This window comes from Ammonicoccus luteus (assembly GCF_050880385.1).
Lineage (GTDB): Bacteria > Actinomycetota > Actinomycetes > Propionibacteriales > Propionibacteriaceae > Enemella.
Map to the genome: position 1 here is coordinate 171,125 of NZ_JBNZCI010000004.1, position 57,290 is coordinate 228,414.

50 protein-coding genes (2 of these 50 running past the window's edge) are annotated in these 57,290 nt (G+C 68.1%); 29 read left to right on the forward strand and 21 right to left on the reverse strand.

What is annotated here, in order from left to right; all coding sequences use genetic code 11:
- The 3 genes in view from ACQ260_RS10840 to ACQ260_RS10850 are tightly spaced (at most 45 nt apart) and all read left to right on the forward strand, a layout consistent with a single transcriptional unit that may run on beyond the window.
- Nucleotides 1–735, forward strand: partial view of a glycosyltransferase family 87 protein gene (locus ACQ260_RS10840; protein ID WP_432559446.1) — the 3' portion only. 702 nt of this gene lie to the left of the window's left edge; 735 of the gene's 1,437 nt are visible here — the last part of the coding sequence; its start codon lies beyond the left edge, outside the window; its stop codon occupies nt 733–735.
- The gene (locus ACQ260_RS10845) at nt 732–1,853 is read left to right on the forward strand and encodes a hypothetical protein (protein ID WP_432559447.1); all 1,122 of its coding nucleotides are present in this window, start codon (nt 732–734) and stop codon (nt 1,851–1,853) included. Before ACQ260_RS10840 ends, ACQ260_RS10845 begins: the two co-directional genes overlap by 4 nt.
- A 45-nt stretch (nt 1,854–1,898) precedes the next feature.
- Entirely contained in the window at nt 1,899–2,618 is a 720-nt protein-coding gene (locus ACQ260_RS10850; protein ID WP_432559448.1) for a DNA alkylation repair protein, read from the forward strand.
- 34 nt (nt 2,619–2,652) lie between these two features.
- On the opposite strand, the gene ACQ260_RS10855 is transcribed toward ACQ260_RS10850, so the two are convergent.
- Nucleotides 2,653–3,255: a TetR/AcrR family transcriptional regulator gene (locus ACQ260_RS10855; RefSeq protein ID WP_432559449.1), complete on the reverse strand. Its 603-nt coding sequence runs from the start codon at nt 3,253–3,255 to the stop codon at nt 2,653–2,655.
- A gap of 127 nt (nt 3,256–3,382) precedes the next feature.
- Here ACQ260_RS10855 and ACQ260_RS10860 point away from each other — a divergent pair, with 127 nt between their 5' ends.
- On the forward strand, nt 3,383–6,232 hold the full coding sequence (locus ACQ260_RS10860) for an MMPL family transporter (protein WP_432559450.1): 2,850 nt from the start codon (nt 3,383–3,385) through the stop codon (nt 6,230–6,232).
- Entirely contained in the window at nt 6,232–8,784 is a 2,553-nt protein-coding gene (locus ACQ260_RS10865; RefSeq protein WP_432559451.1) for a YhgE/Pip family protein, read from the forward strand. The genes ACQ260_RS10860 and ACQ260_RS10865 overlap by 1 nt, the downstream gene beginning before the upstream one ends.
- 89 nt (nt 8,785–8,873) lie before the next feature.
- On the opposite strand, the gene ACQ260_RS10870 is transcribed toward ACQ260_RS10865, so the two are convergent.
- Nucleotides 8,874–10,322, reverse strand: coding sequence for a DUF2079 domain-containing protein (locus ACQ260_RS10870; RefSeq protein WP_432559452.1), 1,449 nt, complete (start codon nt 10,320–10,322; stop codon nt 8,874–8,876).
- A gap of 83 nt (nt 10,323–10,405) precedes the next feature.
- Here ACQ260_RS10870 and ACQ260_RS10875 point away from each other — a divergent pair, with 83 nt between their 5' ends.
- On the forward strand, nt 10,406–11,248 hold the full coding sequence (locus ACQ260_RS10875; protein WP_432559453.1) for a tyrosine-protein phosphatase: 843 nt from the start codon (nt 10,406–10,408) through the stop codon (nt 11,246–11,248).
- Between the two features lie 170 nt (nt 11,249–11,418).
- Nucleotides 11,419–12,585, forward strand: a complete 1,167-nt coding sequence (locus tag ACQ260_RS10880; protein ID WP_432559454.1) for a trypsin-like peptidase domain-containing protein — start codon at nt 11,419–11,421, stop codon at nt 12,583–12,585.
- Between the two features lie 9 nt (nt 12,586–12,594).
- On the opposite strand, the gene ACQ260_RS10885 is transcribed toward ACQ260_RS10880, so the two are convergent.
- The 3 genes from ACQ260_RS10885 to ACQ260_RS10895 all read right to left on the reverse strand — a co-directional run bounded on the left by ACQ260_RS10885 (nt 12,595) and on the right by ACQ260_RS10895 (nt 15,178).
- Nucleotides 12,595–13,644 carry an alanine racemase gene (locus ACQ260_RS10885; protein ID WP_432559455.1) on the reverse strand — a complete coding sequence of 350 codons (1,050 nt, stop codon included), beginning with the start codon at nt 13,642–13,644 and terminating at the stop codon, nt 12,595–12,597.
- A 77-nt stretch (nt 13,645–13,721) separates the two neighbouring features.
- Nucleotides 13,722–14,747 carry a 5'-3' exonuclease gene (locus ACQ260_RS10890; RefSeq protein WP_432559456.1) on the reverse strand — a complete coding sequence of 342 codons (1,026 nt, stop codon included), beginning with the start codon at nt 14,745–14,747 and terminating at the stop codon, nt 13,722–13,724.
- Between the two features lie 119 nt (nt 14,748–14,866).
- Entirely contained in the window at nt 14,867–15,178 is a 312-nt protein-coding gene (locus tag ACQ260_RS10895) for a zf-HC2 domain-containing protein (RefSeq protein WP_432559457.1), read from the reverse strand.
- A 30-nt stretch (nt 15,179–15,208) separates the two neighbouring features.
- Between ACQ260_RS10895 and ACQ260_RS10900 the strand changes: the two genes are divergently transcribed.
- The 3 genes from ACQ260_RS10900 (at nt 15,209) to ACQ260_RS10910 (ending at nt 17,568) form a co-directional block, all read left to right on the forward strand.
- Nucleotides 15,209–15,820, forward strand: coding sequence for a sigma-70 family RNA polymerase sigma factor (locus ACQ260_RS10900; protein WP_432559458.1), 612 nt, complete (start codon nt 15,209–15,211; stop codon nt 15,818–15,820).
- A gap of 99 nt (nt 15,821–15,919) precedes the next feature.
- Entirely contained in the window at nt 15,920–16,744 is an 825-nt protein-coding gene (gene modA, locus ACQ260_RS10905; RefSeq protein WP_432559459.1) for a molybdate ABC transporter substrate-binding protein, read from the forward strand.
- Nucleotides 16,741–17,568, forward strand: coding sequence for an ABC transporter permease (locus ACQ260_RS10910; protein ID WP_432559460.1), 828 nt, complete (start codon nt 16,741–16,743; stop codon nt 17,566–17,568). Before modA ends, ACQ260_RS10910 begins: the two co-directional genes overlap by 4 nt.
- A 339-nt stretch (nt 17,569–17,907) precedes the next feature.
- On the opposite strand, the gene ACQ260_RS10915 is transcribed toward ACQ260_RS10910, so the two are convergent.
- The 3 genes from ACQ260_RS10915 to ACQ260_RS10925 form a co-directional block, all read right to left on the reverse strand.
- Nucleotides 17,908–18,456 carry a dienelactone hydrolase family protein gene (locus ACQ260_RS10915; protein ID WP_432559461.1) on the reverse strand — a complete coding sequence of 183 codons (549 nt, stop codon included), beginning with the start codon at nt 18,454–18,456 and terminating at the stop codon, nt 17,908–17,910.
- 6 nt (nt 18,457–18,462) lie between these two features.
- Nucleotides 18,463–19,722, reverse strand: coding sequence for a lipid II:glycine glycyltransferase FemX (locus ACQ260_RS10920; RefSeq protein ID WP_432559462.1), 1,260 nt, complete (start codon nt 19,720–19,722; stop codon nt 18,463–18,465).
- A gap of 74 nt (nt 19,723–19,796) precedes the next feature.
- On the reverse strand, nt 19,797–21,089 hold the full coding sequence (locus ACQ260_RS10925) for a PrsW family intramembrane metalloprotease (protein WP_432559463.1): 1,293 nt from the start codon (nt 21,087–21,089) through the stop codon (nt 19,797–19,799).
- Nucleotides 21,090–21,181: 92 nt separating this feature from the next.
- Between ACQ260_RS10925 and ACQ260_RS10930 the strand changes: the two genes are divergently transcribed.
- From ACQ260_RS10930 to ACQ260_RS10945, 4 genes are all read left to right on the forward strand, one after another.
- Entirely contained in the window at nt 21,182–21,664 is a 483-nt protein-coding gene (locus tag ACQ260_RS10930; protein ID WP_432559464.1) for a hypothetical protein, read from the forward strand.
- A gap of 137 nt (nt 21,665–21,801) precedes the next feature.
- Nucleotides 21,802–22,911 carry a pyruvate dehydrogenase (acetyl-transferring) E1 component subunit alpha gene (pdhA, locus tag ACQ260_RS10935; RefSeq protein ID WP_432559465.1) on the forward strand — a complete coding sequence of 370 codons (1,110 nt, stop codon included), beginning with the start codon at nt 21,802–21,804 and terminating at the stop codon, nt 22,909–22,911.
- Entirely contained in the window at nt 22,911–23,888 is a 978-nt protein-coding gene (locus tag ACQ260_RS10940) for an alpha-ketoacid dehydrogenase subunit beta (RefSeq protein WP_432559466.1), read from the forward strand. Before pdhA ends, ACQ260_RS10940 begins: the two co-directional genes overlap by 1 nt.
- Before the next feature lie 50 nt (nt 23,889–23,938).
- The gene (locus ACQ260_RS10945) at nt 23,939–25,354 is read left to right on the forward strand and encodes a dihydrolipoamide acetyltransferase family protein (RefSeq protein WP_432559707.1); all 1,416 of its coding nucleotides are present in this window, start codon (nt 23,939–23,941) and stop codon (nt 25,352–25,354) included.
- A 102-nt stretch (nt 25,355–25,456) separates the two neighbouring features.
- Here ACQ260_RS10945 and ACQ260_RS10950 read toward each other — a convergent pair whose 3' ends face one another.
- From ACQ260_RS10950 to ACQ260_RS10965, 4 genes are all read right to left on the reverse strand, one after another.
- Nucleotides 25,457–26,266 carry a DUF4282 domain-containing protein gene (locus ACQ260_RS10950; RefSeq protein WP_432559467.1) on the reverse strand — a complete coding sequence of 270 codons (810 nt, stop codon included), beginning with the start codon at nt 26,264–26,266 and terminating at the stop codon, nt 25,457–25,459.
- Nucleotides 26,267–26,491: 225 nt separating this feature from the next.
- Nucleotides 26,492–27,823, reverse strand: a complete 1,332-nt coding sequence (locus tag ACQ260_RS10955; protein ID WP_432559708.1) for a bifunctional metallophosphatase/5'-nucleotidase — start codon at nt 27,821–27,823, stop codon at nt 26,492–26,494.
- The gene (locus ACQ260_RS10960; protein ID WP_432559468.1) at nt 27,823–27,954 is read right to left on the reverse strand and encodes a hypothetical protein; all 132 of its coding nucleotides are present in this window, start codon (nt 27,952–27,954) and stop codon (nt 27,823–27,825) included. The genes ACQ260_RS10955 and ACQ260_RS10960 overlap by 1 nt, the downstream gene beginning before the upstream one ends.
- Before the next feature lie 198 nt (nt 27,955–28,152).
- Complete coding sequence (locus ACQ260_RS10965; protein WP_432559469.1) at nt 28,153–29,994, reverse strand: acyl-CoA dehydrogenase; 1,842 nt, start codon at nt 29,992–29,994, stop codon at nt 28,153–28,155.
- Nucleotides 29,995–30,160: 166 nt separating this feature from the next.
- Here ACQ260_RS10965 and ACQ260_RS10970 point away from each other — a divergent pair, with 166 nt between their 5' ends.
- Nucleotides 30,161–30,706 (forward strand): TetR/AcrR family transcriptional regulator, encoded by a 546-nt coding sequence (locus ACQ260_RS10970; protein WP_432559470.1) that lies wholly within the window; start codon nt 30,161–30,163, stop codon nt 30,704–30,706.
- A 51-nt stretch (nt 30,707–30,757) separates the two neighbouring features.
- Here the strand turns inward: ACQ260_RS10970 and ACQ260_RS10975 are convergent, their stop codons facing one another.
- Both ACQ260_RS10975 and ACQ260_RS10980 read right to left on the reverse strand, forming a co-directional pair.
- On the reverse strand, nt 30,758–31,918 hold the full coding sequence (locus tag ACQ260_RS10975) for a TFIIB-type zinc ribbon-containing protein (protein WP_432559471.1): 1,161 nt from the start codon (nt 31,916–31,918) through the stop codon (nt 30,758–30,760).
- 284 nt (nt 31,919–32,202) lie between these two features.
- On the reverse strand, nt 32,203–33,408 hold the full coding sequence (locus tag ACQ260_RS10980) for an SPFH domain-containing protein (RefSeq protein ID WP_432559472.1): 1,206 nt from the start codon (nt 33,406–33,408) through the stop codon (nt 32,203–32,205).
- Between the two features lie 144 nt (nt 33,409–33,552).
- Here ACQ260_RS10980 and ACQ260_RS10985 point away from each other — a divergent pair, with 144 nt between their 5' ends.
- The gene (locus ACQ260_RS10985; RefSeq protein WP_432559473.1) at nt 33,553–33,822 is read left to right on the forward strand and encodes a metal-sensitive transcriptional regulator; all 270 of its coding nucleotides are present in this window, start codon (nt 33,553–33,555) and stop codon (nt 33,820–33,822) included.
- A gap of 40 nt (nt 33,823–33,862) precedes the next feature.
- On the opposite strand, the gene ACQ260_RS10990 is transcribed toward ACQ260_RS10985, so the two are convergent.
- On the reverse strand, nt 33,863–34,636 hold the full coding sequence (locus ACQ260_RS10990) for a DsbA family protein (RefSeq protein ID WP_432559474.1): 774 nt from the start codon (nt 34,634–34,636) through the stop codon (nt 33,863–33,865).
- Nucleotides 34,637–34,773: 137 nt separating this feature from the next.
- Between ACQ260_RS10990 and ACQ260_RS10995 the strand changes: the two genes are divergently transcribed.
- From ACQ260_RS10995 to ACQ260_RS11005, 3 genes are all read left to right on the forward strand, one after another.
- On the forward strand, nt 34,774–35,376 hold the full coding sequence (locus ACQ260_RS10995; RefSeq protein ID WP_432559709.1) for a TetR/AcrR family transcriptional regulator: 603 nt from the start codon (nt 34,774–34,776) through the stop codon (nt 35,374–35,376).
- A 108-nt stretch (nt 35,377–35,484) separates the two neighbouring features.
- The gene (locus ACQ260_RS11000; protein ID WP_432559475.1) at nt 35,485–36,537 is read left to right on the forward strand and encodes an SH3 domain-containing protein; all 1,053 of its coding nucleotides are present in this window, start codon (nt 35,485–35,487) and stop codon (nt 36,535–36,537) included.
- Between the two features lie 265 nt (nt 36,538–36,802).
- On the forward strand, nt 36,803–36,943 hold the full coding sequence (locus ACQ260_RS11005) for a hypothetical protein (protein ID WP_432559476.1): 141 nt from the start codon (nt 36,803–36,805) through the stop codon (nt 36,941–36,943).
- A 54-nt stretch (nt 36,944–36,997) separates the two neighbouring features.
- Here ACQ260_RS11005 and ACQ260_RS11010 read toward each other — a convergent pair whose 3' ends face one another.
- Nucleotides 36,998–38,593, reverse strand: coding sequence for a deoxyguanosinetriphosphate triphosphohydrolase family protein (locus ACQ260_RS11010; protein WP_432559477.1), 1,596 nt, complete (start codon nt 38,591–38,593; stop codon nt 36,998–37,000).
- Between the two features lie 115 nt (nt 38,594–38,708).
- Here ACQ260_RS11010 and pgi point away from each other — a divergent pair, with 115 nt between their 5' ends.
- Nucleotides 38,709–40,385, forward strand: a complete 1,677-nt coding sequence (gene pgi / locus ACQ260_RS11015) for a glucose-6-phosphate isomerase (RefSeq protein WP_432559478.1) — start codon at nt 38,709–38,711, stop codon at nt 40,383–40,385.
- 18 nt (nt 40,386–40,403) lie between these two features.
- Here the strand turns inward: pgi and ACQ260_RS11020 are convergent, their stop codons facing one another.
- A complete protein-coding gene (locus tag ACQ260_RS11020) occupies nt 40,404–41,063 on the reverse strand; it encodes a SanA/YdcF family protein (protein ID WP_432559479.1) in 660 nt (219 codons plus the stop codon).
- Between the two features lie 103 nt (nt 41,064–41,166).
- Between ACQ260_RS11020 and ACQ260_RS11025 the strand changes: the two genes are divergently transcribed.
- Complete coding sequence (locus ACQ260_RS11025; protein ID WP_432559480.1) at nt 41,167–42,381, forward strand: pyridoxal phosphate-dependent aminotransferase; 1,215 nt, start codon at nt 41,167–41,169, stop codon at nt 42,379–42,381.
- 87 nt (nt 42,382–42,468) lie between these two features.
- Here the strand turns inward: ACQ260_RS11025 and ggt are convergent, their stop codons facing one another.
- The 4 genes from ggt to ACQ260_RS11045 all read right to left on the reverse strand — a co-directional run bounded on the left by ggt (nt 42,469) and on the right by ACQ260_RS11045 (nt 48,502).
- Complete coding sequence (gene ggt, locus ACQ260_RS11030; RefSeq protein WP_432559481.1) at nt 42,469–44,400, reverse strand: gamma-glutamyltransferase; 1,932 nt, start codon at nt 44,398–44,400, stop codon at nt 42,469–42,471.
- Nucleotides 44,401–44,492: 92 nt separating this feature from the next.
- On the reverse strand, nt 44,493–45,521 hold the full coding sequence (locus ACQ260_RS11035) for a hemolysin family protein (protein WP_432559482.1): 1,029 nt from the start codon (nt 45,519–45,521) through the stop codon (nt 44,493–44,495).
- Nucleotides 45,514–46,878, reverse strand: a complete 1,365-nt coding sequence (locus ACQ260_RS11040; RefSeq protein WP_432559483.1) for a hemolysin family protein — start codon at nt 46,876–46,878, stop codon at nt 45,514–45,516. Before ACQ260_RS11040 ends, ACQ260_RS11035 begins: the two co-directional genes overlap by 8 nt.
- Nucleotides 46,879–46,930: 52 nt before the next feature.
- Nucleotides 46,931–48,502, reverse strand: a complete 1,572-nt coding sequence (locus tag ACQ260_RS11045; protein ID WP_432559484.1) for an FGGY family carbohydrate kinase — start codon at nt 48,500–48,502, stop codon at nt 46,931–46,933.
- A gap of 100 nt (nt 48,503–48,602) precedes the next feature.
- Here ACQ260_RS11045 and argS point away from each other — a divergent pair, with 100 nt between their 5' ends.
- The 8 genes from argS to ACQ260_RS11085 form a co-directional block, all read left to right on the forward strand.
- Entirely contained in the window at nt 48,603–50,237 is a 1,635-nt protein-coding gene (argS, locus tag ACQ260_RS11050) for an arginine--tRNA ligase (protein ID WP_432559485.1), read from the forward strand.
- 77 nt (nt 50,238–50,314) lie between these two features.
- Nucleotides 50,315–51,460 carry an amidase family protein gene (locus ACQ260_RS11055; RefSeq protein ID WP_432559486.1) on the forward strand — a complete coding sequence of 382 codons (1,146 nt, stop codon included), beginning with the start codon at nt 50,315–50,317 and terminating at the stop codon, nt 51,458–51,460.
- Nucleotides 51,461–51,573: 113 nt separating this feature from the next.
- Nucleotides 51,574–52,884 carry an acetyl-CoA hydrolase/transferase family protein gene (locus ACQ260_RS11060; protein WP_432559487.1) on the forward strand — a complete coding sequence of 437 codons (1,311 nt, stop codon included), beginning with the start codon at nt 51,574–51,576 and terminating at the stop codon, nt 52,882–52,884.
- Nucleotides 52,885–53,071: 187 nt separating this feature from the next.
- A complete protein-coding gene (locus ACQ260_RS11065) occupies nt 53,072–53,512 on the forward strand; it encodes a hypothetical protein (protein WP_432559488.1) in 441 nt (146 codons plus the stop codon).
- Nucleotides 53,513–53,599: 87 nt separating this feature from the next.
- The gene (locus tag ACQ260_RS11070; protein WP_432559489.1) at nt 53,600–54,862 is read left to right on the forward strand and encodes a serine/threonine-protein kinase; all 1,263 of its coding nucleotides are present in this window, start codon (nt 53,600–53,602) and stop codon (nt 54,860–54,862) included.
- The gene (locus ACQ260_RS11075; protein WP_432559490.1) at nt 54,859–56,382 is read left to right on the forward strand and encodes a hypothetical protein; all 1,524 of its coding nucleotides are present in this window, start codon (nt 54,859–54,861) and stop codon (nt 56,380–56,382) included. The genes ACQ260_RS11070 and ACQ260_RS11075 overlap by 4 nt, the downstream gene beginning before the upstream one ends.
- Entirely contained in the window at nt 56,379–56,804 is a 426-nt protein-coding gene (locus tag ACQ260_RS11080; RefSeq protein WP_432559491.1) for a hypothetical protein, read from the forward strand. Before ACQ260_RS11075 ends, ACQ260_RS11080 begins: the two co-directional genes overlap by 4 nt.
- Nucleotides 56,804–57,290, forward strand: the beginning of a protein-coding gene (locus tag ACQ260_RS11085) for a hypothetical protein (RefSeq protein WP_432559492.1). It continues 737 nt past the right edge of the window; the window shows 487 of its 1,224 coding nt (coding positions 1–487); it begins with the start codon at nt 56,804–56,806; its stop codon lies beyond the right edge, outside the window. The genes ACQ260_RS11080 and ACQ260_RS11085 overlap by 1 nt, the downstream gene beginning before the upstream one ends.

Below are 57,290 nucleotides of genomic sequence, written 5' to 3' on the forward strand. Positions count from 1 at the left end.
CTGTGCCTGCGCAGCGGCCGGTTGAAGGAGTTCGGTCGGACGCTGGCGCTCTTCGTGGTGGGCTGGCTGTTGCCCAACCTGCCGGTGATGATTTTCGCCTGGCAGGAATGGCTCGCCTTCTGGAGTTTCAACACCGACCGGGAGGGTGACTTCGGTTCGTTGTGGTATTTGTTCGTGCTCAACGACACTCCCATCGACAACCTGAACCTCATCTCGACCGGACTGTTCGCCCTCTTCTGTCTGGGTGTCGCCGCGCTGATCATCGTTGCGCCCCAGCGGCCGCGACTCGGCCAGGTGTTCTTCCTGGTGCTGATGGCGTTCATGCTGACCAACAAGGTCTATTCGCCTCAATATGTGCTGTGGGTGCTGCCGTTCCTGGCGCTCTCCCGCCCACGTTGGCGCGAGTGGATCGTGTTCGCGATCGGTGAGTGGCTCTACGTCATGGCGATCTGGGGCCATCTGGGTGGCTATCTCGCGCCGGGGGATGGCGGTCCGGACAAGATCTTCTGGGCGGCGACGCTTTTGCGCTTGGGTACGCAGCTGTGGGTGGTCGGTGCCGTTGTCCGTGACGTCCTGGCTCCTGAGCAGGACTTGGTGCGCATGCACGACGATCCGGAAGGCCGTCGGTGCTATGTCGACGACCCGTCCGGGGGTGTGCTCGACGGAGCCCCCGACGTCCGCTGGGGCCGCGCGCCGGCTCCCGCTCTGCCCGAACGTGCGGGAACGCCCTCGTGAGTCCTGGCCGCTGGGTCGGCTGGGTCTGGTTGATGAGCCGGCTCGCGCTGATCGCGATGGCCGTGATCATCGTGATCCGCGCGGATCACCCCACGTCGTTCACCCAGGTGGTGAGTTTCTGGGACGTGGAGCACTTCCTCGGCATCGCGACGGACGGCTATCCCACGGTCGGCGACGACAGCAAACGGATGGCCTTCTTCCCCGGGTTGCCAATGCTGTTGGCACCGTTCATCGCCTTGGGTCTGCCCGGCGAGATCGTCGGGCTCGTGATCTCGGCGATCGCATCAGCCGTCGCCGCGGCGGCACTCTTCCGTCTCGGCGGGCCCTGGGCGGCGGCCCTGTGGCTCATCGCGCCAACCGCGGTGTTCGGCTTCGTGCCCTATACCGAGGCCCTCTTCTGCGCCTTCGCCTTCTGGGCCTGGGTGCTCGCGAGAGAGGATCGCTGGTGGCCTGCGGCACTGCTGACGGCGGGCGCCTGCACCGTCCGCGTCTCCGGGATTTTCCTCATCGGCGCGCTCGGCCTGATGATCCTCACCCGACCCATGGCGGACGGCACCGCGCTCGGCCAGCGGCTCCTCTCCTGGCTGCGACGAGCGGTCTGGCTACTCATCCCGGCGGGCGCGGTGTTCGCGTACTTCCTGTATCTCTTCTGGCTCACCGGATCCTGGACCGCCTGGACGGACGCGCAGCAGGCCGGCTGGTCCCGCGCGTGGGCGCTGCCCACCGACTCGATCATGCGGACGATCGACGTCATCGTCGGCCCCTCCTATGACGACCGGCCCGGTTGGGACACGGTCTTCACGTTCGAGTTGGTCTCTTTTGCGGTGGGGCTGTTCGCCGTCGGCTGGCTGTGGCGGCGCCGACAGTGGGCCGAGATGGCCTGGATCGCGGTGCAGCTGATCGCGTTCTCGCTGTCGGAATGGCTGATGTCGGTCAACCGGGCGGTCCTGCTGTGGTTTCCGGTGTGGGTCATCGTCGGCGAGCTCATGAGCCGCCGGTTCGACTCCCGCGCGGGGCGGGCCGTCCAGTGGATCGGCCGTCTCGCCTGGGTCGTCGTGTCCGTCGCGGTCATGCTGTGGTGGGCGCAGATGTTCTATCGCAGCCAGTGGGCGAGTTAGGGCCACTGCGCCCCGAGAGATGCCGGTTCGCGAGATGCTGGGCCCGTGGACACGACGGCCGGGGCAGCGCCCGATGCCGTGGTCGCCCTTGTCGGCACCGTGCGCGGCGGTCTGGCCGCGCGGGCGGATGCGGTGCGCGCGGTGGGGCAGCAGAGATACATGAAATCCGTCCTGCCCTTTCACGGCGTCCCGGTGCCGGAAGTCAGGAAACTGACGCGGGAGGTCCTGCGGGCGCACGGTCCGCTGCCGGATCGTGCCACGTGGGAGCGAGCGGTGCGGACGCTGTGGGACGAGGCGGGGTTTCGCGAGGAGAGGTACGCGGCGTTGGCGGTCGCGCGCCATCCACGACACCGCGCGTTCGCGGAGGTCCCGGCCTCGCTGCAGCTCTATCGGCACCTCGTCCTGACCGGCCAGTGGTGGGACCTGTGCGACGAGACGGCCCACCTGGTGGGCGTGGTGCTGTCCGCACGGCCGGCGGAGATCGCCCCGATCCTCCGGAGGTGGTCTCGGGCGGACGACCTGTGGCTCCGGCGCGTCGCGATCCTCAGCCAGCTCGATCGGAAAGAGTCGACCGACGCGGAACTGCTGGCGTACGCGATCGAAGGAAGCATCGACGATCCCGACTTCTTCGCCCGGAAAGGAATCGGCTGGGCGCTGCGGCAGCATTCGAAGACGGATCCGGCGTGGGTGCGGCGGTTCGTCGCCGACCACCCGGAACTCTCGCGATTGTCGGTCCGGGAAGCGCTGCGGCTGCTGGGCCGTTGAGCGCGGCGAGGAGGCTGGCTGACCCTCACCGGTGTCACCGGAGGAGCGCGCCCAACACCGTCTTCAGTTGGGACGCCAGCCGATCCGGGGCCGCCGGGCTCACGAGTGAGGACGCCTGGGTGGCGTTGTGCACCGCGTGGAGGATCTCCACGACCTGATCGGTCGGCAGGGACAAGGCCAGCCCTTGATTGGCGAGTGCGGTGTCGAGCACGCCCGCGAAGATCCGGTGGGTTTCGTCGTTGAGCGCCGAGTGGATCTCCGCGAACTCGGGGTGGCGCAACGCATAGAGCTGCATCTCCATCAGCAGCACCACGATATGACGCTCCTGCGGCTGGGTCGCCAGGAAGATGTCCACCGCAGTGTCAACGAGGTTTGCGCGCTCCACCTGGGCGCCGCCGGGCGGGGTGATCTGTTCAAGGGTCACCCGGACCGAGGTGAGAAAAGTCTCACTGAGCGACCTGAGCAGCGCGAAGCACAGGTCGTCCTTGCTCTCGAAGTTCGAATAGAAGGCGCCCCGGGTGAACCCGGCGGCCTCCGAGATCTCCTCGACGCTGGCGCCCTCGATGCCCCGCTCCTCGAAGACGCGGGCCGCTGCCTCCATCAGGCGCTGGCGGGTCTGCAGACGCCGTGCGCTCACGGGAGCGCCATCCTGCCCCATTGAGGCTCCCTTCGTTGCGTCCGCTCAGACTATAAAGGTTTGAATACAGATTTGTATCGGATACATTACTGTATGCGAACCAGCTGAACCGGCGAAGGAGAACCCGGTGTCGACCTACCTCTATGACCTGGGCCGCTGGTGTTTTCGCATGCGCAGGCGTGTGCTCCTCGGCTGGCTGGCCGCGCTCGTCGTCCTGGGTGCGCTCGCAGGCATTTTCAGCAGCTCGTTCGACGATGCGTTCGAGATCCCGGGTGCCCAGTCGCAGCAGGCACTGAACCAGCTGAACCAGACCTTCCCGGAAGTGTCCGGCACCCGCGCGAGCATTCTCGTGCTCGCGCCCGACGGGAAGCAGGTCAGCAGCCCGGACGTCAAGGAGGCGCTCGAGCGCAACCTGACGGTGTTCAACGATCTGCCCTATGTGTCCTCCGCCACTTCACCTTTCGACCCCATGGTCCAGGGGCTGGTCAACCCCGACGAGACCGCCGCGATCATCAACGTCCTGCTCGATCTCGAACAGCCGGAGATCACGGATGCCGTTCGCGGCGAGATCACCGATGCCGCTGCCACGATGCAGCGCAACATGCCCTCCGGCACCCGGGTGCAGGCCGGCGGCGACGTGTTTTCGGTCGAGATTCCCGGCATGTCGATCATCGAGTTGATCGGCGTCGGCGTGGCGATGATCGTCCTGTTGTTCACCCTGGGATCCGTGGTGGCGGCCGGCATGCCGCTGATCACCGCGATTCTGGGCGTCGCCGCGTCGATGGCGCTCATGCTGATCGCCACCGCCTTGATGCCGATCAGTTCCACCACGCCCATGCTCGCCGTGATGCTGGGCCTCGCGGTCGGCATCGATTATGCGCTGTTCATCCTGTCGCGGCACCGGGACCAACTCGGTCAGGGCATGGCGGTGGAGGAATCGACGGCCCGGTCCGTCGCAACGGCCGGATCGGCCGTGGTGTTCGCCGGCCTCACGGTCGTCATCGCCCTTGTCGGGTTGTCCCTCGCGGGCATCCCGTTCTTGGGCGTGATGGGCGTGTTCGCCGCTGTCGGCGTCGCGCTCGCGGTGATCATCGCCCTGACGCTGCTGCCGGCGCTGATCGGGTTCGCCGGTGAACGGATGCGACCGAAGCCGCGGCGTGGAAACAAGGCTGCGCAGGCTGTCGCCCCCGAGGGGGCAGAGGTTGCCTCCAGCGGTGAACGGCCGCTGCGCGGACCGTCCGCCTGGTGGGTCGGCGTGGTGACCAAGGTGCCGATCCTCACGGTGATCATCGTGGTCGCGACCCTGGGCGCCCTGTCCATCCCGGCCAAGGACCTCCAGCTCTCGCTGCCCAACTCGGGCCAGCACTCGGCCACCGCGCCCGACCGCATTACCTATGACCTCATCGAGGACAAGTTCGGCCCCGGCTTCAACGCCCCGCTGATCGTGACCGCGGAGATCATCGGCTCGACAGATCCGCTCGGCCTGGTCGATGAGCTCAAGCGCGACATCGAGGCCATGCCCGGCGTCAACTCGGTCCCGCTGGCGACGCCCAACCGCAACGCGGACACGGGGTTCATCCAGATCATCCCTGCGTACGGCCCAACCGACGACGGCACCAAGGAACTCGTCCAAACCCTGCGCGACAAGGCGCCGGACTGGGAGGAACGGCTCGGGGTGCGGACTGCGGTCACCGGCATGACCGCCGTGCAGATCGATGTCTCCGACCGGCTGGCCGGAGCGCTGTTGCCCTTCGGCATCTTCGTGGTCGGCCTGTCCTTGGTCCTGCTGACGATGGTCTTCCGGTCGATCTGGGTGCCGTTGAAGGCGACCGTCGGCTATCTGCTCAGCGTCGGCACCGCGTTCGGGCTCACGACGATGATCTTCAACTATGGCTGGGGCAAGGAGTTCATCAACCTCGAGAAGCCCACGCCGGTGATCTCGTTCTTCCCGATCCTGCTGATGGGCATCCTGTTCGGTCTCGCGATGGACTACGAGGTGTTCCTGGTGTCGCGGATGCGGGAGGAATACGTGCACGGACGGTCCGCCGCCGAAGCGATCCGCCACGGCTTCGTCGGTTCCGCCAAAGTCGTCGTCGCCGCCGCGCTCATCATGGTGGCCGTCTTCGCCTTCTTCGTCCCCGAGGGCGAAGGCCCGATCAAGCCGATCGCGTTCGGGCTGGCGGTCGGCGTAGCCGTGGACGCGTTCGTGGTGCGGATGACGCTCGTCCCCGCAGTGCTGGCTCTGCTCGGCGACCGAGCCTGGCACCTGCCCAAGTGGCTCGACCGGCGGCTGCCCTCCTTCGACGTGGAAGGCGAGGCGCTGACGCACGTGCTCGCTCTCGCGGACTGGCCGGGCACCGACGACGTTCTGCACACCGACGCGTTCGCGGTCACCAGCCAGCGCGGCACGCTCGCCGCGCCGGTGGACCTCCATCTGAAGGCGGGTGAACTGCTGGTGATCGAGGGGGCGAGCGCTCGGCGTACCCCCCTCCTCCTCGCCCTCGCCGGCCGACTCACCCACGTGACCGGTCGCGCGAAGGTCGCGGGTGGCGTGCTGCCGGAGGAAGCGGCGAAGGTCCGCCGACAGGTCGCCTTCATCGATGTCCTCCATCCCGATGGCACCCGCGCGCACGAGGTCATCAGTGGCGACCTCGACGCGGCACTCCGAAATCCCCGCGTCGCCGTCCTCGTCGTCGACGGTGCGGACGCCCTGCGCACCCACGCCGAACGGGAGGCCCTTGCGACGCTGATCGCCAACGCTCCGGATGTCGCCATCCTGCTGGGCGTCGAGAACACCGAACTCGTGGCACCCCTTGCCCCGCGCGGCTATTTCAGCATCGAACTCACCCCACCCGAAGCGGGACAGGACGTCTCGCCCGGCGACGCGCCAGAAGTCGTGGAGTCCGCCGACCCCGACAGCGACGTTTCCCCGCGCCGCGCCGCCGATGACCACGACCTCGTCACCCAGGAGACCTGATGTTCCCCCTCGAGCGAGCCAGCCACGACAAGCCCGTCGGGTGGCGGTCCCTGCTCGGCATTCTCATCGTGCCGATCATCGTCGCGCTGGGCTTTCTCGGCGCCACCTGGCACGCGGACTCCCGGCTGCACCGGGCCGAGGCCGCGGTGGTGAACCTCGACGAGATGGTCGAGCTCAACGGCCAGCCGGTGCCGCTCGGGCGCCAACTCGCCGCCGGCCTCGTCGAGCGCCGGGACGACAACCTCACGTGGACGCTCGCGGACGCGCCACATGCGGCGGCAGGGCTGAAGTCGGGCCGGTATGTCGCCGTCATCACCATCCCCAAGGATTTCTCCGCCGACGCGACCTCGTTCTCCGGCCCGGCAAGCGCGGCGCGCCAGGCCACGATCCGGGTCGAGACGTCCGAGATCACCGGAATTGCCGACGGCGCGATCGCACAGGTCATCGCCGAAACGGCGCGGAATGTGTTCAACACGGAGTTGACGGAGACGTACCTCGACAACATCTATCTCGGCTTCAACGAGACCCAGAAGCAGTTCCGGACCGTCGCGGACGGTGCCGGCCAGCTCGCGGACGGCGGCGGGCAGCTCGCCGACGGCTTGCGAGCGTCCGCCGACGGTGCGGAGGAGTTGGGGACCGGGTCGCGGGAGTACGCCACAGGGGTCGCGCAGGCGGCCACCGGCGCCGACCAGCTTGCCACCGGTGCTGAGCAACTGGCCGCCGGCGGCGGTCAGCTCCGAGAGGGTGCGGACGGCCTCGCCGGCGGCGCCGGACAGCTCGGCGACGGGCTGCAGACCATGGCGGACCAGACGCGTGATCTGCCCGCACAGACCCGGATGCTCGCCGACGGCGCCGGACAGGCGGCCGACGGGGTGGACCAGCTCGCCACCGGCATGTCCGCGATGGCCGATGGCGTGGGGCAATTGGCGGACGGCAGCCAGGCACTCGCCGATGGGGCAGGACAGCTGGCCCCCGGTGTCCGGGCCTATGTCGACGGTGTGGACCAGCTCGTCGCCGGCATGGAGCCGGTGATCGGGCTCCTCGACAGCGTCGATGCGTCCGCCTTGGACCAGGCCCGGTTGCAGCAGGCAGCCGATCAGCTCGGAGTGTTGCAGGGCCAGGCGCAGGCGTACGCCAACCAACTGGAGGCCTTCGCGAACACACCCTGTCCGACGCCGGCGGGCGTGGAGTTCACGCCGGAACAGCAGACGGCCTTCTGCGCGGCGTGGGCGCAGGCCATGGCCGGGCTCACAGCACCGGACCCGCGCACGGGCAAGTCACCGGTTCAGTGGACCCAGGAGATCGCCTCGAGCGGCGAGTTCGCGCAGGCGATCACGACGGTGCAGACGACTCTGCCGCAGCTGCCGGAGATCATCGAGGGCGCGGGCCAGATCCGCGAACTCCGCCCCGCCGGACAGCAGATCGTCTCGGGCGTGGATCAGCTCGCGACGGGTGCCGGGCAGTTGAACGACGGCGTGCAGGCGCTCAACAGCGGCATCGCCGAGGGGGCGGATCAGCTTCCGTTGCTCAGCGACGGGATGCGCCAGCTCGCGGACGGTGCCGGGCAACTCGCGGACGGCATGGTGCCGCTGTCGGCGGGCATTCAGTCCGCCGCCACGGGCGCCGGTGAGTTGTCCGACGGTGCCGGGCAGTTCGCGGCGGGCGTGGGCACCTATGTCGACGGGGTCGGCGGGGTTGCCGGGGGTACGCGGTCGTTGGCGACCGGCCTCTCCGGGATGGCCTCGGGTGCCGACGAGCTCGCCACCGGCACCGAAGGCCTCGCCGACGGTCTTGATCAGGCCGCCGTCGGGGCGCGGGAGGTCGCGGACGGGCAGCGGACATTGGCCGACGGGCTGGCGGACGGTGCCAGTCAGATCCCCACCTATTCCGCGGCCGATCGGGATGCCCTCAAGACCGTCGTGGCCAACCCGGTCGCCGCGGGCACCGCCCCGAATCTGATTCCCGCTGCGGCCTCGACGTCATTGCTGATGGTGCTTGCCCTCTGGCTGGGTGGCTTGGCGACCTATCTCGTGATCCGGGCCGTGTCGTCCCGGGTGCTGACCTCGACTCGGTCGAGCATGGAGCTCGTGCGGCGTGCGGTGGTGCCCGGGCTTGCGATCGCGGCCGTCCAGGCCGTGGCGCTCACCGTGTTGGGCCAGATCGTGCTGGGTCTGTCGGGCGCCAAGACGCTCGGGGTGCTGGCGATGCTGCTGCTCGGCGGTGCCATGTTCGTCCTTGTCAACCACGCGCTCGTTGCCTGGTTCGGTGGCGTGGGGCGCATCATCTCGGTCGCTCTGGTGACCCTTGCGGCAGCGGGCGGGATCCTGTCGGCGCTGCCGGCGCTCTTCGACGTGGTCATCCCCGCTCTGCCGCTGACACCGGTGCTCAACGGGGTGCGGGCGATCATCACCGACGGCACCGGAGTGACCGGGGCGGTGGGGATGACGCTGCTGTGGTTGCTGATCGGCTTGGCCGCCTCCGTCGGAGCCGTGGTCCGGAAACGGACCGCGTCGCCGGAGCGGTTCGCCAGAGAGCTTCCGGTCGTTGCGTAGGGGCGGTCACCGGTTCCCGGGCGGGTAGGAACGTCCGGGCGCTCACCTTTTGACCCGTCGTGCGGGTCAAAGGGTGACGCCGCGATCACTCACTCCAAGCGGCGTGCGACCTGATAGCCGTTTTCGTCGAGGACGGTCTCCCACCGTGTGCCCGGATGCAGTGTCCTCCCGTATTCCGCGGCGTCCACCGGGCCCGACCAGCCGCCTGCGGTCTTGTCGACCACGAGATAGTCCTCGACGGGATTTCCCGGCATGCCCGCGAAATAGACCTGCCGATCATCCGACAACAGGTAGTGCATGAGTGAGATGTCCGTGCTGACCACCGTGTTCCCGGGCACGGCCTCGAGCACCTTCCGGGCGGACTCCTGCCGTGGACCTGTCTGCCACTGGACCGGATCACGCAACTGGAACAGCGGCAGCTGGTTGCTGATGGCGACCGCGAAGGTGGCGATGATGACCGCACCGTGGCGTGCGTACGCCCTCAGGAACGCCGAATCGGAGCGACGCAGCCGGATGATGCCGTCGACCGCTGCGACATGGACGATCGGCATCAGCATGAGGCTGTAGTGCCAGGTCGTCCCCCAGTGCCCGTGGTTCGTCGAGACGAACCGCCAGCCGAGCGTCGGCAGCACGAGCAGCCCGAGGTTGGAGCGCACCAGGAATAGCCCCGTGCACATCACCAGCAGCAGCACTGTGCTCATGCGCTGGTCACTGGTGACGATCTCGCCGATCACCCGCACGGGGTTGCCCAGCTGGTCCGCGGAGATGTTGCGGCTGTGGTCGTACTGTCCGTGCGCATTCAACGTCGGCAGGATCACCATCACGGTGAGCCCGAACATCACCACACCCCACAGCGACAGCAGGGCACCCAGAACCAACCGTCTGGACCGCCAGGCGAGCACGAGGCCGATCATGAACACCGTGAGTCCGAGGTCCTCTTTGATGAAGACCAGCAAGCCCGCCCAGATCGCCGCCGGCACCCAGCGCTCCCGCATCATCAACCAGAGGCTGATCGCCAGGATCGGTGCGCCCATCGCGACCTCGTGGAATTGCACGGCGACGGCCTGCTGGACGCCCCACGAGAAGGCGTAGGTACCACCGATCAGCCATCCGCCCGCGGCGCCGAGGTGCTCGTGGGCGGTCTTGGCGATGAAGAACACGGAGACCGCGACCAGCAGGGCTTGGAGGATGAGGAGGGTGAACGCGCTGGGGAACGCCGCATAGAACGGGGTCAGCAGCGCGAGCAGAGGGTGGAAATGGTCGCCAAGCGCGTTGTAGTCCGCGCCCTTCACAGTGGCGATCGGTGCCTCGAAGCGGGCGTACCGCTGCAGGATCTGGGTGAAAATCGCGAGGTCATAGGAAGGGGACTCGAATCGGCGCCACTGGAGAGTGGAGAACAGTGAGTACGCCACGAACGCAAGCCCCGACCAGACCCACGCCGAGCGTGGCTGACGGCGTACCCCCGCCCGAAATCGCGCCCAACGCGACTCTCCGACGGGGACGTCCGCCTCTTCGGTCCTCGTGCTGGTCGCGGTCATGTGTCCTCCTTGTCCCCGGCGATTCAAGCATGACGATGGTGGGCGTCATAGGCCGTTCACCGCGCCCTGTCTACGATCGAAGAGTGAGGTGGCTGGAGTTCGATTCGTTGGTCAACGCGCGGGACGTCGGGGGCACACCGACGGTCGATGGCGACATCATCCGTCCCGGGCGGCTGCTTCGCAGCGACAACTTGCAGGGGCTGACGCGGGCCGACATCGACCGGCTGCTCGAACTGCGGGTCTCCGATGTGATCGATCTGCGGTCGACCTTCGAGGTGCACCACGAGGGACCGGGACCCCTGGTGGGTCATCCGCGCGTGCGGATCCATCACTTTTCGTTCATCCCGGAGCAGTACGACCGTGACGAGGTCAACGACACCGCGGACGTCCTGCCCGATGGCCGGACCGAGGCCGCGGACATCCGCCGCGACAAACGTGGGAACGAACTCCCAGGCCGGGCGCTTCCGTTCTCGGGCTATCAGCCCAGCATCCGGGTGCAGGACAAGTTCGCCTCCACCTATCTTTCCTTCCTCAACGAACGCCCCGAATCGGTGCTGGCGGCGCTCCGCGCGATCGCGTACGCCCCGGGCGCCGCCCTCGTCCACTGCGCCGCCGGCAAGGACCGGACCGGCACCGCGGTAGCGCTGTCGCTGGTGCTCGCGGGCGCCGAACCGGGCGCGGTCGTCGAGGACTATGCGGCCTCCAGCGAGCGGATGCAGCTGATCGTCGATCGGCTGATCGTCTCGGAGACCTATCGGGAGAACCTGTCCGGGCGGCCGCTCGAGTCGCACATGACGCGACCGGAGACGATGCGGGCCTTCTTGGAGTACGCAGAGTCCGAGCACGGCGGCGTCGAACGCATGCTCCTGCGCATGGGATGGACCGAGGCGGACACCGCGGCCATGCGGGTCAAGCTCCGGGGTTGATCCGAAGCCCGGGATGATCCGCAGCTCCGGTTGGCGGGCCGTCAGCGGGTAGCCTGACCCCAGATCCAACCGCGGGAGGGGGACGAATGGACCACACCTGCCCCGCGTGCGGGAATCCCCTTGTTGCCGGTGCTCGTGCCTGCCCGTCGTGCGGGCGGCTGTCGCGAAAAGTGATCGCCCTTGTCACGGGCATTTTCGTGCTGGCGATCGTGGCGGGGGTCGCCGTGGCATTCGTCATTCGTGCTGCCGGTGGTGCCGGACTCGCCGCCTTGCCTGGGTCGCCGCCGTCGCCCGGATCGCCGGCCGCGCCGGTTCAGTCGGTCTCGCCCGAACCTCTCGAGACGCCCGAGGGCCCGTCGGACGGGCCGTTCGCGGAGGTGGCGCACCGCGCTGCGTCCGGGACCCATCGCATTCTCGCGACGACCTGCACCGGGACCGGCGTGGGGACCGCGTTCCAGTTCGGCAGCGAGGGGCTGCTGGTGACCTCGGCCCGCGCGGTATCCGGAGCGCGATCGATCGCGGTGCTCAGCGGTGACCGCATCGTGCCCGCCGACGTCGCGAAGATCGACACGGTCTCCGGTCTGGCGTTGTTGCGGCCGGACGTGGCGATGGTGGGGCAGGGGTTCGAGTTGGGTACGCAGCAGTTGGCGGTCGGGGACCAGGTCGCCCTCCTCGGCTGGACGACCGAATCGCAGCAGCCTGCACGCGGCCGTGCCCGGATCGGCGTCGGCACCATCACGGAGGCCGGCCTCACGCTCGAGTCACCGGACGGTCGGCATCCCGGGATCCGCCGGATGACCGGCGAATTCGACCCCGGGCTGGCCGGTTCCCCGGTCGTGGGCGAGGACGGACGCCTGCTCGGCGTGGTTCTGCAGGCCGCCGACGACCAGGACGATCTCGTCGTGGCCGGCCTGGACACCGTGGCCGATCCGCTGCTCGGGCCCACCGGCATGCCGCCGGCGATGGAGCCGTGTCTCAATGCCACCGGTCCGCGGATCGTCACGACGGTCGGCGGTGCAGCCCCGGCGGCTCTGCGCACCCAACTGGGTCAGTGGTTCGGCGCACTCAATGCGGGCGACTGGGACCGAGCTCGCGGGACGCTCACCGGTGGGCTGCGGGAGGACTGGACCCGAGAAGAGCTCGACGTCGAGCACCGCGGAACCTATGCGTTCAACATCGTGTCGGCGCCATCGGACAGCGGTGCGGTGACCGTGTCCTGGGCGCGGCTGCAGGCGGAGGGCGATCCTGCTTGCGAACGGCTTGTGGCCGACGTCGCCCTGGACGAATCGGGGATTCGGAGCATCAGCCCCCGGGGCGCCCCGGTCCCGTGCGGCTGACCGCGGGGATCAGACGAACAGGACTTGGTCGAACGTCGCGATCGTGTTGCGCACGTCCACCGGGAGCTCGTCGCCCACATTCGGGGGATCGACCTTGCTGGGCAGGATCAGCAGGGACGACTGCATGTGGGGTGGCTCGGCGAACCAGCGCTTCTCGCCGAGGATGGTGTACGGAGACAACGCCCGCCCCGCCGCCTCCAGCGCGCCGGTCGCGAACGACACCGCACGGGACTTCAGGGTCTTCGCCGAGGTCGGAGCCTCCAGCCCGATGCCGTTGGCCGTTCCGCCGGACACGACCACGACATAGCCGTCGGTCTGGGCGGGCCGCTGCCAATAGCCGACCCGCTCGCCGCGCTTGATCGGATGCACGTCGAGCACGGTCGCGGTCGTCTTGAGGGCGCTCGGCTCGCCGAGCCACAGCGTCGTGCCCATGCGCAGGCGGGCCCGGTTCTCGCCAAGACGGGACGCCATGGCCAGATAGTCATTGGTCGGCAGATGGGAGAACCACAGCGGGGCATCGACGACGTCCAGGGCCGCGCGGCCGAGCTGGTCGGCCTCGACCCGGTTGTGGTCCTTGTCGCCGCGCATCGGGAGGTGGATCGTCCAGCCCTCGATGTCGAGGTGTTCCCGCCAGGTGGCCACCGCCGGCAGGTCTTCCTCCTCGAGCCCGTGGCGACGCATCGAGGTGAGCACCTCGATCAGCACCCGCGGGCGATCGCCGCCCAGGTTGGCGAGAATCTCGAGATCGGTCAGTCGGGAAACCGTGACGATCACCCGCGGATCGCGGGCCTGCTCGACCGCATGGGGATCGTTGGCTTCCCAGGGCAACAGGATCACGACATCGCCGTCGAAGTGCTCACGGATCGCCGCCGCCTCGGCCGGCGTGCCGACCGCGAGGGTCTTCAGACCGAGTCGTTTCGTCTCCTCGGCCAGGCGCGGCAGCCCGAAGCCATAACCGTTGCCCTTGGCCACCGGGACGAGTCCGGGCACGCGGTCAGCCAGCGCGCGCAGGTGATCGTGCCAGCGGGTGGAGTCGATCGTCAGAGTCAGCCCAGTCACAGGGGAAAGGGTATAGCGGCTCGTTCCACTCGCGCCGCAAGACCGGGCACGTGTTGAAACCAGGTCAGTTCTGCACGTCAGAAGAGGGTCTCCTGCAGAACAGGGGTCTTCCTGGGCAGCGGCGGGAACTTGCGCACGACCCTCGGGGCCGGCTGCCAGGACGGGTCGTGATCCCACGGGTTCGGCATGGGTGGCGCGGACTCGCCGCAGAGGACGCGGAGCGCCGTGCGGGGAGACAGCCCATAGCGCGCGAACCCCCGGCGCACCGGCTTGGCTGCCAGGGGCAGCGGGGTATGAAACACGCTCGGGTCCAGCACCGCGGCCGGGTCGGGCGTCATGATGGCCAGGTTCAGAGCCCAACGCTCCCGGGCGTGGTCGCCGCCGAGCCGAGCGGTGACCGCTGCCCCCGCGCACGCACGACAGCGCGCGCCACCGGCGTCCAGGTCGGCGAAGATTGCCTCCGCCGAGCCGAACTCCGCGAGCAGTCGGGCGCCGAGAACCTTTCCGATGCCCCGGATGCCCGGGAGGTTGTCCGAGGGGTCACCCCGCAGCGCCGCCAGATCCCGGTATTGCCGCGGCGTCACCCCCGTGAGCACCGTCAACCGTTCGGGGGTGAGCATCGGCGAGGCGTCCACGCCACCGTTGATGATCCGGAGGACCCGCGTCGAGTCGTCGATCAGGGCGAACGCATCGCGATCGGAGGTCGCGAGGACGCTCTGCCACCCGGCGTCCCGCGCAGCCCGCGACGCGGCGGCCAGCACGTCGTCGGCCTCCAGCCCCGCGGGCACCATGACCGGCACGCCCATGTCGCGCAGCAGCTCCACGGCATCGGCGAGCTGGGTCACGAGGGTGTCGGGCTTGTCGGGGCGCTGCGCCTTGTACGCAGGCCACCGCTCCCGCCGCGTCGACGCGTCCGGATCGTCGAAGCCGATCACCACCACATCGGCGCAGGCGCGGTCGACCGCCGCGACCAGTTGGTCCAGCAAACCGCGCACGGCCCAGCCGGGACGTCCGTCCCCCGTGCGATAACCCGTCCGGGCGCCGGCGTGGAAACTGCGGTGCAGCACCGAGTTGCCGTCGAGCGCGAGGAGGGTCCGTGTCATGCGCCTCAGCATCGCACGAGCGGCCGACGAACTGGCGCAATGGACTCGTGCGTCCCCAGAGTCCCCGCGCGGGTTCAGCGATGCCCGGCCACTTCATCTGCCCTGCCGGGCCACGCTGGTCAGCCCGTGCGTCCGCAGGTGCAGTCAGTGCACTGGCAATCGGTGCATTCGCACGCCTCGCCGACATGGCACCCGCAAATGTGGGCCTCTGTCGCGCCGATGAGTTTGAGGCTGAGGTCCGGCCCGACGAGGTCCGCACCCAGCAGGTGATCCGTCACCCGCCCCAGCCCCGCGTACCACTCCGCACATTCCGCGCAGCGACGCAGGTGGGCATCCAATTCGGCGTCCCCGATCGCCCGCTCCTCGCCGTCCAGCCGAGCAGAAAGCGCGCTGCGCCACAGCTCCCGGTCGGGGCAGTGGACAATCCTCATGGTCGGAGCCTAACCGCTAGTGTCAGGCGCATGACCCCCCGCCGACCGCTGCTCGACCGTGCGGTCGATGCGAAGAGCTCGACCCGTGCCCGCGCGGATGTGAAGGTCACGGCCCGGGCGCTCGAAGCGAGAGCCGGCGACCGGCCGGCCCTGGGGGAATTCATCCGCTTGACCCAGGCCGACGTCTGGCGTTTCGTCGCCCATCTCGCCGGCCGGGAGATGGCGGATGACCTGACGCAGGAGACGTATCTCCGTGCCATGGACGCCCTGCCCAGCTTTCGTGGCGAATCGAGCGCGCGCACGTGGCTGTTGGCGATCGCGCGTCGGGTTGCCGCCGACCACTTCCGTCGGCAGTCCACCCGCCCGCCGGAGGCTTCACCGGACTCGGCGGACCGGCTGACTGTGCCCGACGCGTCGGCACGGGTCGAGCTGGAGCGGATGTTGGCGTCGTTGGATCCGGTGCGCAGGGAGGCGCTCGTGCTGACCCAAGTGTTCGGGCTGAGCTATGCGGAGGCCGCGGCGATCGCCGGTGTCGCGGTCGGGACCATCCGCTCCCGGGTCGCCCGGGCGCGTGCGGAGCTGGTCGACCAGTGGTCCGACTCGGTGACCACCCTGGGCCGCCGCGGGCCGTTGGCGGGCTGAGCCGACGGCAGCCAACCGCCGCCTGTGGCGGAGATCACGGGAACTTCTGGTCTTGCGAGGACGACATCTGGGGTGACTTCGAACCCTAGGAGCCTGCCCATGCTGTCCCGCCGCCACGCGCTGGCCACTCTCGCTGCCTTTGCCCTTCTCCCGGTCGTTGCCTGCACGAGCACGCAGCCGACCGCAGCCACGGGCGATGACGCGCCCGCGCCGGCGCCCCAGGAAGTCGTCGTGTTCGCCCCGGGCGCGCTGGCGGCGCACACGAAGGCACTGGCGACGGCGTACCAGAAGGAGGGTCACGGCACCGTCAGCTTCGAGGTGGGTCACACGCCCATCCAGCGCGAACAACTCGACAAGGGCGCGACGCCCGACGTCTGGATCGCGGCCAACCCCAACGACATGCAGACCACTGCCGACAAGGGCTTGGTCGCCCCGGACACCGTCGCGCCCCTGGCCCGGACCCGGCTGGTCGTGGTCGTCGCTCCCGGCAACCCGGGGAACATCACCGAAGTGACCGATCTGGCCGAACCGGGCGCCAAGGTCCTGCTCGCGGCGCAGACGTTGCCGATCTGGATGACCACCGCCAAGACGTTCGAGAAGATCGAGCAGCAGCACCCGGGCTTCACCCAACAGGTCGAGGCGAACACGGTGTCGCGGGAGCTCGGCGTGCAACCGATCGTCCAGAAGATCCAGCTCGGCGAGGCGGACGCCGGGATCGTGTTCGTGACCGACGTGCCGGCCGATCCCAAGGGCCTCACCACCGTCGAGATCGCGGACGAGGTGAACACCGAGCTCACGCTCCAGATCGCTTCGGTGACTGCGGGCAAGCACCCGGAGGAGGGCCGGCGGTTCATCGAGTTCATGACCACGGGCGGTGGCAGGGAGGTCCTGCGCGGTGTCGGCTATCTCCCGCCCACCGCATGACGTTGACGACGGCTGCCCCACAGCGCGTCGGCGTCCGGCGGGCACGTGACAGCGCCTGGTTCGTCCCGCCCGCCGCGCTGCTCGTCGGGCTGCTGGGGATCCCGCTCGCGGGTCTCATCTGGGTCGCGCTGACCGGCGGGCTCGGCACCTATCTCGGGGATGCCCAGGTGCATGCCGCGGTGCGCCTGTCGCTGGTGACGTCAGCGCTCGCGGTGGGATTGATCGTCGTGACGGGGTTGCCGTTGGCGTACTTGCTCGCCCGCTGGCGCTTCCCCGGCCGATCGCTCGTCATCCTGCTGATCGACCTGCCGATCGTCCTCCCGCCGATGGTCGCGGGGATCGCTCTGCTCGAGGTGTTCGGGCGGAACGGCTGGTTGGGTGGTCCGCTGGCGGCGCTGGGAATCAGCCTGCCGTTCACGACCACGGCGGTGGTGCTCTCCCAAGTGTTCGTGGCCGGCCCGTTCTTCGTCCGCGCCGCGCGCATCGGCTTCGAGGAGGTGGATCCGGCGATCCAGGAGGCGGCGCGGGTCGACAAGGCCTCCGAGTTCGGTCTGTTCTGGCACATCATGGTCCCCGTCGCGCGGCGTGCGATTCTCACCGGCCTGGTCCTGGCCTGGGCCCGCGCGCTCGGTGAGTTCGGTGCGACGCTGTTCTTCGCGGGCAACCGCGAGGGTGTGACGCAGACGATGCCGCTCGCCATCTTTATCGGATTCGAGTCGAACCTCGCGCTGGCTGTGGGGTTGTCGTTCGTCCTGCTCGTCATCAGCACGGTCGTGCTGTTGGTCGTGGGACTGCTGGGCGGAGATCGTACGCCGGCCCGCTGAGTGGCGGCGCGAATTGCGTTGTCGTGAACCTGCAGACTCGAGGGGCAGTGGCCCCCGAGGAGCGTGCCTCAGGCCTGCGCGGACGAACGAAGGAGCGAGCGTGGCGAGCGACGACGTGAGGAGCGCAGAGCGACTGTTCGCGGCGCGGATTGCGCCGCCGTGTAGTCCAGCGACTGTTCGCGGCGCGGATTGCGTTGTCGTGAACCCGCCGACTCGAGGGGCAGTGGCCCCCGAGGAGCGTGCCTCAGGCCTGCGCGGACGAACGAAGGAGCGAGCGTGGCGAGCGACGACGTGAGGAGCGCAGAGCGACTGTTCGCGGCGCGGATTGCGCCGCAATATTCACAGCGCAGCCACGATCCGATCGACGGTGAGCTCGGTGAGGTCGCGGTCGTATTCCGGCTGGGAGGGCTCGGTGAACAGGTGTCCGGCACCCGGCGTCACGAAGTGGTCGAACATCGCCCCCGCCGCGGCGACCGCGGCGCGGAAGGCGGGGACGTCCTCGTCGTCCACCCAGGGATCCTCGGCGAGCTGGTGCAACTGGACGTCGACGCCGCACCACAACTTGTCCGGCGGCAACGGGTCGAGTGCTGCCACGAGCGAGACCAGGCGTACTCCCGGCCGACACAACCGCTGTGCAAACGATGCGCCGAGTGAGAACCCCACGAGCGCGGCCCCGTCGACGGGGAGGTCGGCGACGCGTGCGTACAGCTCCCGATAGCCGACCTCATCGCGGTGCGCGACCCCCTGGGTGACCGTTTCGAAGGTGAGCCCGTCATAGAAGTCGGGCACTTGGACCGTGCAGCCCTCGGCCCGCAGCAGACCTGCGAACTCCTGCACCCCGTCAGTGAGTCCGAACGCGGAATGGAGGACGATCACTCGGCAGGTCATGACGGGTCACCTTCCGTCCGCGATGGCTTTCCGGAGAGTCCGGACTGCGCCCACGGGCTTGGCCGTGAGACGCAGGGCGCGAGCCAACAGGCCAAGGGGGTTCTTCGCCACCTGCTTGACCTGGGCGGTGATGGCGCCGCGGTTCATGTATGCATCGAAGGCCCGATAGAGCGGCAGGTTGATCGGCAGGTCCCATTCGCCCGGATATTCCACGGCCCGCCCGCCGGTGCCGACCTTGAACTGAATGAGGCCGAGGTGGGGGTCGTCGGAGGCCACGGACTCGGTGATGCCGCGCAGGTCATACACGGTCGCGCCGGCATCGATCGCGTCAGAGATCATCTGCCACTGGATGGCATTGGATCCGCGCACCTCTCGCTTGGCGGAGGTTGATGCGCCATAGGAATACCAGACATGCTCACCCACCCGCACCCACGTGGTGGCCGCGACGAGGTCGCCCTCGTGCTCCGCGAGATAGAGGCGGATCCGGTCCGGATCCTCGGCTCGGAGCGCGTCCCACATGGTCTCGAAGTATTCGAGCGGGCGCGGGGTGAAGTTGTCCCGCTCAGCGGTCTCGAGATAGACCCGGTGGAAGTCGGCGAGGTTGCCGCGGGTGCCCTGCCGCACCACGACACCGGACTTGGCGGCCTTTTTGATGTTGCGCCGCCAGAGCTGGTTCATGCCTTTCTGGACCTCGTCGGCCGTCTTGGCCCGACCGTCCGGATGCGTCAGGGGCAGCCAGAAGTTGAACCGGGGCTGGCCGGCGGCGAAGCCCTCGCTCTCGGGCTTCGGTGGCAGCCAGCCCCCGGATCGCAGCGCGTTGTGCAGACGGGTGGCGATCTGGTTGGTCTCGTCCGGCTCGACCTCGGAGAGCGTGCGCACAGCGTCGTCGGCGATGGCGGATTTGATCGTGTCGGCGTCCCAGGCGCGCGCGAGCAACGATGGGCCGATGCGCACACCGAATGCCCCGTGGTTCTTGACGTGTTCGACGAGTGGCGGGAGGAACGTCGCCGCGTCGACCTTCGACCAGTCGGCGACCGGGCCCTCGGGCAGATAAGCCAGGAAACGCTTGAGCTTCGGCACCTGGCGATAGAGCACCAGGCCGGCGCCGATCATCTGGTTGTCGGCATCGAACCAGCCGAGCGATTCGGACTCCCACTCGGACTTCACCTGCCCCCAGGCCGGGGTCTGCAGGAACGATGCCGAGGGCTGGGACCGGATGAAGTCCAGGTGCCTGGCGGCCGGGATGATGCGTACCGAGATCGTCACGCCCCCGAATCTACCCAAACCGCCCCGCTCCCTGTCAGGGCCTGACGAGGTGCGGGGCGGCGAGGAGGCTGCGATCAGCGGATCCGGGTGGCGTCCGGATCGATGGGCGGCGGTCCGCCGGGCGGGGGCGGCTGAAGGTCGAATGACTCCGGCAGATAGTCCTGGCCCGGGGTCGGCGGGACCTCATGCCAGCCCTGGGGGACCGGCTGCAGGTGCTCGGCGACCCACTGCTTGTCGGCCTCGATGAGGCGGACGAGGTCGTCGTGCTGGTGCACCAGCTCCTGGGCGAAGGGCGGGCCCATGCGGTCGAGGCGATTCCGGACGTACGCCAACTCGGTCACGTGGTCCCGGAAGGCGGCGACCCGGGCGCGTTCGTGCTTGCCCTGGGTCTTGGCGTGGCTGAGCGCGAGCCGGCGGGAGCGCAGATTGGTGAGCCAGTTGGCCTCCTGCGGGGTGACCCAGCCGTTGTAGACCATGGCCGGCAGCTGGCCCCGGAAGATCTCGCCCTCGCGGCGGTGGGAGCGCACGGCGAGCACGATGATCGCGATGGTTGCCGGCAACATGACCAGCAGGATGGCCGCGAAGAACGCGCCGATCCCGAAGAACGACGAGCCGTTGTGGATCGCATGGAGAAGGACGGCGACGCACCAGCCGAAGAACGGATAGAGGAAGCGCAGCGGTCCCCGGCTCGTCACGCCGAGCCACAGGCCGATCGCGGTCATGGCTGTGAAGATCGAATGCAGCCACGCGCCCAGCCCGATGCGGAGGGCGGCGACGCCGATCGCCTCTCCGACGGTGGTCTGGCCGGCGATATAGCCGATGTCCTCGATGAACGTGAACCCGATGCCGATGAAGCCTGCATAGACGACGGCGTCCGTCAACGAGTTGAACTCGGCACGTCCGCGCCGCGTGGTCAGCATCACGATGACCAGGAAGAGTCCCTTGGCCGACTCCTCCAGCAGCGGCGCGGCGATGGCCGCCGTGAAGAACGCGCCGTCACCGCCCACCGCCTGGGCGACCGGATAGGCGAAGACAAGGAAGAGCAGGGACACCCCGCCGCCCCAGAAGAACGCCGAGATCAACAGGTGGGGCGGTTCCGGTTCCCAGCGGTCCAGCCAGGTGAGCAGCAGAATGCCGACGATGGCCGCCAACGCGGAGATGAACAGGCCGAACAGCGCCTGCGTGGGCGCGGTGATCACCTGGAGGGCGATCAGCAGACCCATGACCAGTGCGCCGACCGCGATGGCGATGATCGGCACGACGAAGACCTGCTTCTTGCGCAGCACGGGCCACTGCGGCAGGCGCCCGTGCGGGACCGGCGACTGGCCCATCGGCGCGATCGCGCCCGGGCCGGAAGGTTGGCTCATGCGGACAAGGGTAGGAGGCAGGGAGGCCGCATCCGCCGCCGGTCGGCGAGAGACGCGCGGCACCGGGGGCACCGGCGCCTAGGCTGACATGCGTGGAACCCATGGTCGTCAGCATCAACCCCCGGGCCCAGACCACCTATAGGTCGTTCTGGACCGGGCCGCTCGGCACTGCGGCGCTGATCGCGCCCGGCGCCGTGGTCGTGATCGTCGGGCTGGTCCTGTGGCTCACCCAGGCCCAGGGCGTGATGCATTTCTTCGCGGCGGTGGTGGTGTTCTCGGGTTTGTACGCGGTGTACGCGGGCTGGGACCACCGACGCAAGGCCGCCCGGGGCCCGAAGACCGACCCGCTCGCGTTCGTGATCGCCGAGGACGGTGTGGCGTTCCCCCGCGGGAAGAAGTTCGAGTGGCACGAGGTCCGGTTCGTCGTCACCGATGAGGAACGCCCGAGGCTGTTGGTGACGCCGGTGGGGGCGGCGTACTTCATCTCCGACCTCGACCGCGAACCCGGCGAGATCGCGGCCGCGCTGGCCGAGGCATCGGGTGGTGCGGTCGAACTGGAGCACACGTCCCACTGAGCGCGGCCCACGCAGCGGTGGTGTCAGGCGCCCCACCGGAGTTATCACCGATCGAACATCACGGCCCGGGGGCTGCGTGCGGCGGGTATTTCATGCTTTGATCGAACCAACCTACGGAACCGTTGGAAAGGGGCGCGGTGAGCGACGATCTGCAGAACGACCCGGGCATGGTGCAGCTCCTCACCCCCGAGGGGGACCGGGTCGAGCACCCCGATTTCTCTTTCGCCGGCGACGACGAGATGCTCGCGGGCTTCCTGCGCGACATGGTCCTGAGTCGCCGCATCGACTCCGAGGCCACCGCGCTCCAGCGGCAGGGCCAACTCGGCCTCTGGGCTTCCATGACGGGTCAGGAAGCGGCGCAGGTCGGTTCCGCCCGGGCGGCGAAGGCCCACGACTACGTCGTTCCCAGCTACCGCGAGCTCGCGGTCGCCTGGTGCCGGGATCTCGACCCCGTTGCGATCACCGCGGTGTTCCGTGGCGTCGACCTCGGTTCGTGGGCGGGCAATGCGGGCAACTTCCATCCGTACACGATGGTGGTCGGGTCCCAGTCGTTGCATGCGGTGGGGTACGCGATGGGCATCGCTGCTGACGGTGCGACGGCCACGGGCAACCCGGACAAGGACGAGGCGGTGTTGGCGTACTTCGGGGACGGCGCGACCTCTCAGGGCGACGTCAACGAGGCGCTGCTGTTCAGCGCGTCCTATCAGGCACCGGTCGTGTTCATCTGCCAGAACAACCAGTGGGCGATCTCGGTGCCCACGACCCGGCAGACCCGGATCCCCATCGCGCGCCGCGCCGACGGTTTCGGATTTCCCGGCATCCGGGTGGATGGCAACGACGTGCTCGCGATGCACGCGGTCACGTCCTGGGCGCTCGACCGCGCTCGCAGCGGGGAGGGCCCGGCGCTCATCGAGGCGTACACCTATCGCATGGGCGCCCACACCACGTCCGACGACCCCACGAAATATCGCACCAGCGATGAGTCGGACGAGTGGAAGGCGAAGGACCCGATCGTCCGCGTCCGGTCCTATCTGCTCACTGCGGGCGCGATCGACCAGGACTGGCTCGACGGGCTCGAGGCCGAGGCCGATGAGGTCGCCGCCGACCTCCGGGCACGCACGCTGGCGCTGCCGGACCCGACGCTGACCGAGAGCTTCGATCTGGTCTATGCGGAGAAGACGCAACATCTGATGGATCAGCAGGCGGAGTACGAGGCGTATGCCGACAGCTTCGGAGAGGACGAGTGATGGGCGAGACGCTCACTCTGGGCAAGGCCCTCAACGCGGGTCTGCGGCGCGCGCTGGCCTCCGACCCGAAGGTCGTGCTCGCCGGCCAGGACATCGGCAAGCTCGGCGGGGTGTTCCGCATCACCGAGGGCCTGCAGGCCGAGTTCGGCGACACCCGCGTGATGGACTCGCCCCTCGCCGAGTCGGGCATCGTCGGCACCTCGATCGGCATGGCGATGCGCGGTTATCGGCCGGTGGTCGAGATCCAGTTCGACGGGTTCGTGTTTCCGGCGTACGACCAGATCGTCACCCAGCTCGCCAAGATCTATCACCGCTCCCGCGGCTCGATGAAGGTCCCCGTGGTCATCCGGATCCCCTACGGCGGCGGCATCGGCGCGGTGGAGCACCACTCGGAGTCGCCGGAGGCGTACTTCTCCCACACGACCGGACTCAAGGTCGTCACGTGCTCGAACGCCAACGATGCGTACTGGATGATCCAGCAGGTCATCGCCAGCGATGATCCGTATATCTTCCTGGAGCCCAAGCGGCGCTATCACGACCGTGGGGAGGTCGACACCGACAACGAACCGATGCCGCTGCACTCGGCGAGCGTCGTGCGGGAGGGAACCGACCTGACGCTGTTGTGTTACGGGCCGATGGTGAAGACCTGCCTGGCGGCAGCCGATGCGGCGCAGGAGGAGGGGCGGTCGTTGGAGGTCGTCGATCTTCGCACGCTGTCCCCGCTCGACATGGCCACCATCGTGGCGTCGGTGCACAAGACCTCCCGGGCGGTCGTGGTGCATGAAGCGCAGGTGTCCTATGGGCTCGGCGCGGAGGTCGCCGCCCGGCTGAGCGAGCAGTGCTTCTATGACATGGAATCGCCGGTGCTGCGGGTCGGTGGTTACGACGTCCCCTATCCGCCCAGTCGGGTGGAGGAGGAATATCTGCCCGATCTCGATCGCATCCTCGATGCGGTTGATCGTTCGTTTGCCTATTGATGTGATCGCATGATGCGGACCGACCGGAGGACGCCGTGAAGACCTTCAACCTGACCGACCCCGGCGAGGGACTGACCGAGGCCGAGATCGTGCGCTGGCTGGTCGCGGAGGGCGACGAGGTGAAGATCAACGACATCGTCGTGGAGGTCGAGACTTCCAAGTCGCTCGTCGAGCTCCCGATTCCCTGGGCGGGCAGGGTGGATGCTCTCCTGGCTCAGGTCGGCGAGACGGTCGAGGTGGGGGCGCCGTTGATCCGCATCGACGACGGGTCGGGCGACGAGGAGTCGGCGCAGTCGGGACGGACACCGAACCTCGTCGGTTATGGCCCCACCGAAGGGGCCACGAAACGGCGGACCCGCAGAGGCACCCGGGAGCCGGACGCCGGCGCAGCTGCCGCTCACGAGCAGGCCGAGGCGACCTTCGACAGCCCCGGGCCGGTGGGGCGACCGTCGGATGCGCGCGAGCCGTTGAAGCCCGCGACCGGGGTGGCGTCGGGTGAGCGGCTGCCCGAGCCGGGCCAGCCCGCCCAGCAGGACCATCCGCCGCGGGTGTCGGCGAATAGAGTCCTGGCGAAGCCGCCGTTGCGCAAATATGCGAAGGACCGCGGCGTGGACCTCACCCAGCTCACCGGGACGGGCAACGGTGGGGTGATCACGCGCGCGGACGTCGATGCCCACCTCGAGGCGCGGGCGGCTGCGCCGGCGCCGGCCGCATCCGGAGCGGCAGCGGGCGGGGCCCGGCATCGCCATCCAGGGTTGGAGGACCGGCGGGAACCGATCCGGGGCGTGCGGAAAGCCACCGCCGCGGCCATGGTCTCGTCGGCATTCACCGCCCCGCACGCGAGCGAATGGGTCACCCTGGATGTGACGGCCTCGATGGAACTGCTGGAGCGCATCCGCAAGCGCCGGGAGTTCCGGGAGGTGAAGGTCTCGCCCCTGCTGCTGGTGGCGAAGGCCGTGTGTCTGGCTCTGCGCCGGACGCCTGAGATGAATACGTCCTGGGACGAAGAAGCGCAGGAGATCGTCTATCACGGCCGGGTCAACCTCGGCATCGCCGCGGCGACACCGCGCGGGTTGCTGGTGCCCAACATCCCGGACGCCGCATCGATGGAGCTCCTGGAACTCGCGCACGCGCTGAACGAGGCCACAGAGCGGGCGAAGGAGGGTCGGACGCAGCCGAGCGAATTGAGCGGGGGCACGTTCACCATCACGAACGTCGGACCGTTCGGGATCGATTCCGGCACACCGATCCTGAACCCCGGCGAGGCCGGGATCCTCGCGCTGGGTCAGATCGCCCGGCGGGCGTGGGTCGTCGGTGAAGGGGCGGACGAGCGCATCGAGCCACGGTGGGTCACGACGCTGGCGGTGTCGTTCGACCACCGCCTCATGGACGGCGAGGGATCGTCGCTGTTCCTTGCCGACGTCGCTCGGATCCTCGCAGACCCCGGCCAGGCGCTGCTGTTCTGACGGCCTACTCGGGCGGAGGCCCGACTCTGCTGGTCAGGCCGAACCGTCCTCGCAGGATTGTCCCAGGGCCCGACGCATGGTCGCCGGGCCCCGGGCCAGGGATCAGGCCTCGAGCTTCTCCCGGATCACCTTCGAGTCCTGGTTGATGCGGACCGTGGCGAGCGCGTACTCAAGCGTCACGCGCAGCCCGATGATCCAGAAGAACAGCGGGATCAGGCCGAAGATCCAGGCCAGGACACCCATGAAGGTCATGCCGCCGCCACCACCGCCTCCATAGGGGTTGAACGCCGAGGCAGCGCCACCGATCAGGATCCAGAACAGGCCGGACAGGAACCAGCCCAGCCCGCCCACCACGATGCCGAGGATGTAGAGGATCTTCACCACCGACGGGGTTGCGTAGCGGGTGAAGCCGAAGTCGAAGATGGCCTTGATGAAGCTGTCCTCATTGCGTTGCGTGGACCACTGGTTGGCGCCTGCGGGGTGGACGCCCTGCTGGCCGTAGGCACCCTGCTGGCCATATCCCTGGCCGTATCCCTGCTGGCCATAGGCGTCCTGGGTCGGCTGGGCACCCGGTGCGGAGTGAGCGTCCTGTTGCTGGAAACCGGCCTGGGCCGGATATCCGCCCGGTGCCCCATAGGCGCCGTGCTGGTTCGCTGCGATCTGCTGGGAGTCCCCGTAATCGCCCGACGGCTGTGAGCTGGGATATCCCGCCGAGGACTGGGAGCTGGGATATCCCGCGGAGGACTGGGAGCTGGGATAACCCGCCGAGGACTGGGACGTGGGGTGGGTCTGGTCGGTGTCGCCCCACGCCTGGTTCTGGTCGTCGCCCGACCAGCCCTGGTTGGGGTTGTTGCCCCAGGCCTGGTTGGGGTCGGGCTGGTTGCTGGAGTATCCGGAGTTGCTGTAGGACATGCCCTGCATTCTGCCGTTTCCGAGGCCATTGCCGTCCTGCTGACCACGCGTCGGTGTCGCGCAGTCCCGCGTACGGGCGTGGACTGAGGTGCCTTTTTCCACTTTCTGCGCGAACCGCCACCCAATGCAGCGGCGCCCACCTCCTGATCGGAAGGTGGGCGCCGCGCGTGTTCAGCATGAACGGTTCTGCATCAGCCCGTCCGGGACGCAGCCCGGCAGATCGGGTCAGCGAGCGTTCTTGACCTCACCCTTCCCCGTGTTGCCCTGGCCCTTGTTGTTGCCCGGGCCCTGCCCGTTGTTGTTGCCGGGGCCGCGGTTGGGGTTGTCGTGGCCGCTGTTGTTGCCCGGGCCACGGTTCGGGTTGTCGTGGCCGCTGTTGTTGCCCGGACCCTTGTTGGGGTTGTCCGGCTTGGGTGTCGGGGTCGGCGTCGGCTCCGTGGTGCCGCCGGTGACCGTCACGGGGATGGTGATCAGGGTGCCGGACGCGGAGGCGCGCAGTTCGAGTGTGCCCGCACCGGGAGCCGTGCCGGCCGGCACGGTGATCTCGAGCGCGGCGACCTGGCCGTCGACCACGGCGGCCGAACCGACCGGGATCTCGGTGCCCCCGAGGATCAGCACGGCCTCGAGCTGGGTGTTCTTGACCGTGCCGGTGTGAATGTCCAGGGTGTCGAGGGCTGTGGTGCCCTGGGGAACACCCACGGCGATCGTCACCGGCGCGCCGACGACGAGCTCGGTCGGCAGCGGGCTCACCGAAACGCCCCGACGTGCATAGTCCGGGGAAACGGTTTCCTGCGCTCGGATCCAGTCAACCCAGGCCTCCAGGTCGACACGACCGGTGTCCCGGGCGTTGACGCCGTCGGCGATCACCCGGAAGTTGTCGCCACCGGAAATGAGGAACGAACCGGAGCCGATGGTGTAGAGCTTCGCCGGGTCGATCGGCGCACCGTTCACGGTGATTGACGTGATGCGGTCACCTTCAGGGCGGGACTCGTCATAGGTGTACGTCACGTTCTCCGACAGCCCCAGCGCCAGGAACGGCCGCGACGGGACATTGCCCGCGGCATCCCGCTGCCACTGCTGCTCGAGCATGGTCTTCACCTGCGCACCGGTGAGCTGGGTCGTCATCAGGGTGTTCGCGAACGGCAGGATCGACGCTGCCTCCTGATAGGTGATCTCTCCGGCGTCGAAGTCGGCGCGGGTGCCACCCGGGTTCTGGACACCGATGAACTCGGGATCGTTGCTGCCGAGTTGCTCGCGGAACATCTGGGCGACGAGGTTCGTCATGGTCGACTCGACCGCGCGGTTGTCACCGGTGCCCGACAGCCCGCGGGTGATCGGGGCGGACGCGTTGCCGACGACCTGTGCGCCGATGACCTGGGCCTGGGCCAGCGTCTGGTCGACGAGCGTCTTGACCGCGGCCGCGCGGGGATAAGCCAGCGCGTCGGCGTTCGACATCGTCACTGCGTTGTTGCTCATCGCATAGCAGTCGACCTGACCCTCTGCGTTGAGGCCGAGATCGATCTTGCCGATCAGCGAGGCGTACGACGCCGACTGCATCACCGGGCGAGTCGTGCCCTCGAGACCGGGAACCGGCGCCGCGTACGCAGGGCAGTCTGCGCGAGGGTTCCGGCGGTGAGGGCGATCGCACACGCGAACGCGCCCCCACCCATCCGGCGACGGATCTGCATGGGTTCTCCTTGCGGTGATGGGACAGAACCGGCGGCCGCTTCGAGCGGACGCCCGATGATTCGATCCCCCAGCGCGATCCGCACGGGCTGCGCGTCCGCACGGGGCTCCGGGACAACTTCTCGCATGCCCGGGAGCCGCCGCAAGGGTTGGCACCGACTGTTACTGAGGAGTTAACCCGAGCTGGGTGACCACCACGATCAGAACGCCGCCTCCGGAATCTCCATCACCTCCAGGTTCACTGCCTCGGCCATCTTGCGTTCGGCCGTGAGCCGCGGGAGCTGGGTGCGGGCGAACCACTTGGCCGCGGCGACCTTGCCGGTATAGAAGTCACGGTCGCTGTCCGACAGTCCACCCTCGTCCAGAGCGGCCTGGGCGATCTCACCGGCACGGAGGAGGAGCCAGGAGCAGAGGAGGTCGCCGAGGCACATCAACAGGCGAGTGGTGTTCAGCCCGACCCGATAGAGCTCGGTCGGACGCTCCTGCACCGCCATCATCATCTGCGTCATCGTGGCCAGGATGAGGGCACAGTCCTCGGCGCCGCGAGCGAGCAGCGCCCGCTCCTCGGTCAGCGGCCCTTCGGTCTCCAGCCAGGCCTCGATCTCCGCTGACACCGTCTGCACGGCACGGCCGCGATCACGGACGATCTTGCGGAAGAACAGGTCGAGGCCCTGGATGGCCGTCGTGCCCTCATAGAGAGTGTCGATCTTGGCGTCCCGGACGTATTGCTCCAGCGGATAGTCCTGCAGGAAGCCCGAACCGCCGAAGGTCTGGAGGGACTCGGTGCCGAGGAGGAGCCAGGCGCGTTCCGAGCAGTACGCCTTCACGATCGGCAGGAGCAGGTCGTTCACGGCTTCCGCCGACTTGTCCTCGCGGCCCTCATGCCCGGCGAGCCAGACCTTGTCCTGCTGCACGGCCGTGAACATCACCAGCATCCGCAGGGCCTCCACCGTCGCCTTCTGCGTCATGAGGGAGCGCCGCACATCGGGGTGATGGGTGATCGTCACCCGTGGGGCATCCTTGGCCGGGGTGGTGAGATCGGCGCCCTGGACGCGCGTCTTGGCGTACTCCAGCGCATTCAGATAACCCGTCGACAGGGTGGCCATCGCCTTGGTTCCGACCATCATGCGCGCATGCTCGATCACGTGGAACATCTGGGCGATGCCGTTGTGGACCTCCCCGAGGAGCCAGCCCACAGCCGGCACGTCGGTCCCGCCGAAGGTGAGCTCGCACGTCGTGGAGACCTTCAGGCCCATCTTTTTCTCCACGTTGGTCGCGAAGACCCCGTTGCGTTCACCAGTCAGCTCACCGGTCTCGACGTCGAAGTGATGCTTCGGGACCAGGAAGAGGCTCAGGCCCTTCGTGCCCGGGCCTCCGGCGCCGTCAACGCCGACCGGCCGCGCGAGCACGAGATGCATGATGTTCTCGGTGAGGTCGTGCTCACCCGAGGTGATGAAGCGCTTGACGCCCTGGATGTGCCAAGTGCCGTCGGCCTGCGGGAACGCCTTGGTGCGGCCGGCGCCCACGTCGGAACCCGCATCGGGCTCGGTCAGCACCATGGTCGCGCCCCACTGGCGCTCCACCATGTGATGGGCGATCTTCTTGTCCCGCTCGCAGCCGAGCTGATGGGCGAGTTGGCCGAACTTGGGGCCGGCGGAGTACATATACAGCGCAGGGTTCGCGGCCAGGATCAGCTCCAGCACGGCCCAGCGCAGAGATGGCGGTGTTTCCACGCCGCCCAAGTCCTCGGACAGCTCCAGTCGCCACCAGTCGCTGTCCATATAGGCCTTGTACGCCATCTTGGTCGTTTCCGGCATTGAAACGGAATGGCTTTGAGGATCAAAGATCGGTGGATTGCGGTCATCCTCCAGCAACGCATCGGACAACTTTGTCCGGCAGAGGTGGTCCATTTCGGCGAGCGCTGTTTCGGCTGTTTCACGATCCATGTCCTCGGCGGGACCGCTGCCCAGCAGGTCTTGGCGCCCGAAGACCTCGAAAAGATTGAACCGGATATCGCGAAGGTTGGACTGATAGTGGGTCATGGTCACTCCATCGGGACGAACCTACTGTTGAGTAACACAAGTATGCGTACTGAGCGGTAACTTCGCAACCAAATCGGTGTCGATGCCGGACCCTGCGACGCCTGCCCTCAACTCCTACGTCTCCTTATCGATATTGAAGAGAGGATTCTTGGACTATTCTGGGCAAGTGACCACTTCGACAGCCCCACAGACGGACCGTCGAGCGGAGATCATCGACGCCGCTATCCGGGCCTTCTCGCGCAAGGGATTCGGCGGCAGCACCTTGGCGGACATTGCCGCCGAGGCAGGTGTCTCGCAGCCACGGATCAGCCAGGTGTTCGGAAACAAGGAGAACGCGTTCATCGCGGCCCACCGCAGAGCCTCCGAACAAGTGCTGGAACTGCTCAACGCCAACGTGAACCCTGACGAGCCCTATTCCATGGCCTCCCTCGGTGCCGGTTATCGCGACATGCTTGAGGACCGCTCGGAAGTCCTGCTCATGATCTTCCAGGCCTTGACCTCGTCGTATGTGCCGGCGATCGGTCAGGAATCCCGCCGGGTGATCAACGAGATCGTGGAAATTGTCCAACGCGCCGGCGGCACCGCGGACGATGCCCGCAACTTCCTCGAACGTGGGTTCTTCATCCACGCCATGCTGGCTTCGGGAGCGCTGTGCCACGCCGACGATCTGCCGCCGGTCGACGAGATGCTCCAAACGATCGAACTGCGCTGACCGGATGCCAGGGGAGGCAGGCGGGACCCGAAGGTCCCCCTGCTCCGATCCCTAGTTCTGCATCGCGAGGATGAACACGACGAGGGCGGCGATGATCAGCACGCCGGCACCGATCGCGAGCGCCAGCTTGACCTTGCTCCAGGGGCGCTCGCCCTGGACCTCGCCGGTGACGCCGTTCATCAGCACCTGATAGGGCTTGCTCTGATAGGTCACGGTCAGCAGCCAGACCGGCAGCAGCACGTGGGCGAACGCGATGGCGTCGAAGCGCACGTCTTTGTGCCGAATCTGCTGATGATCCCCGCCGATGTCACGTTTGATCGTGTCCTCGACGCGGGATTCCAACTTGCCCCGGGCGCGCCTGCCGAACGTCTCGTCGGCGTCCATGTCGTAGGTGCGACCCAGGTGCCCCGCGACATATTCGGGTGAATAGGGGACTGCTTCCTGCAGCGGCCACGGCTCGAGTGCCGCGACATGGGATTCGTTCAGCCCGTCGTTGGCCCACTGCATGAAGTCGCGGAAATCCTGCTGGACGGTGCCGGACACGTTGCGCCACCGGGTCTTCGTTTCCGTCTTCCAGCCGTCCCCATCCCGGACCCGTTCCTGGTAGTTGTCGCCCCGACGCCCGGAATAGGTCGCCGTGGCGTGCGCGTCATACGCAAAGTAGGCCAAATAGACACTCTCGAATGAGCCGAGCTCGCGATAGGACTTGAACTCCTTCGGGGCGAACCAGCGGGAATTGATCCACTTCTCGATGTTCTCCCGGGCGGTTCTGTCGTCGACCCGGAACGGCAGCATGCCGTCGACCGGCAGGCGGCTCGGGACGTCCTTCAGGTCGTCCCGCTGCACAGGGGTCGCGCAATAGGGGCACCGGGTCGCCGTGAGGGTCCCGGTGAAGGACGTCCGCCCGCCACACGCCTGACAGACGACCTCCCGCTCCAGCGCCGTCGGCAGCGCGGCCGCCGCGCGAATCGCTCGGGTCGCCTGGGCCAGGTCGTGCTTGACGATCTGGATCGGCGCCGTCGATCCGCTCACGTCCGAGCGGGTGCCACAACTCGGACAGCGCAACTGACCGGATCTCGGGTCGAACACCAACTGGGCCCCGCAAGCGGTGCAGGGATAGGTGCGGGTGACCTCGGTCGAGTGCAGTGCCGCCCGGTCGGGGCCCGGGTCGCCCAGCGGCGGCGGGGCGGGCATCGCGTCCGGGCTCGGCATGGGGGGCGGCGCACCGTACGCCTCCGGCGGCGGCCCATAGGTCGCCGGTGATCCGTAGGTCTCCGGAGCGCCATACGTGGGCGGTGCGGCGAACTGCTGCGGTGGGGATGCCGGCCGTGGTGGGCCGGCCTGCTGCGGGGGCAGTGAAGGTGCGTACCCGTCGCCGCCCTGGGGAGGTGGCCCGTAACCCTGCCCGGCTTGGGGAGGCCCATATCCCGGTCCGCCCTGTGCGGGCGGGGGAGGCGGTCCGCCGAAACTGTGCGGCGGGGGAGGTGGGACGGCGCTCATGACGGGCTGCCGGCGTTCGGGGGAGGCGGTGGAGGCGTGCCCGGCAGGGGCGGCGGCTCCGCGAACAGACCGGCGAGCGCCGGGACCTGGCCCGCCGGGGTCCAGCCGGCCATGCCCTGCGACCACACGAGTGTCGAGGCCGTGAGCTGGCCGGCGCTCAGCGCCTGCTGGAGCTGCTGCACGTTGAACGGCCCGGTCGCCTGTCCGCCCTGATCCACGTGATAGGTGACGGCGGTCGGCAGGGGCGGAGGCGGCGCGGCCGGCGTACCCCCCTGCGGGTAACCCGGAAACCCGCCCTGCTGGCCCTGACCGTAACCCGGCTGCATCTGCTGGTTCATCTGCTGCCCGAGCATCATGCCCATCTGGGCGCCGAGCATGTCGCCCATCATCCCCGAACCGCCGGGGTTCCCGGCTGCCGCCGACATCGCGTCGGCCGCCTTCGCCTGCTGATAGCGCTGCATGTCGCCCAGGTTGTTGACCCAGCCGCTCTCCTCGACACCCCGCGCCACGCCGCGGGTCATCGCCTGCGTGATCTCCTCGGGGAGAGAGATGTTGAGGGTGATGGAGTCGATCGCGAGACCGTATTCGTCATCCACCCGTTCCGCAGTGAACGCCCGCAACTGCTCCGCGAGCTGGACCTGCCGACCCTGCAGATCGATCACACCCAGACGCGTCTCCATGATCATGTCGGAGAACGCAAGGGTGATCACCCGACGCAGCAATTCCGCGATCTCGTCGATGTCCACCGAGGCGTCGGTGCCGATGACCTGGCGCAGGAAAATTGCGGCATCGATCACCCGCACCACGCACAGGCCGTTCGCCCGCACCTGGACCATCTTGAAGTCGGGATCGCGGACGGTCACCGGGTTGGCCGTGCCCCAGCGAAGATCGGTCACCGGACGCGTGTTGATGAAATAGACCTCGGACCGGAAGGGGCTGTTGAACCCGTGCTTCCAGCCCTGGAGGGTGGACATGATCGGAAGATTCTCGCTCGTCAGCTGATAGTGACCCGGGCCGAACCTGTCGGCCAGCTGACCCCGATAGACGAACACCGCTTCCTGACCCTCACGGACGATCAGTTCCGCGCCGTTCTTGATCTCGTTGTTGTAGCGCGGGAAGCGCCACGCCAACGTCGAGCGTGAGTCGTCGAGCCACTCGATGATGTCGACGAACTCGTTGCGCAACTTGTCCATGAAACCCATGGATCCTCCTTCTTGAGGCACGCTTGTGGCCGCCATTGGCCGTGCGAATCAGGGTATAAGAGGAGAGGGGTCGCGAGGAGTCCTGCGGGTGATCGGGATATACCCGGGCGGGTACACTCATCACACTGGACAGAAGGGACCGCCATGATCAAGGACGAAGCCAGCCGAAAGCAGGTGCTCAACCGCCTCCGTCGCGCCCAAGGTCAGCTCGCCGCTGTCCTCACGATGATCGAGGATGGTCGCGAATGCCGGGACGTCGTCACCCAACTCGCCGCAGTCTCCAAGGCCATCGACCGCGCCGGCTTCAAGATCATGGCCTGCACGCTTCGTGAATCGATCGCCGGGGAAACCGCGCCCGGCCACGAGCTCCTCACCGAGGAGGAGCTGGAGAAGCTGTTCATGACGCTGTCCTGACCTGCTCGCGAAACCGCGCGCACGCTCGCGTCGGATGCCCTCACTCGTTCGCGTGGGCCTCGATCGCGGCGATGAATTCCTGGGTCGGCTGGGCACCGTTGATGACCGTGGTGTTGACGACGAAGAACGGTGTCCCCGTGATCCCCATCTGCTGCGCTTCGTGCGAATCGGTCGCCACCGCGTCCTGGAGGGCGGGGTCGGCGAGATCGGCCTCGAACCGGGCCAGATCCGGCACCCCCGCCGTGCGGGCGAGTTCGATCAGCGCGGGCACGGAGTGGTCAGGCTGACCGCCTTGGGCGAGGCGTTCGAAGACGACGTTGTAGAACTCCCAGAACTTGCCCTGCTGCGCCGCAGATCGCGCCGCGATCGCCGTGGTGACGGACTCCGGCCCGAGCACCGCCATGTCCCGATATTCGATCCGCAGGGTCCCGTCGTCCACATAGCGCTGCAACTCCGGCAGCGTCTGAGTCGCCCATCGGGCGCAGTAGGGGCAGCGATAGTCGGACCACTCCGTCAACACCACCTTCGCGTCCACCGACCCCTTCGCGAGCGGGTCATCCGCAGCGCGCCGCGGCAGCTTGCGCAACAGGTCCATGACGGCCGGATCCTGCGTGGGCGCAGCCTGCTGCTCGGTCTGCTGGACGGTGGGTGCGGGTGGCGTCGGCGGCACACCGGTGCCGGTCGTCGAGTCCTGTCCGGAGCCCATCTGGTGACCGAGGATGAACGCGAGGACCAAGCTGAGCACCCACGCCAGACCCCATCCGATTCGCCCCTTGTGGGAACTGTCCTGCGCGGTCTCCGGCTGTGCTGACAAGAGGACTCCCTGAGAGAATATGAAGGAAAAATTCGCCGACACTTCGCCCTGGATGGAAGGTGCGGGGCGAGTGCGGTAATCCGAACAATAGTGTGCGGGTGCAACCCTCTATACCCGACGGAGCAACCGTGAAGCGCATGTCCCCGGCCACTCGACGTGAGCGATTGCTTGACGCGGCTTTTCGCGTGATTGCTCGTGGCGGTGTGCCCGCGGCGACAACGCGTGCGATCTGTGCCGAGGCAGGGATGCCACTGGCGAGTTTCCACTATGTGTTCGAGTCCCAGCAGGAGTTCATGCGGGAGCTCGTCGAACGCGTCATCGCCGACGCCGGTGACAGCCAGCGTTTCCCGGTGTTGACAGAAGACATCTATCGCAATGTCGAGCTCATGTTGTTGAGCACCTTCGAGTGGGCGGTGGAGCATCCGGATGAGGATCTCGCCTACTACGAACTGTTGAACTATGCCCTCCGCACCCCGGGGATGGAGGACTTCGGCCAGCGCCGCCTCGAGCTCAGCCTGGAGCTCATCGTGCGCGCCTTTCAGATCCTCGACGCCATCCACGAGAACCAGATCACCGTGGCGGACGTTCGTGACCTGGCGTGGCTGGTGCTGACCTTCATCGAGGGCAACGCGGTCATGCATCTGCACACCAAGGAGACGGAGACGATCCGGCGAGCCATCCACACTTTCGCGATCCTCATCGTGGATTTCGCCAGAGGGCGGAACGGCGATCGCGTCTGACGAGCCAGAAGAGTGTGCCATTTTTGGGGGTCCCAACTTTGAGACGTCGTTAACCCGTGTTTAACTTTTCGCGAAGATAACGATCTGATCTCAAGAAGGCGAAGACCCTTGTCTGACGATAATCGCGACCATCTGCCCCAGCGCGCTGTGAGCGCTGCCGACGAAAGCTCCCCCAAGGAGCGCGGCGTCGGGGCCTTCCGCGCAGGCGTGCGGAAGTTTGCTCTCCCGGCTGTGCTGGTTATGGCGGTCTCCTCGGGCCTGGCGTTCGGTGGCCTGGCGCCCAAGGGTGCCGAGACCCAGAGTGTGAGCGCTGTGCCGGCGCCCGCCGCCGCGCTGCCGTCCCGTGACGCGGAGTCCGTGTCCCGCAACGCAGACCGCGCTGCCGAGGCTATCGATGCTGCCCTGGCGGCGGATGCCGAAGCCGCCAAGGCTGCCGAGGCGCCGACCGAAGAGCCCGAGGGGGAAGCAGCACCCCGCGGTGAGAGCAAGGCCTTGACGGCCATGTCCACCTCACCGGAGCCGAGCGAGAGTGCGGCCGTCACCGGGCGGATGTTCACCACGGCTGCCGTCAACGTCCGCTCCGAGGCCAGCGCCGCCAGCGAGCGGGTCGCTTCCGCTGCCCACGGCGACTCCGTCGGCGTGACCGGCCGGACCAGCAATGGCTTTACCCAGGTGAAGGTCGGCGACCGCACCGGGTGGATCTCCTCCAGCTATCTTTCCAAGTCCGCCCCGGCCCCGAGCCGTGCGGCCGCCCCGGCGACCAGCAGCCGCTCGTCCGCTCCCGCTGCGGCTGCTGAGCCGGCCCCGCGGACCAGCGGCAACTGCGCCCCGCTGCGGGGTCTGCAGCCCCGCACCGAGGCTGTGCATCAGGCACTCTGTGCGAACTTCCCGGCTATCGGCTCCTATGGCGGCGTGCGTGCCGACTGGGACGCCGAGCACCCGTCCGGGCGCGCGATCGACGCCATGACGTCGAACCAGGCCGTTGGCGACGCCGTCGCGAACTGGGCCCGAGCCAACGCCGGCCGCTACGGCATCACCGAGGTCATCTGGAACCAGCGCATCTGGACCACCCAGCGCGCGGGCGAGGGCTGGCGGATGATGAGCGACCGCGGCTCCGCGACCGCCAACCACCGCGACCACGTGCACATCAGCGTTCGCTGATTGCGCGCTGCAGCTCTCGGCCAAGGCCCGCTCCCCAGGCATGGGGACGCGGGCCTTGCCCGTCTCCAGACGCCACGGCCCCGGTCTCTGCGGACGGGGCTCTGATGTGAGAAGCATCACGTGATCGGGATCTCACAAAATGTTCTTAGGCAGGGTGGAACGCGATTCGGGGAATTGTGTGGTATTGGGATATGCTTGGTTTACCGATTGGAAAACGCTTCCATTGGTTCCGCCCGCTCTCATTTCCAAAGGATCTGATCACGTCATGTCGTTCGCCAGCAGCCTCCGCAAGCGTCGTGCCTCCGTTCGCGCCAACCGAGTGATGGAGCGTGCGATCAAGAACGCCGCGTCGCCGGCGATGCGCGATGAACTCATCATCGCGGCACAGCGCGCCGGTCTTCGCTGACCTTCTCACACCGAGCCCCCGCCAGCGCGGGGGCTTTTTGTTTGCCCGCTCGGTTCAGAGCACACCGCTCGCCCACAGGACACCAGAGCTGGGGCCGAGCCGCGCGGCGTACCCCAACGCCTGCGAATCGCTCAATCCCGCCACATAGTCGATCACCCCACGTCCGCGGGCCATTCGCGCGATTTCCGAGGCGCCGGTGTGCCCGTCCAGCCATTCCGGATGCGTCTCGCGGACCCGGTGATAGCCCTGTTCGGCCAACTCGACCAGTTCCAGCAGTCTTCTGGGTGCGCGGCGGGCGTCGAAACGGTCGGACAGCCAGGCGTCGAAGGTGTGCACCAACTCGGCCAACACCATGGACTGGCCACGCTGAACCATGGCGAGGTCGGGTCGGTGGAGGACGAAGTATTGATGCACGAACTTCAGCACCTGGATCTGGTGCCACGCCAGGGGACGGACGGTGATGACGGGTTCCCGGGAGCAAGTCGGCGAGGGATTCATCAGCAGCGCTGACGTGAAATTGTCGATCCAGCGACCGATGAAGTCGGAGATCGTCGAATCAGCCGATCGGGAACCGTCATAGGGCGTCACCAACATCCCGTCGACGAGTTCCTCGCCGATCACCGTCACGGCCTCGCGGAACACCTCGTCGTCATAGACCCAGCCGTCCTTCTCCGCCGCGCTGCGGCGCATCCGTTCCAGGCCCGCTCCCGGGCGTCGCCACAGCTTGGAGAGCTCATCCGCGGGCATCGCGGCCCACTGGCGGGCATCGGCCAGCCAGGCGCGGAACTCCCCCGAGATCGGGGAAAACTGGAGGACACCCGAGCGGTGGAAGTCCTCCAGGTCGTGCAGGGAATAGGCGATGTCGTCGGCGAGATCCATCACCGAGCACTCCAGAGTCTGCCGACCCGGGGGCAGCTGGAATCCGTCGATCAGCTCTGTCATCTCAATGAGGTCGAGCACATAGGCATTGAACTTCGCTGCGCCGGACCCGTGCGCGCCCGCGTTGGCGCCCCGCGGGGGATCCGGCCAAGCCGCCGGGTGCGGGTTGGGCACGTGGTGACGGCCCCAGGGATATTTCAAGACCGCCGCCCGCACGGCAGCCGTCAGATTGAGCCCGTCGACCCCGTCGCCGTGGACTTCCAACTCGGTCATGATCCGGAAGGTTTGGGCGTTCCCCTCGAAGCCGTCGGCGAGGCCGAAGTCCTCCCGGGCCAGCCGGTCCAGGGTGCGTTCGCCGTTGTGGCCGAAGGGCGGATGCCCCAGATCGTGCGCGACCGCGCCCGCTTGGGCCACCACATGATCGAGGCCTCCCCACCGTTCGACTGCCAGCGGGTCGGCGACCTTGCGTACGCCCACCGACAGCGACCGGGCCAAAGCCGTCACCTTGATCGAATGGCTCAGACGGTTGTGCAACACGCTTTCGGTCGAGTCCGCGTTCACGACCTGTGTGACATCAGCAAGGCGGGCGAATGCTGGCGCGAACCGCAGGCGTTCCAGATCCACGCGGAACTCCGACTCCGCTCCCGCGGTGAGCGGCTGCCAGAGGTGGGCCTCCGGGCGCCGGCGGGCGATGCGGATCTCCGCCAGCTCCACCGGTTCCATTGGCTCGTCAGCGGTCGCACCCCGGTGCCGCACGGTCGGATCGGCCATAGACCCGAACCTACACCTGCCGCAGAGCGCGACCCAGTGCCGGTCGCGGCGACCCGGAGGGGCTGGCAATCGACGTACTCCTGCGAGCCGCCGGCCACGGTCCTAAGGTGGGGGCATGAACTCGACGCCCGTGGATCCCACCACGACTCCTGCGTGGCAGACCCTGACCCGACTGCACTCCGATTTCACGCCCGACCTGCGCGGTTGGTTCGACACCGATCCCGGGCGCGTGCGGGCGTTGACCTTCACCGCCGGCGATCTGCATGTCGATCTGTCCAAGAACCTGCTCACCCCGGACGTGACGCGTGCGCTCATCGAGCTGGCTGAACAGGTGGGCCTGCGGGACCGGATCCAGGCCATGTTCAGCGGCGAGCGGATCAACGTGACGGAGGACCGCTCGGTGCTCCACACAGCTCTGCGTCTGCCGCGGTCCGCGACGCTCGAGGTCGAGGGTCGCGACGTCGTTCCCGACGTGCACGGCGAGTTGGACAAGGTCTATCGCTTCGCGGACAAGGTGCGCTCCGGCGAGTGGCGCGGCGTGACGGGCCGGCGGATCGAAACCGTCGTCAACATCGGCATCGGCGGATCGGATCTGGGCCCGGTCATGGTCTATGAGGCGCTGAAGCCGTTCGGGCAGCTGGGACTCCAGTGCCGGTTCATCTCCAACATCGATCCGACTGACGTGGTGGAGAAGACGTTCGGTCTCGACCCCGAGACGACGTTGTTCATTGTCGCGTCGAAGACGTTCACCACTCTCGAGACACTGACCAATGCGCGCATGGCACGCGAGTGGCTGCTGGAGTCGCTGCGGGCCAAGGGCGCGATCAGCGAGACCGACGAGGCGGCGGGCCGCGCGGTCGCCGCGCACTTCGTCGCCGTGTCGACCGCGCTGGACAAGGTCGCCGAGTTCGGCATCGATCCCGCCAACGCCTTCGGCTTCTGGGACTGGGTCGGCGGACGCTATTCGGTGGACTCGGCTATCGGCACGGCCGTGGCCGTGTTCATCGGGCCGGAGCGGTTCGCCGAGTTCCTGCACGGTTTCCATCAGATGGACGAGCATTTCCGCACGACGCCGATCAACGGCAACGTGCCTGCGCTCATGGGTCTGTTGAATGTTTGGTACGTCAACTTCTTCAAGGCCGCCACCCACGCCGTGTTGCCGTATGCGCAGTATCTGCATCGCTTCCCCGCCTATCTGCAGCAGCTCACGATGGAGTCGAACGGCAAGCGGGTGCGTTGGGACGGGTCGCCGGTGACCACCGAGACGGGCGAGGTGTTCTGGGGCGAACCCGGGACCAATGGCCAGCACGCGTTCTATCAACTCATCCACCAAGGCACGCAGTTGGTGCCCGCGGACTTCATCGCGGTCGCCAACCCGACCCACCCGATCGTGGACGGCGGCGCGGACGTGCACGAACTCTTCCTCGCCAATTTCTTCGCCCAGACCAAGGCCTTGGCGTTCGGCAAAACGTCGGCTGAGGTGCAGGCCGAAGGTACGCCAGAGGCGATCGTCTCTGCCCGTGTCTTCCCCGGCAACCGACCCACGACGTCGATCATGGCGCCCGAGTTGTCCCCGTCGGTGTTGGGTCAGCTCATCGCGCTCTATGAGCACATCACGTTCACCCAGGGCATCGTCTGGGGGATCGACTCGTTCGATCAGTGGGGTGTGGAGCTCGGAAAACAGCTCGCCAAGGAGATCACCCCGGCTGTGGGTGGCGATCGCGAGGCGATGGATGATCAGGATCCGTCGACGCGGTCGTTGATCGAGTACTACCTGGAGCATCGCGGCTGAGGTTCCCTCAGGGAGGTGTCAGCCGCGTGCCAGCGCCTCGTCGACGGAGGATTCATAGCGGCCGAGCGTGGGCGTACGCCGCGTGATGACGTCGACGACCATCTTCATGTTGGCGCCGAGCTCACGGACCTGGCCATAGCGCCACACCGGGCCGAAGTTGGTCGTGTAATCACCAACGCCCTCGGCGTTCACACCGACCAGACGACAGGTCGTGATCGCCCGGGGCAGGTGATAGCCCTGCGTCACGATCGTCAGCCGATCGACGCCGAAGATCCGCTTGGCCCGGACGCAGGAGTCGTAGGTGTCGAAGCCGGCGTAGTCCGCGATCACCCTGGTCGCGGGCACGCCCTTGCGGACCAGGTAATTCCGCATCCCGTCGGGTTCGTTGTAGTGGCTGTCGCCGTTGTCACCCGACACCAGAATCGCGCGCACCTTGCCGGTGTCGTAGAGACGCTTGGCGGTGTCGAGGCGGCCTTTCAGATAAGGCGAGGGCGTGCCGTCCGGATAGATCTGGGCGCCGAGCACCAGTGCCACGGGGGTGCGTGGCACGGAACTGACCGTGAACGTGTGCGGACGGGCGACGAGTTTCGCGAACACGGCGGGACCGCCGACCGCGGTGAGGCCGGCGAGGCCGAGGGCGCCGATGGTCACAACGGCACGACGAAGGGGTGAAGCCACACGTTTGAGTCTAGCGACGCGCCGGAGTCCGTCCCGCCGCATATGCGGTGCCGGGATTCGGCGAAGGGGGCAGAATGGCGCGGCAGAGGAAAGGTGCCGAGACATGAAGAAGATCATCCAGAGCCGCAAGTTGGCCCACGTCCGCTATGACGTCCGCGGGCCCATCCTCACGGAGGCACAGCGTCTGGAGGCAGAAGGGCACAAGATCCTCAAGCTCAACATCGGCAACCCGGCGCCCTTCGGTTTCGAGGCGCCACAGTCGATCATCGCCGACATGATGCACCACCTGCCCGCGGCGCAGGGCTATTCCGACTCCAAGGGCATCTATTCGGCCCGGACCGCGGTGGCGCAGTTCTATCAGTCCCGGGGTCTCCAGCACACCAGCGTCGACGATGTCTTCATCGGCAACGGCGTCTCGGAGCTCATCACGATGGTCCTGCAGGCGTTCGTCGACGAGCCCAACGAGATCCTCGTTCCGGCGCCCGATTATCCGCTGTGGACCGGCGCGGTGTCCCTGTCGGGCGGCACGCCCGTGCACTATCGCTGTGACGAGGCGAACGGCTGGGCTCCGGACCTCGCCGACATCGAGTCGAAGATCACCGAGAACACCCACGCGCTCGTCATCATCAACCCCAACAACCCCACCGGCGCGGTCTACTCCGAGGCCACCATGCGGGGCCTGATCGACATCGCACGCCGCCACGATCTGGTCGTGATGTCGGACGAGATCTACGAAAAAATCATCTTTGACGACTCCGTGCACCGGCACGCGGCCGAATTCTGCGGCGACGATGTGCTGTGTCTGACGTTCTCGGGACTGTCGAAGGCCTATCGGGTGTGTGGCTATCGCGCCGGCTGGGTGATGGTCTCCGGTGCTCAGGAGCGGGCCCAGGACTTCCTTGAAGGTCTCACGCTGCTCGCCAACATGCGCATGTGTGCCAATGTCCCCGCGCAGCACGCGATCCAGACCGCGCTCGGCGGCTATCAGTCGATCAACGAACTGATCGTTCCCGGTGGGCGGTTCTATGACCAGTCCAAGCTGGCCTGGAAGCTGCTCAACGACATCCCGGGAGTCTCCTGTGTGGAGCCGTTCGGTGCCTTGTATTGCTTTCCCCGGCTCGACCCGGAGGTCTATCCGATCGAAGACGACCAGGAGTTCGTGCTCGATCTGCTGCGCGCCAAACACATCCTTGTGACGCACGGACGTGGGTTCAACTGGTTCGAGCCCGACCACTTCCGGCTCGTGACCCTGCCCGACACCGACATGCTGACCGAGGCCATCGGTCGGATCTCCGACTTCCTGGAGACCCGCCGCTGACCCGGTGCCGACTCGGCATTCGACCGGACCACGGACCGGGTTCGCCGCGCCCCCGAGCGTGGAGACGCGGCGAACAAGGGTCAGGCGTCAGGGGCGACCTCGGTGGTCCTTGCCCTTGTCTTTCCCTTTGTTCTTCCCGTTGTCACGGCCGTGGCCCCGACCCGGCTTGCCGTGATCGGCCGAGGACACGACGCGTGCTGCGCCTCCGCCGCCCCGTGCGGTCTCGGCAGCCGCGGTCAGTTGCTCACCGCGGATCTCGATCCCGGAGGCAAGGCCGATGGAGGTCGAGACGCTCAGCGTGTGGCCGAGGGCTCGCAGTCCGGCGCCGATCTCACTCTCGGCCAGGCCACCGTCAGTGCTCTCGGTGCCGTTGCGGGAGCTGAGCCGCGGTGCCGCGATGGCGTCGACCAGGGACAAGCCGCGGTCGAGATAGCCGATGATGATCTGGGCCACTGTCGTGATGATTGTCGCGCCGCCCGGCGTGCCGACGGAGAGCAACGGACGCCCGTCCTCGAACACCAACGTGGGGCTCATCGACGAGCGTGGCCGTTTCCCGGGGCCGGGCAGGTTCGGGTCGGGCACGCCCGGAGTGGTGGGCACGAAGTTGAAGTCGGTGAGTTCGTTGTTGAGCAGGAAACCGTGGCCCGGAACCGTGATGCCGGAGCCGCCGGTCTGCTCGATCGTGAGGGTGTACGACGCCACGTTGCCCCATCGGTCGACCGCGTTCAGGTGTGTGGTCGAGACTCCCTCTCGCACTTCCCCTTGGCGCTCGCCGATCTTGGTCGGATCCTCATAGTCCCCGTCGGGATAGCCGAACGGGATGGGCCGTGACTGAGCCCGCTGCGGATCGAACAGCAACGCCCGCTCGCCGGCGAATCCCTTGCTGAGCAGTTCTCCGACGGGCACGTCCGGCACGTCTCCCACCCAGCGGTTCCGGTCGGCGAATGCGGTGGCGGAGGCCTCGGAGAAGCGGTGGTAGTACTGCACCGGATCCACGTCCGACAGGGGGATGCCGGTGCGATGGGCGTACGCCTGCAGGAGGTTCAGGATCGCCCCGACCGCGATGCCGCCCGAGCTGGGCACGCCCATCCCGAAGACCTCGTGGTCGTAGTAGTTGCTTCGCGTGGGCGCGAGGACCCGGGCGGCATAGCGCTGCAGGTCGGCGAGGGTGAGCTGACCGGAGAACACGGCAATCCCGGCAGCTGTGCTGGGGTTGCGGGCCTCCGCGACGATCGCTTCGGCGATGGAGCCGTGATAGAGCTCTGACATGCCCTTGGTCCGCAGCCGCTGATAGGTCCTGGCCAGGTCGGGGTTGCGCACGATCGAGCCGACGGTCGGTGGCTGTCCACCCGGCATGAAAACCCGGACGGTCTCGGGGAACTTGGCGAAGCGCTCGGCGTTGCCGGCCACGTTGTTCGCATAGTTCCGGTCCACCACGAAGCCCTGACGGGCGATCTGCTCCGCCGGTTGCAGCAGAACCGCCAGCGGTCGGGTGCCGAAGCGGCGGGCGGCGAGTTCCCAGGTCGCGGGCGTGCCCGGAACGCCGACGGAGAGGCCGGAGCTGACGACCTCGGCGAAATTGAGCGCGCCACCGGCGCCGTCGGTGAAGACCGTTTCCGTGAACGACATCGGCGCGGTCTCGCGGCCGTCGATCGTGGCGACCTTGCCCTGGCGGGCGTCGTAGTAGACGAAGAACCCGCCGCCACCGATGCCGCACGAGAACGGCTCGGTGACCCCGAGCGTCGCGGCCATGGCGATGGCAGCATCGGCTGCGTTGCCGCCGCGGCGGAGGATTTGGATGCCGACGTCACTGGCATAGGGATCGACGCTGGACACCGCACCGCCCGCACCGATGGCTTCGGGCACGCGCAGCGGTTCGGGCAGGGCCCGGGGATCATCAGGGCGCCCGGGCGGGTTGGCCCGGGCGGTGAGTGGCGCCCCGGCGAGGGTGACGCCGCCGATGGCACCGGCGGCCAGGATCGCGCGCCGCGAGACGCGCAGGGGTTGGTCGATGGTCATGAGGCCTCCTTGACTCAAGATCCGCTCATTCTTGACTCAGGCAGGAGACCGCCGCCAGGAAAACGCACTAATCGATGCGAATCCCGGTGGCTCTAGGGTGCGTCAACCGCCCCGATCATCGTTTCCATGACGTCCTCGAGCATTGCTACTCCCGCGACCTGACCATCCGGGCCGGTCACGATGGCGAGGTGGACACCGGACCGCTGCATGGTCGCCAGAGCGTCCGGCAAGGGGGTGTCGGACCGCACTTCGGCCATGTCCCGGATGCGATCGGCCGGCACAGCGGCGTCCGGATTGCCCTCGACGAGATCCAACACATCCTTGAGATGCAGATAGCCGCGCCATGAGCCGTCGTCGCCCCGCACCGGAAAACGGGAGAACCCGTGGGTGACTGCTGCCTGCTCTGCCTCGGCCACGGTCGGCGCTGCGCCCAGCCAGACCAGCTGGTCCACGGGCACCAGAACGTCCGAGACCCGCGCCGACGTGAGGGTCAGCGCGCCGGTGAGCAGCTGGTGTTCGTGCTCGTCGAGCAGGCCGACCTCAGCGGACTCCTCGAGATAGCTGGGGACGTCCTCGGTGGTGATTGTCGACGCGACGCCGCGAGTGGGTTTGATGCGCATGATCCGCAGGACGATGTTGGCGAGCCCGTTCATGATCCACAGGAGCGGCTTGAGGATCCAGGCAATGGCATACATCGGCGGACCCATGATCAGCGCGCTCCGCGCCGGCACGGCGATCGCGATGTTCTTCGGCACCATCTCGCCGAGAGTCATGTGGAAGAACACCACGATCGTCATCGCGATCACGAACGAGATCGGGTGCACGAGGGCGTCGGGCACGGACGCCGCCTCGAACAGCGGCTCGAGCAGGTGCGCCACCGCTGGCTCCCCGATCGCGCCCAAGCCCAGGGAGCACATCGTGATGCCCAGCTGGGCCCCGGCCATCATCAGGGTCACGTTCTCCACCGCCCGCAGCGTGAGGCGCGCTCCCGGAACCCCCTTGGAGGCCGCCTCCTCCACCGCCGTCCGCCGGACGGAGACGAGCGCGAACTCGGCCCCGACGAAGAACGCGTTGCCGACCAGCAGCAGCACGGCAATCCCGACCGCGGTCAGATCATTCATCGGCGGCCTCCTCCAGCGAGACGACCGAGAGTTCGACCCAGCTGACCCTGTGGCCCTCTGTCTCGGTGACGGTCAGCGTCGCCGAGACATCGGTCGGCAGGTCGTCGTCATCGAGGGTGTTGCGGTCGCGCGCCGGGACCCTGACCTCGTCCCCGACCTCGACGAAGCGCTCCCGGAGCTCGGTCACCAGCCCGCCCAGGGTCTCGGTGGTTTTCCCCTCCGGCAACTCGATCCCCACCAGACCGACGACCTCGTCGGGGCGCAGCAGCCCGGACAGGAGCCAACGATTGTGCCCGAGCCGGGCGAGCCGTTCCTCCGGCTGATCCTGTTCGTCGGAGATCTCGCCGACCAGCTCCTCCATGAGGTCCTCGAGCGTGATGATGCCGTCGGTGCCGCCGAACTCGTCGACGACGACCGCCAGTTGCAGTCCACCGCGGAGTTCCTCGAGAACGTTGTCCAGGGGCATCGACGACGGCACGGACCGCACCGGGTGCAGGATCTCGCTGACCGGTGTGTGCCGCCGGGCTTCGGCCGGCACCGTCAGCCCGTCCCGGAAGTGCACGGCGCCCAGCACGTGGTCCGTCGAGTCGCCGACGACCACGAACCGGGAGTGACCGACGCGGCGACAGAGCCGGAGCAGTTTGCTGACCGGGTCGTCGTCGTCGAGGAAGTGCACCCGGGCACGGGGGGTCATCGCATCGCGCGCCACTCGTTCGCCCAACTGCGCCGAGCTCGACATGCGCTGCGCCAGTTCCCGGTCGATGGTGCCCTCGCGGGCGGAGCGTTCGGCGAGCGCGCTGAGCTCCCGGGGCGAGTGCCCGGAGGCCATTTCCTCCTGGGGTTCGATGCCGAACAGCCGGACCACGGCGTTGGAGGATCCCTGCAGGACCCACAGGGCCGGCCGGGCGACCCAGGTGAACGCGCGGTGCGGTGTCGCGATCAGCCGGGCCAGCTGCATGGGCTCCGCCAGTGCCCAGTTCTTGGGCACGAGCTCGCCGAACACCATCTGGGAGACGGTCGCGATCACGAAGGCGATGGTGAACGACAGGGGCAGGGCCGCCGCCTCGGCCAGCCCCAGCGCCGCCAGTGGGCCGCGGCGCAGGAGGGCCGCCAAGGAGGGCTCAGCGATGAAGCCGACGACCAGGCTGGTGATCGTGATGCCCAGCTGACAACTCGACAGCTGGGTCGACAGCGAGGTCAGCGCCTTCTGCACCGAGCCGGCCCGTCCGTCGCCCTGAGCCGCCGCCCGCCGCACACCCGGTCGATCCACCGTGACCAACGCGAACTCCGCTGCGACGAAGAAGCCGTTGGCCGCGATCAGCAGCACCACGAGCCCGAGGAGGATCCATTCAGTCACGCGATGTCCTACACCCAGTCACGCACTCAGCCTAACCAGCGGCCGGCGACCGTCAGATCGCCCCCTGATAAAGCTGGTTGAACCGGGTGGTGGCGGCGGCCCAGTGGGGGCGACGGTCTGGGTGTGGCGCGCAGGGTTCCTCGAGCGGCGGGTCCGCCGCCCGCGTCCCCGGCGCGACGACCTCGGCGGCGAGGAGCGTGGTCCCGCGCAGGGTGGAGCGCTTGAACGTCGCCGGCAGCACCGGCCGGCCCAGACAGTCGGCGAGCATCTGGCGGAGCCCCGGGAGGTCCTGGGAGACACGGCCGGCGACGACCACCCGGTCGACCCGAGCCTGCTCCCGGTCGCGCCACCCGGACTCGGCGGCCTCGACGAGTTGGGCGGCGACTCGCGCGTACGCCACCACCACCCCCTCCAACACCCCGCGCGCCAGCGCCGAGCCACCGCTCGCAGCGGTCACATCCCCGAGGACGGCCCGCGCACCGCCCGCCCAACCGGTCGACCGCTCGCCCGAGAAGAACGGGAGGACGACCGGCGTGCCGGTGGTCGGCGGTGCATCGGCCAGCGTGGCGAGATCGGCGTCCAGGAGCAACGCGCGACCGATCCACTCGACCGCGCGACCGACGTCGTTCAGGGCACCGCCCAGCAGCGCGCGGTGATCGTCGATGCGATAACACCAGAGCCCGCCCGGAATCTTGTCCGGCAGTTGGTGCAGCAGCACGCGCATCGCGCCCGACGTCGCCATCGAGGTGACCAGCGTGGATTGGTCGCTGCCGCCCGATCCGATGTTCGCCCCGAGCCCGTCGGCGATCGGCGGGAACCAAGCGGCGTCGGCGAGGGCGGGCCAGCGGGTGTTGGTGAGGCGGGGGACGCCGCGGTGCGGCTCCTGCGGCGTTGCGATCGGGGAGAGCGCCGATCGCTCCACGCGGGCCAGGTCGAGCATCCGGTCGGACCAGTCCCCGGTGCGCCGATCGAGCAGCCCGCTCCAGGCCGCCGTGGAGGTTGCGGCGGCGGTGCGGCCGAGCCAGGTCAACTCCGCGTACTCCCCGATCGACATCCACTGCGCCGTCCGCCCCACCTCCTCCGGATGTGTCTCGCGCAACCACCGGAACCGCGGCGTCAGATAGGACGTGTGCAATCGGGCGCCGGTGAGTTGCTGGACCTCGGCCTCGTCGACCTCGGCGCGGAGCTGCTCCAGCTGGGGAGCGGAGCGCCGGTCGGCATACGTGAAGCACGGGGTGGTTGCCCGACCATCTCGGCCGACGCCCACGAGGGACGACGCGAACGTGTCCAGCGCGACCGCCGCGATGCGTCCCACCAACCCCGGGTGCAGGGTGACGACGTCCAGGACCCGCGCCAGCTCGTCGACGATCTGATCGGGATCGATCGTCGAGGTCCCGTCGGCCCGGGTCGTGAATGCGTGCGGGATCTTGTGCCGGAAACCGCGAACAGGGATGCCGCGGGCGTCGTGGAGGCTGCCGCGGGTCGCCGTCGAACCCACGTCCAGGGCCATGATCAACGGATCCTGGGCGTCGGCCAGCTCGACCGCGAACGTGGTCCGGTCCGTCGGAGCCGGGATCAGATGGCGCGGGGCGATGCCCCTTCGCTGTGCGGGGTGCTTGGCCACGATGCCTCCCTGCTCGCGTGCGAACGGTGTGGGACATCGTTGCACGGGCGGCCGTTCCGGCGGTGATTCCGGGCTGTGTGCCCGTGCCAGAATGGCGGCCATGTCGTCGCTGCCCTCCGAACTGAACGCCCGTGTCGCTGTTGTGGCCGGGACCGATCCCGAGCTGCGGGCTGCCACCAAGCCACAGTTCGGTCACTTCCAGTCCAACGTCGCGCTGCGTCTGGCCAAGTCGGAGGGCAAGCCGCCGCGCGAGGTCGCGCAGCGCATCGTGGACGAGCTGGACGTCTCCGATCTGTGCGAGCCGCTGGAGATCGCCGGGCCGGGCTTCATCAACTTTCGCCTGCGCAACGACGTGCTCGCCGCGACCGCGGAGGAGGTCCGGGTCGACGACCGCGCCGGCGTCGCGCCGGCTGCCGAGCCCCAGCGCGTGGTGATCGACTATTCCGCGCCCAACGTGGCGAAGCAGATGCACGTCGGCCATCTGCGGACGACGATCATCGGTGACTGTTTCAGCCGGGTCCTGTCCGCGGTCGGCAACACGGTCATCGCCCAGAACCACATCGGGGACTGGGGCACCCAGTTCGGCATGCTCATCGAGCAGATTCTCGATGAGGGCACCGATGTGTCGGCGCTGTCGTTGGATGACGCGGATGCGCTCTACAAGCGGGCGTCCACCCACTTCCGCTCCGATGAGGAATTCGCCGACCGCGCCCGCCGCCGCGTCGTCACGTTCCAAGCGGGCGACGAGGAGTCGTTGGAGATCTGGCGGCAGCTGATCGAGACGTCGAAGGCGGGCTTCAACGAGGCGTACGCCCGGCTCAACGTCCTGCTCACCGACGACGATCTGGCCGGCGAATCGACCTACAACGAAGCCCTGCCGGACGTGGTCGCCGACCTCGAGGCGCGCGGTGTGGCCGTCGTCGACAACGGTGCGCTGTGCGTCTTCACCGATGGCTTCGAAGCGCCGCTGATCGTGCGGAAGTCGGACGGTGGTTATGGGTACGCCACCACCGACCTCGCGGCGATCCGCTATCGCGTGCAGGAACTCGAGGCAGACCGCATCATCTATGTGACCGACGCCCGCCAGGCGGGGCACTTCGCGCAGGTGTTCGCGGCCGCCCGGAAGGCGGGCTATCTGCCTGACGGCGTGGTCGCGCAGCACATCGGCTATGGCATGGTGCTCGGCCCCGACAACAAACCGTTCAAGACCCGTGACGGGTCGGCGGCGACGTTGTCGAGCCTGTTGGATGCGGCCGAGGAGAACGCGGCGCCGGAGATTGCGCTCGCGGCGATCAAATATGCCGATCTCTCGTCGGGCCTGCAGAAGGACTATGTCTTCGACCCGGAGCGGATGACCAAGACCACCGGTGACACCGGCCCCTATCTGCAATATGCGCATGCACGCTGCAACCAGATCCTGCGGGCCGCGGAAGCAGAAGGTTTCGCGGTCGGACCGATCGCGCTCGTGGACGAATCGGCGGAGCAGACGCTGGCGATGGCGCTGTCGCGGTTCGGGGAGGTCGTCGACCACCTCGCGGCCGAGTTGCAGCCGCACAAGCTGTGCACCTATCTCTTCGAGCTTGCGACGGCGTACTCCGCTTTCTATGAGCAGTGCCCCGTCCTCAAGAGCGGGGGCGACGTGCGGACGTCCCGGCTGGGTCTGGTGGCGGCGACCCGAGACGTGCTGGCCAAGGGCCTCGGGTTGCTCGGCATCGCCGCTCCCGAGCGGATGTGAGGCGGCTGCGAGCAGGTCTCGCGGCTGATTGAGCATCGTTCGTGACGTGCACAGGCCGATTGGTGCACGATGGGGCGATGCACGACGACCCGGCTGTTTGGCGCGCGCTCGATGCTGCGCTGCCGACACCCGTCGCCGGTCCGCTGGTCGGCCTCCGGCTGGCGGTCACTGACCTGTTCGCGGTCGTCGGCCAGCGACTGGGTGCCGGCAGCCCGGGTTTCCTGGCGGAGGCGGCGCCCGAGCCCGCATCGGCCGGCGCGGTCGATGACTTGGTTGCGGCCGGTGCGGCACCGGTCGGAATCACGCAGTGCGACGAGTTCGCGTACGCCCTGACCGGCGTCAACCCCCACTACGGCACCCCTGCCAACCCGGCGGCACCCGACCGCATCAGCGGCGGATCCAGCTCGGGTGCGGCCGCTGCTCTCGCGCTCGACCTGGCGGATATCGGGTTGGGCACCGACACCGCGGGCTCCATCCGGGTGCCCGCCGCTTATCAGGGGCTCTTCGGGCTGCGCACCACCCACGACGCGGTGAGCCGTGCCGGGATGTTCCCGCTCGCTCCGCCGCTCGACGCCGTCGGTTGGTTGACCCGTGATGCCCTGACGCTCGCGCGGGTCACCAATGCGGTGCTCCCGGGTCAGGGCACGGCCCAACTCGACCGCATCGCGATCTCCGCCGGCCTCCTCGCGGCCGCCGACGACGACATCACCGATGCCGTGTGGCGATTCGTCGACAGCCGTATGCTCGGTCTTCCCCGGCGGGAGATCGACCACGACCTCCCGCTCGACCATTGGCGCAGGGTGATGACCGTGCTGCAGGGCTTCGAGGCCTGGCGTCTGCACGGGGAGTGGCTGGCCGCTCATCCGGGTGTGCTCGGTCCGGAGATCAACGGTCGTTTTCGCTCTGCTGCCGCGATCTCGGCGGAGGAGTACGCGGAGGCGAGCGCCCAGGCAGTCGCGGCCCGCACCGCGATCCGGGCGCTGGTCGGGACCGACGTCCTGGTCATCCCGACGGCGGCGACCGTGCCTCCGCGGCGGGCGACCCCTGGGGCGTACGCCGCCGCCCGCATCGGCACCCTCAACCTCACCTGCCTCGCCTCCCTGGCCGGGCTGCCCGCGGTATCGGTCCCGCTGCGCACCGCGGAGGGCATGCCCGCCGGCGCCTGCCTCATCGGCCCGCCGCACAGCGACCGGGCGCTGGTCGCGCTGGCGACCGTTCTCTGACCCGGTCGGGAGGGCCGCACCGCGGATCGGCTGCGTTCCGCCTGGCTGGAAAGCGATATGGCCCGGGCGCAACCCGCAGTTAGGCTCCGGGGGTCCGCCACCAGGAGGAGCACATGTCGGTCCGCAGTGAATATGCTGCCAAGCTCGTTGACCCAGCCACCGCTGTCAGCCACGTCCACGACGGGGACACCATCGTCGTCCCGATCGGGGCCGGCGAACCGCCCACTCTGCTCGAGGCGCTCTCGGCTCGTCGACATGAGCTGCGCAAGGTCACGGTGTTCCAACTGCTCGCGATCCGGGACTATGACTATTTCGACCCCGACACCGTCGAGAACATCCGCCATGCCACTCCGTTCGTCGGGGGCGCCAGTCGGCGGGCCGTGAACGAGGGGTGGGCCGACTTCGTGCCCGCGCACTTCTCCGAACTGCCGGGTCTCATCCGCTCGGGCCAGCTGTCGTCCGACGTCGTCTTCGCGCAGTGCTCGCCCATGGACGAGCACGGGTTCTTCGCGCTCGGGTTGAGCACCGACTACACCCTCGCCGCCGTCAGCCGCGCCCGCACGATCGTCCTCGAGGTCAACGACCAACTGCCCTTCACCTTCGGCAACTGCCACGTCCATGTCAGCAAGGTCGCGGCCGTCGTCGAGTCGGAGCACCCGGTCGTCACGCTTCCGTCCGCCCAGGTCGGGGATGTCGAGAAGGCCATCGCCCGGAACGTCGCTGACCTCATCCCCGACGGCGCCACTCTGCAGATCGGCATCGGCGGCATCCCGGACGCCGTTGTCGCCCAGCTCATGTCCAAGAACGATCTCGGCCTGCACACCGAGATGCTCGGTGACGGGCCGCTCGCCCTGATCGAGGCCGGCGTGGTCACCAACAACGAGAAGAACGTCAACCGCGGCAAAGCCGTCGCGACCTTCGCGCTCGGCAGCGAAAAGCTCTATGAGTGGATGAACCGCAACCCGGCCATCGAGATGCGTCCGGTGGACGAGGTCAACGCACCCCCAATCGCCGCCCTCAACGACAACCTGCACTCGATCAACTCCACGATGGCGATCGACCTCATGGGTCAGTGCGCCTCCGAGGGCGTCGGCTCACGGGCCTATTCGGGCACGGGCGGCCAGTTCGACTTCATCCGTGCGGCGAACATCTCGAAGGGCGGGCGCTCGATCATCGCGGTCCCGTCCACGGCCAAGGGCGGCACGCTGTCGACCATTCTGGTTTCCCATGCGCCGGGCACGCCGGTCACCGCGCTGCGCAGCGATGTGAACTATGTGTGCACCGAGTTCGGGACGGCCAAACTCCGGGGTGCCTCGTTGCACGAGCGCGCGGAACAGTTGATTTCCATTGCCCATCCGGACTTCCGTGACCAGCTCACCGAGCAGGCCAAGGAGCTCAGGGTGCTCCACCCCGGCTCCCGCTGAACCAGCGCTGCCCACTGATTTGACGGGCCGGGCGGAGCGCGGCGCAGGCGTAGAATTCTGAGCATCTTCTCGCCAAGGAGTGCGTGATGTTCAGGCGAGTGTTCAATGACCACCCGGCCCGGTGCGGTCTGTGCGTTTCCGGACCGGAGTGCCCCTCCGTCGATCTCTCCGCAGTGAGGCGACGGCCATGTTGCAGTTGATGGTCGCCGTTCTCGCGGGCCTCCTCGTGGCTGCTGCGGTCATCGGGTGGGCGGCCCGTCGCGCAGGTCCTGAGCCCGGCCCATGGGACTCGTCCACGAACTCGGCCAGGCCGGGCCCGGCGCAGCCGACCCCGATCGGCTGGGCGAGCTGCGGTCTCGGGCTCGCCACCGTCGCAGCAGTCGCGATCGCCACGGTGTTCCGCCCGCGGGGTGTTCTGTCCGAGGCCGAAGGTGCTGCCCGGCAATTCGACCCCCAGAGCTTCTATCTCGTGGCCTTCGGCACAGGCATCGCCGCTCTCGTGACCGCCGTTCGCGCGGTGCGTCGCGGCGACCGGCGCTGGCCCGCCTGGTGCGGGCTGGTGTGCGGTGCGCTGTCCGTGGGCGGGTGGGTCGGCGCGATCGTCTTCATCCTGTTCCACCCTTATTGAGTCCCAATCGACCCGGGAAACCGGCGAACTGGGCGATCCGGCCGAAAGGCCTTCCGGGTGAGCCCGCTAATCGTGACAATAGGGCTCATGGCTGTTGACATAGGCGTGCCCGGAATCACCGACGCCGTGCAGATTGGGCAGGGCGGGTTCGGCAAGGTGTACCGGGCCCACCAGGAAGATCTCAATCGTGACGTTGCGGTGAAGGTGCTGACGAACGTCGATCTCGACGCGGAGGCTCGGCAACGCTTCACCCGGGAAGCCCGTGCGATCGGTCGGCTGAGCGGTCACCCCAACGTCGTCGACGTCTATGCCCAAGGCATGACCACGGACGACGCGCCCTATCTCATCATGGAGCTGTGCACGGGCGGCTCGCTCGGCGACCGCGTCAAGCAGGGTCAGCACATGAGCTGGCAGGAAGCCACCGAGGACATCGTCGCCATCGCCGGGGCACTGCAGACCGCGCATGCGGTGGGGATCCTCCACCGCGACATCAAGCCCGCCAACCTGCTGGTCGACTCCTATGGCACGGCCAAGCTGGCCGATTTCGGCATTGCCCATGTCGGCAGCGAGGCCTCGATGACCGCGACGGGCATGATGGCGGGCTCCCCGGCCCATATCGCGCCCGAACTGGTCATGGGTCAGAAGCCGACTCCGGCGAGCGACGTCTATTCGATGGCTTCGACCCTGTTCGCCCTCATCACCGGCAATGCGCCGTTCGTTCGGGACGGCGACACATCGATCCTCACCCTGATCCAGCGCATCACCAACGAACCCCCACCCCACCTCACCCAGTGGGGCGTCCCCGGTCCGATGGCCGACCTGGTCGCCGCCGCGATGTCGAAGAAGCCGGAGGGCCGACCCCAGAGTGTCGATGAGTTCGCCCGCGGCCTGATGGCCGTGCGCCGCCAGCTCGGCTTGCCGCCCGGCGAATATCGGGTGCAACGCGCGCCCGGCGCCGTCGACTCCGACCTCACGATGGTGCCCCCGAGCTATCCGCAGCCGTCGCAAAGGGGCCCCCAGCAGCCCAGCCCCGCGGGTGGATTCAACTTTCCCCCGCCGCCGACGTCACCCGGTGGCCCTGGGGCGTACGCCGCCGGCCCTTCCACCACTCCCACCGCACCCGTGCCCGCGTGGTCCAGTCCGCCGCCCGCGGCCGGCAGGCCGCCGGGACCGCCATTGACCGCTGCCGCGACGGCCGGTGTGCCGGCCACCGCCAGCAATCGGGGAGCGATCATCGCCTGCTGGGCCATCGTCGCGGTTTGCACGATCCTCATCGCCTGGATGCTGATCCGACGAGCGCAGCTCGTCCAGGCCAGCGCACCTCTCCTCTCGTTGATCGCAGGGTCATGACCACCGGGCCCACGGCCGCCGGTGATCTCACCGAACGGCTCCGGTCCACGTCCACTTGGACGGACGACCTGCTCGCGGAGGCCGGGATTCCGGTGGCTCACGTGCCACTCGTGTCCATCGGGGGCGGTTTCGGGTCGTTCGTGCTCGCCGACCGTCTGCGGATCTATGGCGTGCCTCCCGAGCAGATGCGGGTCGTGTCCCCGCGGCCCAACGCCTGGGACACCTATCGTCGACTCGCGACGGTCTCGCAGATCCCGGACCACGAGCGGATCCGGTCCGATTCGGCTTCCTGCCCCGACAACCTGTGGGGCTATCCGAGCTATGCGTTCACCGAGGCGTGGCAGACCAAGTCTCTGCGCCGGATCTGGCAGGTCGCGACCGAGCCGATCCTCGATGACTATTTCACCCCGCGCGCCGGACAGGTCTATGCGGCCACGGCCAAGGAAGCCGAACGGATCGGTTGGGCGAGCATGTTGCAGCCCGGGCGGGCGAGGATGGTGCGCCGGCACGCTGCCGGCGGCTATGTCGTCCTGGTCACCCCGCCCGACGGCTGGGCCCAGACCAAACGGGTGGCGTACCGCTGCCGCTGGGCCCACATCGCCGTCGGCTATCCAGGGGTGAACTTCACCCCCGATCTGCAGGATTATCGGCAGCGGACCGGCGACTTCGCCCACGTCGTCAACGCCTATGAACCACACGAGCACGTCTATGAGCAGCTCCGCGGTCGGGGCGGCCGGGTGCTCGTCCGGGGGTCCGGCATCGTCGGCTCCCGCATCCTCCAGCGGCTGCTGGACGAAGTCGAACGTCATGGCGCGCGGATCCAGGTGCTCCACCTTTTCCGCACCTGGCGCGACGGCAGCACCGGTCCGGCGACGTTTAGGCGGGAGGCGAAGAACGGGTTCCAGTACCAGGCGTTCAACTACGCCAAGGCCGCCTGGGGCGGTCAGCTCAAGGAGCGTCTCGAACGGCTGACCGGGCAGGAGCGGGCCGATTTCATCAAGGCCATGGGCGGCACCAACACGCCGCGCCGCAAGGAGTGGGACACCCAGATCGAGCGGGCCCGTGCGTCCGGCGCCTATCGGGCCGCCGTCGGCACCGTCCAGTCGGTCGAACGCGGGCAGACCGGCATCCTGACCACCATCCGCACCCCCGACGGCAGCAGCGCTCCGCTGGAGGCCGACTACATCATCGACGCCACAGGCTTGGTCGCCGACCTGAAACAGTCCCAACTGCTCGCCGACCTGCTCGAGCACGCGGGTGCCGGCCGCAACCCGATGGGGCGCCTCGATGTGTCCAATCACTTCGAGATCACGGGTACGCGCAGCGAGCCGGGGCGGATGTATGCCTCCGGCTCCATCACCCTGGGCGGGCCCTTCGCCCCGGTCGACTCGTTCCTCGGTCTGCAGTACGTCGCCCAACAGATCTCCGATGATCTCGTCCGGCAGGGGTTCGCGCCGAAGTTCGGCCCCGGTCGCTCCATCGCGCAATGGTGGCGCTGGGTCAAGGGGGTGGCACCGTGACCCCCACGCTGTTCGGCCGCATCCAGACCCGCTGGTTCCTCCTCGTCATCGTCGGCATCCCGTGGACCCTGGTGCTGATGCTCCTCGGCGCGCTGGGCAGCGGGGCGGCGTACTCCCAACTGCTCCTCAACGGCCTCCTCGTCCTCGGTCTGGTCGGTCTGTTGGGCACCGTCTGGGAGTTCATCTATCACGGGCTGCAGCAGTTCCGGTGGGAGAAGGACTGGCCCGCGCTGTTCGGGTTCCTGACGATCATCAACGAGGGCGTCGTGCTGGCGCTCGTCATGGTCCTGCTCGACCGCTCGCTCGGTGCGCTCGGCTGGTTCCACTTCGTGACCACGTGGCTGCTCATGTGGGTGTGGGTGAACGGACCGATGCGCGTGCTCGCGCCGCGCTGGCGCTATCGCGGCGGAAGGTTGTTCTGATGGATCTCTCCTTCGTCGACGAGGCCGCGACACGGCGGGAGTCGGCGGTGCGCCGACGCAAACGGCTCGGCTATCTCGTCCCGGGGACGATCACGGTGGTGTGGCTGATCGGTCTGACCGCGTTCGGACTCTGGCCGCGCGTCCTCGACAACTGGGTCGCCACCCTCACGATGGTGGTCGGATCGTTCGTGGCTGGGTCCACCCCGCAGGGCGGCGGCGCGGTCGCGTTCCCCGTCTTCACCAAGGCCCTCGGCATCTCCTCCGAGGTCGCGCGGGCGTTCTCCCTCGCCATCCAGACGGTCGGCATGGGCTCGGCTGCCCTCGTCATCCTGATCCGGCGGGTGCCGGTCGACCGGTTCGCGCTCACGCTCGGCATCCCGGCTGCTCTGGTCGGCTTCTTCCTGGGGCTGCACACGCTCAGCGACACCACGCGCCCGTTCTGGCCGTCGATCCTGCCGGGCGCCTATCTCAAGGTCGGCTTCACCT

Excerpts from the sequence above, each read along its gene's own strand:
- ACQ260_RS11060 (WP_432559487.1), top strand. The coding sequence starts at position 51,574 with ATGTCGGTCCGCAGTGAATATGCTGCCAAGCTCGTTGACCCAGCCACC.
- ACQ260_RS10865 (WP_432559451.1), top strand. The coding sequence starts at position 6,232 with ATGTTCCCCCTCGAGCGAGCCAGCCACGACAAGCCCGTCGGGTGGCGG.
- ACQ260_RS11010 (WP_432559477.1), bottom strand. The coding sequence starts at position 38,593 with ATGGCCGATCCGACCGTGCGGCACCGGGGTGCGACCGCTGACGAGCCA.
- ACQ260_RS11065 (WP_432559488.1), top strand. The coding sequence starts at position 53,072 with ATGTTGCAGTTGATGGTCGCCGTTCTCGCGGGCCTCCTCGTGGCTGCT.
- pgi (WP_432559478.1), top strand. The coding sequence starts at position 38,709 with ATGAACTCGACGCCCGTGGATCCCACCACGACTCCTGCGTGGCAGACC.
- ACQ260_RS10895 (WP_432559457.1), bottom strand. The coding sequence starts at position 15,178 with ATGAGGATTGTCCACTGCCCCGACCGGGAGCTGTGGCGCAGCGCGCTT.
- ACQ260_RS10980 (WP_432559472.1), bottom strand. The coding sequence starts at position 33,408 with ATGGGTTTCATGGACAAGTTGCGCAACGAGTTCGTCGACATCATCGAG.
- ACQ260_RS11055 (WP_432559486.1), top strand. The coding sequence starts at position 50,315 with ATGCACGACGACCCGGCTGTTTGGCGCGCGCTCGATGCTGCGCTGCCG.
- ACQ260_RS11005 (WP_432559476.1), top strand. The coding sequence starts at position 36,803 with ATGTCGTTCGCCAGCAGCCTCCGCAAGCGTCGTGCCTCCGTTCGCGCC.
- ACQ260_RS10870 (WP_432559452.1), bottom strand. The coding sequence starts at position 10,322 with ATGACCGCGACCAGCACGAGGACCGAAGAGGCGGACGTCCCCGTCGGA.
- argS (WP_432559485.1), top strand. The coding sequence starts at position 48,603 with ATGTCGTCGCTGCCCTCCGAACTGAACGCCCGTGTCGCTGTTGTGGCC.
- ACQ260_RS10995 (WP_432559709.1), top strand. The coding sequence starts at position 34,774 with ATGTCCCCGGCCACTCGACGTGAGCGATTGCTTGACGCGGCTTTTCGC.
- modA (WP_432559459.1), top strand. The coding sequence starts at position 15,920 with ATGCTGTCCCGCCGCCACGCGCTGGCCACTCTCGCTGCCTTTGCCCTT.
- ACQ260_RS10960 (WP_432559468.1), bottom strand. The coding sequence starts at position 27,954 with ATGCAGATCCGTCGCCGGATGGGTGGGGGCGCGTTCGCGTGTGCGATC.
- ACQ260_RS10890 (WP_432559456.1), bottom strand. The coding sequence starts at position 14,747 with ATGACACGGACCCTCCTCGCGCTCGACGGCAACTCGGTGCTGCACCGC.
- ACQ260_RS10915 (WP_432559461.1), bottom strand. The coding sequence starts at position 18,456 with ATGACCTGCCGAGTGATCGTCCTCCATTCCGCGTTCGGACTCACTGAC.
- ACQ260_RS10940 (WP_432559466.1), top strand. The coding sequence starts at position 22,911 with ATGGGCGAGACGCTCACTCTGGGCAAGGCCCTCAACGCGGGTCTGCGG.
- ACQ260_RS11025 (WP_432559480.1), top strand. The coding sequence starts at position 41,167 with ATGAAGAAGATCATCCAGAGCCGCAAGTTGGCCCACGTCCGCTATGAC.
- ACQ260_RS10910 (WP_432559460.1), top strand. The coding sequence starts at position 16,741 with ATGACGTTGACGACGGCTGCCCCACAGCGCGTCGGCGTCCGGCGGGCA.
- ACQ260_RS11035 (WP_432559482.1), bottom strand. The coding sequence starts at position 45,521 with ATGAATGATCTGACCGCGGTCGGGATTGCCGTGCTGCTGCTGGTCGGC.
- ACQ260_RS10975 (WP_432559471.1), bottom strand. The coding sequence starts at position 31,918 with ATGCCGAGCCCGGACGCGATGCCCGCCCCGCCGCCGCTGGGCGACCCG.
- ggt (WP_432559481.1), bottom strand. The coding sequence starts at position 44,400 with ATGACCATCGACCAACCCCTGCGCGTCTCGCGGCGCGCGATCCTGGCC.
- ACQ260_RS11070 (WP_432559489.1), top strand. The coding sequence starts at position 53,600 with ATGGCTGTTGACATAGGCGTGCCCGGAATCACCGACGCCGTGCAGATT.
- ACQ260_RS10950 (WP_432559467.1), bottom strand. The coding sequence starts at position 26,266 with ATGTCCTACAGCAACTCCGGATACTCCAGCAACCAGCCCGACCCCAAC.
- ACQ260_RS10955 (WP_432559708.1), bottom strand. The coding sequence starts at position 27,823 with ATGCAGTCGGCGTCGTACGCCTCGCTGATCGGCAAGATCGATCTCGGC.
- ACQ260_RS11075 (WP_432559490.1), top strand. The coding sequence starts at position 54,859 with ATGACCACCGGGCCCACGGCCGCCGGTGATCTCACCGAACGGCTCCGG.
- ACQ260_RS10925 (WP_432559463.1), bottom strand. The coding sequence starts at position 21,089 with ATGAGCCAACCTTCCGGCCCGGGCGCGATCGCGCCGATGGGCCAGTCG.
- ACQ260_RS10985 (WP_432559473.1), top strand. The coding sequence starts at position 33,553 with ATGATCAAGGACGAAGCCAGCCGAAAGCAGGTGCTCAACCGCCTCCGT.
- ACQ260_RS10965 (WP_432559469.1), bottom strand. The coding sequence starts at position 29,994 with ATGACCCACTATCAGTCCAACCTTCGCGATATCCGGTTCAATCTTTTC.
- ACQ260_RS10900 (WP_432559458.1), top strand. The coding sequence starts at position 15,209 with ATGACCCCCCGCCGACCGCTGCTCGACCGTGCGGTCGATGCGAAGAGC.